Raw genomic sequence first — 57,671 nt, forward strand, 5'->3', positions numbered from 1 at the left:
CCTGCGGGTGAATCGGCAGCACTCAATGCTGCGAAGCAACAGAAAAAAGTCGCAGTCATCGAGGTCAACACTCAAGTTGGCGGGGCGTGCACGCACAAAGGCACTATTCCCTCGAAAGCCTTGCGGCACACCGTGAAGCAGCTCATGCGTTTCAATAACGGAACCTTATTTCGTGAGATAGGCCACAGTCGGCAAATTCCTTACCCTACCGTTCTGAAACACGCAATTTCGGTGGTCGAGCAACAGGTCGATATGCGAAGCAAATTCTATGGCCGTAACAATATCGCCGTATACAAAGGCCGCGCTAAGTTTATCAACGATCACAATCTATCGGTAACCAGAGCTGATGGCTCGGTCGAAGAATTGCATTCTCAAGAATTCGTGATTGCGACAGGTAGCCGTCCTTATCACCCGCCCGATGTGCCCTTCGAACATTCTCGAGTCTACGATAGCGACACCATCTTAAGCCTGGAACATACCCCTCGTAAGCTCATTATTTACGGAGCGGGCGTGATTGGCTGCGAATACGCGTCGATTTTTAGCGGCTTAGGTATCAAGGTCGAACTGATCAACAGTTTCGAAAATCTCTTGGCGTTTCTTGATGATGAAATATCCGTCGCTCTCGACTACCACCTGCGGGAGTCTGGCGTTATGGTCCGCCATCGCGAGGTGTATGAGCGAGTAGAAGCCAATCAAGAAGGCATTTCACTGCATTTGCAGTCCGGAAAAATCATTCGTGGTGATGCATTGCTGTGGTGTAACGGCAGAAGTGGCAACACACAAAATTTGGGACTAGAGAACATAGGCTTAAGCAGCGATGGGCGCGGCCAGATCAAAGTGAACCAGCGCTACCAAACCGATGTACCGAATATTTATGCCGTTGGCGATGTTATTGGCTCACCCAGTCTGGCGAGCGCAGCTTATGACCAGGGTCGTGCCGCCGCCTCCTCCAATGACAAAGACGTTCGTTTTGTCGACGATGTCCCGACCGGAATTTATACAATACCCGAGATCAGCTCAGTCGGACGTACCGAACGAGAACTCACCGACAATAAAATACCTTTCGAGGTGGGCCGTGCCTTTTTCAAAGATACGGCCCGAGGGCAAATCTCGGGCGAAGGTACAGGAATGTTAAAAATACTGTTTTGTCCAAGCACGCTCAGGATTTTAGGCATTCACTGTTTTGGCGCCGAAGCGACCGAGATTATTCATATCGGCCAAGCGATCATGAAACAACCTGACACCGCGAACACCATCCGCTATTTTGTCGAAACGACATTTAATTACCCGACGATGGCCGAAGCTTATCGCATTGCTGCTTTAAACGGCTTGAATAGACTCTCCGGCTACTAGCGTGTTTCGCCCCCGGAAAGGTCTGCTCTGCACTTTGCTAATGGTGGAGCTGAGTTTTGCAAGCGAGGTCGAATTCCCGCGTGAGCGCTTCGACGCGCAGGCACCTAAATGGATGGAGAACGTCGCTAACCTTGAAGTGCCGGCCATAAAATACGAGCAAGGCCGCGCGCGGCACTACACCGAGTACTGTAGCGGCACCTTACTCAAAAATGCCAAGACGTCGCAGCCCAGGTTTGTGATCAGCGCTTGGCATTGCGTTGAACATTACCAAGACTTGAGTCGAGACCTTACGGTCTACTTTCCGCACGCTCAATCGCACCACAAGGTCTACACTGCGCGCTTAGTTGATAGCGGCGGCAGCATTTCCAGCGACTGGGCTTTGCTAAAACTCAGCGACGCTCCCAGTTCAGAACAGCTGGCGGGTCTCGCTTTAATGACGACTGACAAAAACCAGCCCGCAACCGCTGCGGGGTTTGCGCTCGCCTTAGAGAACGGCCGCCAGCGTCTCTCATTTGATGATTCCTGTGAGGCAAATGGCGAAAACGAATGGATACTGTGCACCACCTCTAAAGGCGCCTCTGGTGGTCCGATCGTGCAAATCCATCAGTCGGTGGCGGGTATCGTCGGCGTGATATCACAGGGCGACAGCCAAGCTTTTACGATAAGCTTCCCCAGTGCGAGACTACCCCAACGCTGGAGAGGCGCCTTCGGGGCACACCTACTCTGAGACCACCTTGCCGTGACGCTGCCGATCAGGCGGCGCGGCACCGATATGTTGCTCTTTACGCAAGGCCGCCAATTCGATTTGCTTCTGTCGCTCCGCAAACCTCAGCTTTTGATCTTCGGTTAACTGATCATAACAGCGCGGGCAACAAACCCCTTTTTGATAGCGAAAATCGAGCTTTTGGTCTTCAGTGATCGGGTGGCGACAACCGTGACATTGATCGTACTGTCCTTTTTCGAGGCGGTGGTTGACCGACACCCGATTGTCAAAGACGAAACATTCACCCTGCCATTTGGACTCGGTCTCTGGCACTTCCTCAAGATATTTAAGAATGCCACCCTTCAAGTGGTAAACCTCGTCGAACCCCTGTTCAAGCATGTAGGCCGTCGCTTTCTCGCATCGAATGCCACCCGTACAAAACATCGCGACCTTTTTGTGTTTAGCGGGGTCCATGTTTTTTTCAACGTACGCAGGAAATTCTCTAAAGGTCGTAGTCTTAGGATCAAGTGCCCCCTCGAACGTCCCAATCTCAAATTCGTAATCGTTGCGAGTATCCACCAGCACCACATCGGGATCAGAAATGAGTTCATTCCAATCCTTAGGCTCGACGTAGCGCCCCACCACTACGTTGGGATCAACACCCTCAACCCCCATGGTTACGATTTCTTTTTTAAGCTTCACCTTCATCCGATAAAAAGGCTTTTCTTGATAATGAGATTCTTTGTGCTCTAGCGCCTCAAGCCCGGGTAAAGCTCGCAAATAATTCAGCAGTTGATCTATTCCCTCTCGAGAACCAGATACCGTGCCGTTGATACCCTCACGCGCAAGTAGTAGGGTCCCCTTTATGCCCAAGCTGAGGCAGGTTTCGAGTATCGGCTCACGTAAGGCCTGATAATTGGACAAACTCACAAAACGATACATGGCAGCGACGACAATGTCGTCCGCCTGCTCGCGTCCTGGATCTTGTGTCATCGACCACCTCCTAAACACTCTGGTGACATTGGACTTTGCTGGTTGCGCTCACGCCACTGCTCTGGTGTGTACAAGTGTAACGCGAGAGCGTGTACCGGCCCGTCAAGCAAGTCAGACACCAAACCATAGACCGCTTGGTGCCTTTTTACACGGGGCATAGACTCAAACTCTTCGGCAACCACAGTCATGCCAAAATGTGTCTCGGAACCCTCAGGCACATTATGTTTATAACTCTCGTTTTCTAATAACACCAGCGCTTGCGGAAACGCGTCGCTCACGCGCGACCGAAGTGTAGCCTCTATCGTCATGAATAGACCCTTTCGAAAAAACGCAAAGTATACCCGATACAGCAAAGTCTAGGAGAACACAATCTGTCACAATTCAGTTGAAACCCCGCCACAAGTTCTCTAGTCTTTCCCTAATTCAATCCAGTCACGTGGTATCAAAGCACGCCATGACAGAATTCGACGTTTATTTTGACGGGCAGTGCCTGCCAGGTTTTGAGCAGCAAGAGGTTCGCGAGAATCTCCAAGAACTGTTCAAAGCCAATAACGCCATTCTGGATTTACTGTTCTCAGGTAAAGAGCAAAAGGTTAAAGGGGGTCTCAACGAGGCGGGCGCCAAACGCTACGCCAGCGCGTTGCGTAAAGCTGGCGCCAAACCTTTAGTTCGTAAAAGAGCCGTTGTTCAATCGTCGCGCACAAGCAGCGACCCCCGTACCTTTCAGCGCCCCATAAACTCCGGAGCATTCGATTTAAGTCCCCCAGGGAGCCTAATTCTCCGCCCCGAAGAGAGACCGAAAGTCGCTGCTGTTCGGGTGAATACGGAGCATCTCAATGCCCTCGAACCCGGCGTCTACAACGCGCCACCAGAACCTCAAACTGGGGAAGTACCCAATACTAACCACCTGCGTATTAGCAACAACTCCGAGCCCATGGGACGGGTCATTTTACCTGCAAAACGCTTCGATCTTAGCGCCTATCAGCTAGCCGAGGAAGGTCACGATTTATCAGAGTTTGCGCGTCCCTCACTGCCTACCGTCGAGCCTATGCTTGAGCTCGATCTGGCGCCAATGATCGAGTAGCATCAAGCACCAAAGGAAAGTAAACCTGCACCCGCAACCCCGGATTATTATCTTTTAGCTTGATACTGGCACGGTGGTAAAAGGCAATCGCCTGCACCAAAGACAAGCCCAAGCCGTGCCCTTTATGCTCGCTACGACTCGGTTCCCCGCGATAAAAGCGCCTAAAGACCTGCTTGCGCTCAGCCTCTGGAATACCCACGCCACTATCGGCGATACTGACCTGTATTTGCTCAGGCCCGAAACGCTCAAGACGAATCTGTATTACCCCACCTGAAGGGGTAAACTTTATCGCGTTATCAATGATATTGGCGAACATTTGTCCTAGGAGGTCGGTCTCCCCGTTGATTTGCTCGACGTATTCGGCCTGAAAATCAATCAAGACTCCCGTATCGTTTGCTACCGGCTCGTACATTTCAACCACATCCTGTAGTACCACGCGCAGACTAACTTGCTTAGCGTCAGTACGTATCTGACTGCCCGCCTCAAGCATCGATATCCTCAAGAGTGCGTTAAAAGAGGCTAACAGGTCATCACAGTCTGACAACAACTCGTCGATCGTCGATTCATATTCTTTCGGCACCCTGGGCTTCAGCTGAGTCAGCTTATTCCTCAGGCGTGTCAGTGGGGTGCGCAAATCATGCGCAATATTGTCAGAGACAGAGCGGACCCCTTGCAGCGACATGGCAACGTGATCCAGCATTTCATTTCCAACGTCGACCAGGTCCTTCAGATACGGCGTGACAGCATCTCGCGGTAAACGCCCCTCCAAATTTTTCTGCATAATCGCCCGAAGTTCTGTACCAATTCGATGTGTTCCCATCAGCGCTCGGTGTGTCGCAACCGTCGTTGTTAACATCGCGAATAACCAAAACACCGCAATCACCATCGCAACCTTGCCAACGAGATAGTTAATAGCGTCAAACTCGTCCTGATAAAAACGACCTACTGTCAACCTGAGCTCTGGGTTCAGGGATTCAGTCTCTGCAAACATTCTGCGTTCTGTCTCGTTATTCCAGTAGAGCCCTTGCAGTAAAAACTGAACAAGACCGAAAGTGTCATCTCGATAGGCAAAAGCGGGCGCTAGAGCACTGGTCTCGGCAGACTTCATTTCCAGAAAATACAGGACGTCAGCGCTGTCATCACTGAAACCTTGCCGACCGACAATTTCCGTAAGACGCTCCAAACCCTGAGTGTGGTACACCTCTGACAAAAACTGAACGCGCCCTTGAACATCCGCATGCAAGGTGGAATACAGATTCATGTACGAGAACAGTGCGAAAATGACGAAGAGCAGCGCCCCACCCAAGGCCAAAGCGGCGGCAAAACCCGAGAGCAGCTGTAAGCCTAATGTTTGAACCCAAGCTTTTATGGTGCCGTTATTCATCACCGAAGCGATACCCTGCGCCCCTAACGGTGTGCACCAAGGGATAATCGAAGTCGCGATCAATTTTTTGGCGCAAGCGGGAAATGTGAACGTCAATCACATTCGTTTGCGGGTCAAAATGGTACCCCCAAACGTTTTCTAGGAGCATGCTGCGAGTGACGATTTTGCCCGCATTGCGCATCAGGTATTCGAGTAAACGATATTCGCGCGGCTGCAAAGCAATGACTCGCCCCGCTCGTCGCACCTCTTGGGTAATCAAATCAAGCCGCAGGTCCTCGGCTTCAAGCGTTGTTCTAAAATCGGCACCCAGTGGCGCCAAACGTCTGTGTATGGCTTCTAATCGCGCCATGAGTTCTTCCGACGAAAACGGCTTTACGAGGTAATCATCAGCCCCTATTTGTAAACCCTTGACACGATCATCGACTTCCCCCAGAGCGCTCAAAATAAGCACCGGCGTCAAATCGCCTTTATCTCGCAAGCTCTTAATCACACTCAAACCGTCTAGCTTGGGTAGCATTCGATCAACGATCAGAGCATCCCAGCGCGCCGAGTTGGCTGCCAAAAGCCCCTCCGTACCCGTCGATGCACACTCGCAATTATGCCCCTTCAGTGCCAGCTCACTGGCGACGAAATCAGCCACTGACGAATCATCTTCTATTAGTAATACTCTCATGACATCTACCATCCAACCACTGCGCCTACCGCACGACTATCGTATACTAGCTCTGACTCGTTTCATGATACTAGGAAACTTCCATTTATGTCTGCCCCTATTGCGCCGCCATTTCATCGTCACCTCTTAGCTTTGGTGTACGACACCTTTCTCGTCATCCCCATCATTATGGCTTCAACAGCCCTCGTTATGGGGCTTTACGTGCAGATAATTCCGGTAGATAACACTACCGAAGTCGTGGCACTACCCCCTGGTGTGGTGCAATTAACTGCGGTGCTTAGCGTGGCTATTTTTTACTTTATTTTTTGGCGGCGCGGCGGACAGACACTGGGTATGCAAGCTTGGCGAGTGAAACTAGTGAATGCCTCGGGATTACCGGTCTCGAACACCCAAATTTTACTGCGTTTAATCGCAGCCACACTGTCTTATGGTGCGCTCGGGCTGGGCCTAGCTTGGCGTTTTGTCGACCGTGATCGTTGTTATCTGCACGATCGGCTCTCCGGCACGCGGCTCACCATTGTCACAAAAGCCAGCTAAATCAGGGCGATCGATACAACAACCAAGCTGCCAACAAGAGGCCGACCAACAATGGCAAGGTGACCGCCAGCGCCGGAGAGATGCCGTAAACGATCGTCACTGAAGCCACCACATCTTGACTGATCTTAAAAACCAATCCCACTAAGGTGCCAATAAACACTCTGAGTCCGAGTGTACCATCTCGTAGAGGACCAAAAATAAACCCCATAGCGACGAGCACCAGTACAAAAATTGCAAGCGGTTGGGTAAGCTTGCGCCAAGCCGCGACTTCGTAATCCGCCGATTCAAGCCCCTGCTGCTTCAGGTACTGGCTGTACTGGAACAAACCATTAATGCTCAATCGCTCAGGGCTTAATGACTCCATGGCCAGCAAGTCGGGGGTTAAGTCTGTTTCCCACAGCAAGGTGGTATGCTCGCTGGTTTGCGAGCCCCATGAATTCACCTGGGTTCGCTGCACATTTTCCAGCAGCCAGCCCGCACGTTGAAATGTGGCACGATTCGCACTCATCGACTCATGCAGCCGCCAATTATCATCGAAGGTAAATAACGTTACGCCGTAAATCACACCGCCGGCTTGCACCGCGTTGAAGTGAATAAAGTGACGGCCCTCACGATTCCACATGCCGTAGCGCCCCGTTATCGAGCCCTTGTTGCTCAGAGCCAACGCTCGCTCCGCCTCGCCAAACTGCTCGCTTTTGGGCACCACAAATTCGCCCATGATTAGCATCAGGCCAGCAAACACTAAAACGGGCTTCATTAAGATTCGGAGCAAATGCCAAGACGACAAACCCGCACCTCGAATAACCACAAGCTCACTGGTTGAAGCCAACTGCCCCAGAGCGACTAGCACGCCGATCAGGATGCCAATGGGCGCAAGCTCTACGATACGCGCAGGCACCGATGCTGCGACATAAAGTAAAGCTTTCGAGAAAGTATAATTCGCCTTTAAATCCTGAAGCTCGTCGATTAGAGCAGACAACGCATCTAGGCCAACCAACACGAGTAGAACAAGACAGGTGGCATAAATCACCTGCATACCCACATAGCGATCAAGCAGCCGCATGCATGCCTCTCTGTGATCCCGCGAACCTCAGGCGCCATTGGGGCCAAAGTAGCACAACACAGCCGATCCCAGCGATCACCGCGTGCAAACCCCAAAGACTGCCCACAGACGCGCCCTCAGCGGCCGCACCGCGCAGGCTCGCCAAGCCCACCAGATAAACGAGATACAGAACAATTGCGGGCAACAGCATGGTGTAGCGCCCTCGTCGTCGATCGGTGCGCGCGAGCCCTAACGCAAGAAACGCCAAATTAAACGGCATTAAAACCAGTGAGAGTCGCCAGTGCAAAGTTGCTGTGCTTGCGGAATTGTTATCGAGAAACAGCATTTGTGTGGGGAGTGCATCATACAAGTCGTCGCCGAACGCACTGCCGGCAGAATCGGCATCGGGTAAGCGCTCGCCTAACACTTCGAATTCCGTTACTCGATATTCGAGTTGGCCAGGTTGCCCTTGATAACGTCGTCCATTTAACAGCTCTAAGTAACGTCCGCCGTGCTCTTGTGAACTGACCACGCGACCACGCTCGGCGTAGGTTATAGTAACGAGGGGCTCTCCTGCACTCGACATGCCCTGTTCTGCGACGAACAAGCCCTTAAGACCTTGCTGATCAGACTCGACAGACTCGGCGTAAAACGTATCGAATCCACCACTGCGGCGCTGGAATCGGCCGGGAACAAAGGCCGCCAGGCCTTTCTCATTCGATGCCTCGGTGACTAAGTTTAAGACCTTGGTCTTCGTCCATGGGGTCAAGCCCAAAGACAGCCCCGCACTGAGTATAGCCACCACCGCGCCCGACACTAAGACCCACCGCAACAGATGCCACGGGCCGATACCACTGGCGCTTAATACGACCATTTCACTGTCGGTGTAGAGACGACCAAGGGCTAACATCAAGCCCACAAAAAACCCTAGCGGCAAGATTAGCTCCAAATAACTGGGTATGGAAAAAAACATGATCGAAGCCAAAAACCCGGCGGCCAAATCGCCCTCGGCCACATCCGCTAAGCGACGCACAAATTGGCTACTGAATACGACCAGGAAAACGACCAGAGAAACGGCACTTGTATTCACCAAAATATCGCGGGTTAGATATCGAACTATTAGCACCTTGCCGCTTTGCCCCCTATACTAGTGGCTCACAAAAAACGTCTCCATAGTACACTATGGCCTAAACGACTTCAGAGGAATTTTTATGTCGGATATCGTATTTACCGCCAAATCCGGGGCGCCAGAGGCTCAAAAGACAACCTGCTTGGTAGTCGCCATGAGTAAAACGAAATCGCTTCCCACACCCTTATCAGACCTCGACAGCACGCTTGGCGGCGCTCTGACGAGAGTGATCAAAAACAAAGACTTCAACGGCGATGCCAAACAAATCGTGTCATTGTCGCCGAACGATGCGCTGCCAAGATTACTGCTTCTGGGATTGGGCGAGGGCCCGGTGCTGGCACCAAAAGCCCGACAAGCCATCGGCGCCCTGTGGGGTAACGCATCGAAAACGCAAGCCAAGGATATGGTCATCGATTTCAGCGCAGCCGATATTGATCCTGACTGTGACATCGTCCACATCGTAGGCCAAGAAATCACAACGGCAACTTACAGCTACACGCGCACGCTGAGCAAGCCCAAAGCCAGTAGCACCATCAAGAAAGTAACGCTGCTGGTGGCCAACAAGAACGAGGTATCCTCAGCAAAAGCGGCTCTCGTGTCGGGGCAGGCCATCGGCCAGGGTATTAACTACGCGCGCGAACTTGCAAACCTGCCGGGCAACATTTGTACGCCAACGTACTTGGCCGAGCAAGCCACAGAGCTAGCAAACACCTTTGCATCGATTTCGGCCCAGTCGCTAGGTGAAGCCGAAATGCGCGAACTGGGCATGAATTCGCTGCTGTCCGTTTCTGCCGGTTCTGATCAGGAAGCTAAGCTGATCATTATGCGCTACCAAGGCGACAGCACAAGCGATACGCAGCACTGCTTAGTGGGCAAAGGCATTACCTTCGATACCGGTGGCATTTCACTTAAGCCGGGCGCGAAGATGGATGAAATGAAGTTCGATATGGGTGGTGCAGCGAGCGTTTTCGGCACCCTGCAGGCGCTGGCGATGCTCGAGGCTAAGGTCAACGTCGTGGGCATCGTCGCTGCCGCCGAGAATATGCCCAGCGGCAGCGCGACGAAACCAGGCGATGTCGTCACGAGCATGGCAGGACTCACGATAGAAATCTTAAACACCGACGCCGAGGGGAGACTTGTATTGTGCGATGCACTGACCTACGCCGAACGGTTTAACCCCTCCTCCGTCGTCGATATCGCGACGCTAACCGGCGCTTGTGTGGTAGCGCTAGGACATCACGCAACCGGCCTCTACGCGAATGACGACGAGCTGGCCACCGCACTGCTCGCAGCTGGCGAGCAAACGGGTGATAGAGCGTGGCGCATGCCTTTATGGGATGAATACCAGTCACAGCTCGATAGTCCATTTGCCGACATGGGCAATATCGGGGGTCCTGCCGCAGGCAGTGTCACCGCGGCGTGCTTTTTGTCGCGATTTACCAAGGCGTATTCATGGGCGCACTTAGACATCGCGGGCAGCGCCTGGAATTCAGCGCCCAAAGGTGCGACTGGACGCCCTGTAGCTCTGCTCACAAAATACTTAAGCGGTCAGTCGTAACCCAATGACGCGTGTAGGATTTTATGTTGTCCAATCGGACGATACCTTAGCCAGTCATCGCGTCGCAGCGGTGCTGGCTGAAAAAGCCCTGAATCGCGGGCATCGTATTTTCGTCCTGGCTCGCGATGAATCTCACGCACAAGAACTGTACGATATTTTTTGGTCGTTTCGTCACGATGCGTTCTTACCGGTTAGCCTCTGGCACGAACGGGCCACCTCCGCGATCGTGATTGGGCATTCGAACCCGACACCGGAGCACCATGACTGCCTGATTAATCTGTCTATGACCACCGACAACTTCGCCTCTCGGTTCCAACGTATCGTCGAAATTGTGACGCAACAAGCGCACCATTTAGAGGCCATGCGGGATGCTTGGCGTTGGTACAAACACCGAGGCTTTGCGCTAGAAAAACACGACGTAGCGCTCCCAAATCACGTATAATCCGCCCTTTTTACGCCAAGGCCCCAAAGCAAATGGAAAAAACGTTTCAACCCGACGCTATTGAACACAAATGGTACCAAGAATGGGAGAGCCAAGGGTACTTTGCGCCAAGTGGTGAGGGCACCCCTTATAGCATTATGATTCCGCCCCCAAACGTGACGGGTAGTCTGCACATGGGACACGGATTTCAAGACACCATCATGGACGCTTTGATTCGTTACCACCGAATGCAGGGCTGCGACACATTATGGCAACCGGGAACCGATCATGCCGGTATCGCTACCCAGATGGTCGTAGAACGGCAGCTCGAGGCTCAAGGCATCAAACGGCATGACATAGGCCGCGATGCATTTGTCGACAAAGTGTGGGAGTGGAAAGCGCAGTCAGGTGGAACCATCACGTCACAGCTACGACGTCTCGGTGCCTCACTCGATTGGTCTCGAGAGCGCTTTACTATGGATCCTGGACTGTCTGATGCCGTTCAAAAGGTCTTTATCGATTTATACAACGAAGGGCTGATATACCGCGGGCAACGCCTTGTTAACTGGGATCCAAAGCTGCACACGGCTGTCTCAGATCTCGAGGTATTAAACGAGGAAGAGCAAGGCTCTTTGTGGCATTTTCGCTATCCAATTAGCGGCACCAACGACTTCTTGGTGGTTGCAACGACACGGCCAGAAACGATGCTCGGCGATACGGCCGTCGCCGTGAACCCCAACGATGAGCGCTATCGTCACCTCGTGGGTCAAACCATCGACTTACCCTTGTGCGACCGCAGCATCCCTATCATTGCAGACGACTACGTTGATCAAGAGTTTGGAACGGGTTGCGTTAAAATTACGCCAGCACATGACTTCAACGACTATGAAGTGGGCAAACGCCACAACCTCCCCATCATCAATGTCTTTACCGATAACGCGGCCATAAACAGCTCGGCGCCCAATTGCTACCAGGGGCTGGATCGCTTTGACGCCAGAGCGCGCATCGTTGCCGATCTTGAGGCTCTGGGGCTGGTAGAAAAAATAGAACCACACACCCTAAAAGTGCCGCGCGGCGATCGCTCTGGCGTTGTCATCGAACCCTATCTGACGGATCAGTGGTACGTCGATGCCAAAAAACTGGCGATCCCCGCAATAGCAGCGGTAGAAAACGGCGACATTGAGTTCGTACCAAAGCAATGGGAAAACACCTATTTCGCATGGATGCGTGACATTCAGGATTGGTGCATCAGTCGCCAACTCTGGTGGGGTCACCGCATTCCCGCGTGGTACGATCAAGGCGGCAAGGTCTATGTTGGCAGCACTGAAGCCGCTGTACGAGCCCAACATCAACTCGATGACTCAGTCGTGTTGCGTCAAGACGACGATGTATTGGATACGTGGTTTAGCTCCGCCTTGTGGACATTTTCAACGCTTGGATGGCCATCAGAAACTGCCGAACTGCAGCGCTATCACCCGACATCTGTGCTGGTAACCGGATTTGATATCATTTTCTTCTGGGTCGCCCGCATGATCATGATGACGCTGCATTTTAAACGTGAGGTCCCCTTCAAAACCGTGTACGTACACGGCCTGGTCCGCGATGCCGAAGGGCAAAAAATGTCGAAATCTAAGGGGAATGTGCTGGACCCTATCGATCTTATCGATGGCATCGATTTGGAATCGCTTGTGTCGAAGCGCACAGCGGGCATGATGCAGCCGCAAAAAGCAAAAGCCATTGAAAAAGCGACGCGCAAACATTTTCCAGACGGCATCCCCTCTTACGGTACCGACGCGCTGCGCTATACCTTTTACTCACTAGCATCCACCGGACGAGACATCCGTTTCGATCTGGGCCGCATCGAAGGCTATCGAAATTTTTGCAACAAAATTTGGAATGCTTCGCGCTATGTCATGACACAATGCGAGAACGTCGATCTAAACGGCGCCAGGGAACTCGGTGATGCGGAGCGTTGGATCCAAGGGCGTTTGCATCAAACCTTAAAACACCTTGAGAACTCAATGGCACACTACCGCTTTGACCACGCCTCCCAGAGCCTGTACGAGTTTTTCTGGAATGATTACTGCGATTGGTACCTCGAATTTAGCAAACCTGTATTATGGGACGACAATGCCTCTGGGGCGCGCAAACGGGGTACCTATCACACCCTAGTGTCGGTGTTAGAGGCCGCACTACGAATGCTACACCCCTTTATGCCGTTCATTACTGAAGAAATCTGGCAACGCGCGGCGCCCTTGCTTGGAGAACACAAAACTTCAATTATGCTCGCCTCGTACCCACAGATCACTGATTTCGAGGCAGCAGCCCCCGCTGTCAACGAATCTATCGAGTGTGTCCAAGCGCTGATCGGAGCCACTCGAACCCTACGAAGCGACATGAATTTGAGTCCAGGGCAAGCACTCCCCGCAGTGCTGTTCAGCGAGCAACCCAGCACCGTTCAGGCAGTTCGAGCTAACGAGAGTTTGCTGATCAAACTCGCCAAATTGGACAGCATTTCGTGGGCCGAATCAAAGTCTGATATTCCAGCAAGTGCATCGCTGATCGCCGGCGACATCGAGCTTTGCATACCGCTGGCGGGACTCATCGATGTGGAGCAAGAAGTCGCGCGCATTGGCAAACGAATAGAACAGTTAACCAAAGAGATCGCTCGAATCGACGGCAAACTCGGAAATCCAAATTTCGCAGACAAAGCGCCAGCGGACGTGGTTACCAAAGAAAAAGAGAAGCTCAGTGCCTATCAAACCGAACTTGGCAAGATGCAAGAGCAGCTCGAAAGCGTTAAGGCCTTGAAATAAGACTCAGAAAACGCTAAGTTTCGGCTTAATAACAATAAAAGCACCGAAGGTACCCTATGTCTGATCGTGTCAGTGGAAAAGTTAAGTGGTTCAACAACGCTAAAGGCTACGGCTTTATTGAGCGTGAAAACGAAAGCGATGACGTGTTTGTACATTTCCGATCCATCCAAGGAGAGGGCTTTCGCACTCTCAATGAAGGACAAGCCGTCGAGTTCACGCTGACGACAGGCCCAAAAGGGCTGCAAGCCGAAGACGTGCTGGCTAAATAGCTCGACAACATCTAGACAATCATTAAGGATTCAATATGAACCTCATTAGCGCCGCGACTTCTTTGGTTGCGGGCACCTTAGTTGCGGGGCTTGCCAGCCAAGCGCTGGGTGAAGTCCCATACGCGCCCTGGTCTATTTCGGCACTCGCGTCAGCCGTTGCTTTGACCGTAGCGAGCTTCATGCTGCGCTCCCCTTCTTCATCGTCTAATACAAGCGTCCCGAGCAGCAACGAAGGTCCTCGTGAGACAGGCACCGTTAAATGGTTCAATGCCACCAAGGGGTTTGGTTTTATTGTCTGCGACAGCGGCGACGAGATCTTCGTCCACTTTCGTGCGCTTCGAAACGGCGGCCGCCGAAGCCTGAAAGACGGTCTTCCTGTTAGTTTCGTGATTACCAGTGGAGATCGCGGCCCGCAAGCGAGCGACGTGGAAATCTTGTAGGACGAGCCTAGATCACAGCCGACTCGGCCGCTCGCGACATACCACAGCGCAAAATCTCCCCGCTCGGCGTGAACAAATCACCCAGAGAAAGCGTTTAGCCCTTGGCTTTCGATTCCGTAACAGGGACAATGCGCGCCGTGAATTCCAACGGGCATCCGGGCTGACCAATGAAAATTTTTGATCCCGACATTGTGACGCTACTGCCGTCGTTCAAAACGGCGCTCATCGAAACGCATTGTCATCTCGATTACCTCAACGATAATGATTTAGATCGCGCGCTTGATCTGGCCCGCTCAGTCGGCATAGATCGAGTCATTACGATAGCCGTGTCACCAGAGAATCTTGATACTGTTCTTGAAATTGCGAACAGTCGTGAACAAGTGTGGACGACGCAAGGGATTCATCCGCACGAGTCGAATGCCTACAGCGATAGCGTACACAGCAAAATTGAAGAACAATGCCAGCACAGTAAGGTTGTCGCCATCGGTGAAATTGGACTCGATTACTACTACGACCACAGTGATCGGCAAGCGCAAATCATCGCCTTCGAGCGCCAACTCGACATCGCCATATCGCGGGATTTACCTGTCGTCATACACTCGCGTGACGCGGATGAGGATATGCTAGCGATACTCCGAGAACGAGCACCAAACCTCTCGCAGAAAGGTGTAATACACAGCTTCACATCGGGGCAAGCGCTGGCCGAAGCAGCGCTTGAGCTGGGTTTTTATCTGGGTTTCAATGGCATCACGACGTTCAAAAATGCGCATAACGTCCGCGCCATTGTCGAACTCACGCCGGTCGAACGCATCGTGCTTGAAACCGATTCCCCCTATTTGACACCGGTGCCCTATCGCGGAAAGCCCAACGCACCCCATTTGCTTGGACTGATTGCTACACAGATCGCAGAGATTAAAGATCTACCTGTCGAGACCTGTTTGCAAACAGTGCGAGCTAACAGCCTACGTTTGTTTTGGAATCAATAGCCCCTCATGTATACCGTTGGACAACGATATCTTTCACAACTTGATCCACAGCTGGGTTTGGGCATTGTCGTCGAAACGCAGGCCCGCAGAGTTACTGTCGCGTTTCCCGCGGTCGACGAAGAGCGGACCTATGCCACCGCCAATGCCCCGCTGAGCCGACTACTCTTTAGGATCGGAGACAAAGTTCGTCTTGCCGACAACCAAGTCTACGCCGTGATCAAGGTCACAGAAACCGCGGGCGTCGCGGTCTATACGGTATCCACCACCGAAGGCCATGAGATCGAAGTAAGCGAAGTTGCCTTGGCAGCTGAACTTGAACTGAATCAACCACAGCAACGTTTATTAACCGGGCAAATTGACAGCGCGACGCTGTTTGAGACGCGCTACAAAGCCGTGCAACATCTGCACCAGTTAGATCAAACCGAGGTACGGGGACTGTTAGCGCCACGAACATTGTTGTTACCCCACCAGGTGTACTTGGCTCAACAAGTTGGCACTCGCCATGCACCCCGAGTGATGCTCGCGGATGAAGTGGGTCTGGGTAAAACGATTGAAGCCGGTATGATCATTCATCAACAGCTGCACACCCACCGCGCCAAGCGTGTTTTAGTGCTAACACCAGAACCACTCATGGCGCAGTGGCTGGTGGAATTGCGACGAAAATTCAACCTTCGGTTCGACCTTCTGAATCAGGAGCGCATGGATACCGACGACAACCCCTTTGAAGAAGCTCAATGGGTCATCTCTTGCTTAGACCTGGTCGCGAAGCAAGAGCGTTTATCCGAGCAGATGGTGTCAGAGGTCTGGGACCTAGTAGTGATCGATGAGGCGCACCAGCTTGAACATGCAGACCCGGTGCTCAAGCAGTGCGTAAACCTGCTTTGTGCCCGCGCCCGCGGTTTACTTTTGCTGACAGCGACACCGGAGCAGCTCGGCCAAGAAGCACATTTCGAACGCCTGCATCTTCTGGATCCACAGCGGTTTGCGAGCTTCAGTGACTATCAAACGAGTGAGGCTCAGTATCAACGCATTGATCAAGCGATTCAATCCATTGAAGCTGGTACAGGTGCGGATCTTCCCTTCCCGGTTCACGGTAGCTCGACGGACGCGCAGGTTCGATATCTACTGGATTTTTATGGCACGGGGCGTTGTCTCTACCGAAATACTCGTGCCTCGGTGGCGGGTCTGCCCGCGCGCGCCTTACATCCCCACCCTCTGGAAAGCGCACCAAATGGCACAGCTGCCGATGACCTAATGCAGCAACTGTACCCCGAGCGCTATGAAACCGACGATAACTGGGTGCAAGCACACCCTAAAGTAACGTGGCTGGTGCAGTTTCTTAAGGCAAACAAGGCCGAAAAAGTCCTGGTCATTTGCGGTAATGCCTCGGTAGCCACAGCGCTAGAGGATTATCTGCATATGCGCGCGGGAATCCGATCAGCCGCATTCTATGAGGGTCTGAGTTTGGTCGAGCGAGATCGCGCCGCTGCCTACTTTCAAGAGAGCGAGCACGGCGCACAAGTGTTAGTCTGCTCAGAAATCGGTAGCGAAGGCCGAAACTTCCAATTTTCCCAGCACCTGGTGCTGTTTGATCTACCTCTATCCCCCGACTTACTGGAGCAGCGCATTGGGCGGTTAGACCGCATCGGACAAAAGCAAACCATTCATATCCATGTTCCTTTCGTCCTCAAAAGTGCGCAAGAGCGCTTATTTAAGTGGTACGCACAAGGACTCGAGGTCTTTACCGAACATTGCGCCGGCGCACAACGCCTATACGACCAATACGCTGAAGAGCTTCGAGATTATTGCCTAGAGCAAAACAATAGCACGGACTTTATCGAACGGGTCGCTGCGGCGACGTCTCAACTTAAAGCATCGCTTGATGCCGGTCGTAACCGCCTATTAGAACGCCACTCCCTCGACTCGACAAAAGCCACGCAGTACATCGAGCAAATCAAAGCGTGGGATGATTCGACCACGCTTCGGGAGTGGCTTGAATTAGCCAGCAATGCGCTTGACCTAGATATCGACCCCCTCGATCGAGACACATGGATTTTTAAAGCTAACGAGCATACGCATGAGGCACTCATTCCCTTCTTTCAGGACGATGCAATAACGGGCACATTCAGTCGTGAGATCGCCGCCAGCCGTGAAGATTGGGAGTTTCTGACCTGGGAACACCCTTTAGTCACAGAGACCTTAGAATTGTTCGAGACCGATACGCTCGGGAGCGGAGCACTGTCCCGCCTCCGCCTACCCAATCTACCCGAAGGTACACTGCTGCTGGAAGCAGTCGCTGTCGTTCGAGTGTTGGGGCAGTCGCGCATGGATTTGAAACGTTTTTTACCTCGCACACCCATCCGACTGCTCATCGACGCTCAAGGGCGTAATTTGGCTGACGCCCTACCGCCTGAGAAGCTGCATCCGCGGCTTGAAAATTTACCAGCCAAAGCCGCTGGCAACGCGATAAAGCAGTTACGAGAACCGCTGTTGGAGCTGATTAGCAAAACAGAGCAGCACGCTCAAACACTCGCGCAGACCTTTATCAACAAGGCTCAGGAAGCGTTCACCGACCATATCGACGCCGAAATTGAGCGCACCACGCTACTCAGTCTTGCCCAAGCAGATGAGCACCGCAATAACGAACTGGCGACCCTCAAACAGGAACGCGATACGGGCTATGCCGCTTTGGCGCAATCACAGGTTAGCATCCACGCTTTGCGCCTAATCGCAACCCACCATTGAGCCTCTAGCGATACCAAATGGGCGACGAGTAGGCCCGCTCTTGAATCGCATCGGGGTGACCGGTACTGAGAACTTGAAGCGCTCGGGCATCTAGGTTCGAATGCCTCTGCGTGGGCACTTGTAGCACCCGAACATAGTAAAAGCTGGTCTGCGATTCATCAAAATCAGGATCCTGCCATAAGGTATTTAGGTAGGGCGCACCGCTGGGGGCTTCACTCACAAGTGCATCGTAAACCTGTTCATGAGTTTTACCCTGAGTATCGATCCAGCCCTTCACCACTTGTAAACGCTGCAGCCCTGCATCTTTTGGATCTTGACTTGCAAAGATCGCCAAGCGGAAGCGGCTTCTACCGTCTCCGGCAATAGACGCACCCATGGGCACACCATTAATCGCCAGTTTCGCCGTCGCATTGGCCTGACTGACATCAAGCTCAGCGTCCGCCCCCAAAGCATAAACTTGTAGGGCGATACGCGGCCCCGTCGAAGCGTAAACCTCTTTTCGTTTAAAGGCATCGATAATTGCCTCGCGGGTGTTCGACTGTGCCCAAACCGCCGCGAGACCAGCTGCTGACATTGACCACCCGTTAGGACCCGCGTCGTCGCCCCACAAAGATTGTTTGCGTTCTGGCACAGAATCTAAGGCCATTTTGCCGTGAAAATTATCCTCTTCAGCTGAGGATAAACCGGTATGCGAGTCCGTCGATCCTATAAAACCGAGCCGGTAAGGATTCACACCCACCTGTGCCTCGATCGCCAATCCTCGCTTCAGAGCGCTGCGCAGATAATCACCCTCGGTCGCACGATATTCCACATCTCCAATCTTGGCCAAGTAATGTGGATATTCCTCGTAGTCTGCAAATGCATCATCGGGGCTCAGATCGGGATGAGTTTCTGAGTCGCCCTTAATCTGAGTAATCTCCGCAATAGGTTCCCAACGGGCGCGCTTTTGCGCATATTCCGCATCAATCGGCGCACCTCTTAGGGATGTCGTATCAAACATCCAACCCTTGGACAGGTTAGAGTTGTGCGGTATCGACACGAATCGAGCGCCGATCTCTCTTTCAGAAGCATCCAAAAACTGCCACAAATCTTCGGGAAAAGGTGAATCATTAAACGAAAACGGCATAATTTTTGAGGCTTGTTCGGCATTGGCATCCGATACAACAACACGGTGAAGATTGGCGCCACCCGGCGTTCCCGTCCATTCCCAGCCGATTAGCGCAGTAAACTCACCGGGTTTGTTGTAGCGGTCAGCGATCGTACTGATAGAATCCCACGCAGTGCTTCTAACCACCGGCATGTCGGGCATTAAACTTCCCGTACTGTAGCCCTTCCCCTCCATTATCTTGGCGGCATCGCGAGCATCAGAGTGCTCAGGCAGCAGTGCGCCAAAAAACTGCAAACTGGTGTCGTTCTCGACCGAACGTCTAAGCAACCACGCCGTGATCTCAGCACCGAGCCAGTCACTCCAACCTAACTTTGCGTTGCTTCCACCCGATTCATACACGTGTTTAATCACACCCATAAACTCAGCGTGGTCACTCACGACTAAAAAATCGAGTGGTGTGTGTATTTGAACCCGAGCTCGATGGAAGGGATGTATCACTGGCTCACCCATGGCGTAGCGGTAGGCGGTGCTTGGGTCCGCCGAGCGATTCCCATTAGTATAGGCATCGAACGAATAAGAGGTGTGAAGGTGAGTATCCCCCCACAGCAACGCCTTTGCCGATGCTGCATTTGCAACCAAGGCAAGCGCACTGGCTAGAGTTAATCGTCTAATCGCCCGAGAAAGGCGCCCATTATCAAAAATCATCACACTACTCCGCATGCTCGATAAGCGCGAAGCAGAAACGCGCGCGTATCTTTCGGGTCGATGACCGCATCAATCTCAAGATGTGTTGCGGCTTCTGTGGCTTTACCAAGGTCATATAACTGCGCGACCAGGGCGTCAAAGCGAATCTGCCGCTCGGCGGGGTCCTGTATAGCCTCGAGTTCCTTGCGATAGCCAAGTCGAACAGCGCCCTCTAGCCCCATACCCCCAAACTCACCGGTTGGCCAAGCTGCCGCATAACTGGGCGCCGCAAAACTTCCGCCCGTCATGGCCATGGCGCCTAAACCGTACCCCTTACGCAAAAACAACGCGACCAGAGGCTGATCGAAGGCCGCACCGGCCTCAAACATCGATGCCATTCTTGTAACTGCAGCTTGAGCCTCACTGTCGGGGCCCACCATAAAGCCAGGCGTGTCTGTCAACGACAACAGGGGTATCTTGAAGCGTTGACACAAACGATACCACCGAGCAGCTTTATCCGCCGCTTGGGCATCCACAGCGCCACCCAGTTGCTGGCAGTCATTGGCAATCAAGCCAATGGGTACACCATCGATGCGAATAAAACCAGTGATCACGCTGCGCCCATAGACTCGTCCCACTTCAAGAAACGTATCTTTGTCACACAAACCCTTGATGACTTGCCGTACGGGATAAGCCCAGCGCCGATCTTCGGGTATGACATCTCGAAGCGTGTGGGCAGCCAGCTCGGGCTCAGAACCCGCAATAGCGCCCTGAAAGTAGCTCAAAACTTGCTTCGCCACAGCTGTGGCTTCCGCTTCATCGTCTACGAGAATATCCACCACCCCGTTTTTAAACTGCTGTTCGGCAGGGCCAATTTGGGTGGGCTCGAACCGTCCTAAACCACCGCCCTCGATCATGGCCGGCCCAGCCATACCGATCCAAGACGCACGAGTAGCGATACGAATATCGCCAGAGCCAAACAAGGCAGCATTGCCAGCGAAACAGTAGCCGTGATTCACCGTAATACGCGGCACCCACTGCCCTAAGGCTGCCCAATCCCGAAACGATGCGAGGTGCAAACCAGCAATCTGTGTTTTTACATCATCGTCGCCAGGCCGTCCGCCGCCGCCCTCAGTGTACATCACCACAGGCAGTTTAAGCTGCCTAGCCTGCGCAATCGCGCGATCTAACTTGTGGTGATGATAATAGCCTTGGGTGCCGGCGAGCACGGTATAGTCATTCACTATGACCACGGTTGATGCGCAATCCGGCCCAACCTGTCTGGCATTGATACTCGCCATACCCGTGATAATGCCATCCGCGGCCGTCGCAACACGCAAATCATCGACTGAGCGACGCAAGCGCTGGGCAGCAATCGCAAGTTGCCCCCACTCGATCCAGGAATCTGGATCTATCAGATCGTGAAGATTTTCGCGCGCTGTACGATACCCTCGAGAATGACGACTCGCCACAGCCTTGGACCGCCCGGCATCTAAGCTCGCATTCAATCGCGCCTGCAGAGCGGCAAGTTCTGGTCGGACTTCGGTCGATTTTTTACTGCTCATAAGACGCCTTAGTTTACTTGCGTTCGACCGCGTGCTTGCACCGCGAGGCGACGTTGTGCAACCTGTTCGCCTCGAACACTCTTATTGGCTTGTGTCATTAGGGCCTGCTCGATAGCAAGCCCCTCTTTGAGCCCAACCGCCAAGCCCTGATCAACCATCTGCTTGACCACACCCACGATTCGCCTGTCGGCTTCATGGATGTCTGAGGCAATTTTTTCGGCCTCGAGAAGCAACCGGTCAGCGGCAACGAGCCGCGACACCAAACCCCAATCGGACGCTTGCTGGGCACTGATGAAGTTACCCGTATAGTGAGCCTCTTTCGCTCGACTTGGGCCAATAATTCGCGCGAGCTTTTGAGATAGGCCCCAACCAGGCGCGATACCGACGCGCGCGTGGGTATCTGCGAAGCGGGTGTTTTCACAACCCAACAGGATATCCCCCATTAAGGCGAGTTCAAAACCACCGGTCGCGGCAATACCATTCACGGCCATAATGACGGGCTTAGAAAACCGCTGAAATGCCTCGTGGATGTCGTTAGCCCCTGAAATCCCCAAGGCGGCCATGCCTTCAGGCTGACTTAATAGCTTGAGATCCAATCCCGCACAGAAGCCTCGTCCGGCACCGGTGAGCACGACCGCTGAACAGGCAGCATCGTCGTCGAGCATGCGCAGTGCCACACACAATTCCGTCATCATGTCGGAATTGAGCGCATTCAGGCTCTCGGGGCGATTCAGCGTCAGAACCGCGTATCCTTCTTTACGATCAATTAAGATCGTTGGCATTTATCGCCCCTTCCAAACCGGCGCGCGACGTTCAAAAAAGGCCATAGCGCCCTCTCTAGCATCCTCGCTCGCAACACAAACCATTTGCAAGTCCGCTTCCACCGAGATCGCTGTACCGAAGTCGCATTCCATCGCAGCACTCAAGGCTTCTTTGGTACAAGACAACGACAAGGGCGACTTACCTGCCAAGGTTTTAGCCCAATCTAAGGCTGCGTCTTGGAGGTCATCATCGGCCACCACTTTATTCACCAGACCCAGCTCAAGCGCACGATCACCCGTGATTCGGGTACCCTCAATCATCAGTTGATACGCCAACTTGCGGCCTACAGTTCGAGCCAGCAACCAGGTTGAACCACCATCGGGCACTAACCCGATCGCGGTGAACGCTTGGTACAGAAACGCTTTTTCACCCATGATGGACAAGTCACACGCCATCGCAAAAGCGGATCCAATGCCCGCCGCAGCGCCATTGACAGCGCTGATCCAGGGCTTAGATGCTTCGGTGATACCCAGCAAAGCGGGTTTGTATTCGTGATTCAATTGGTCGTCAACGCGGGAGCCCGCAGGTACCTGCTCGCTCAAGTCCGCTCCCGCGCAGAAGGCACGCCCGGCACCCGTGAGTATTGCGACACGAATGCTGTCATCCTCGTTGACCTCGCGGATCGCCTTTAACAGGTCTGAGCGCAAATCGGCATTAAATGCATTCAGCTGATCCGGTCGATTCATCGTCACTCGCGCGACATGGTCAAATCGCTCTACGGTAACTGCTGTGTATTCGGCCATCATAAATTTCCTTTTAGGCTACGCTGTTGTTATTTTGAAGCTGCTCGATTTCGTCGGCAGCAAAACCCATAGCCTGCAGCACCGAGACGGTGTCTTCACCGATGCCATGAGCACCATGGCGAATCTCTGACGGTGTGCGTGAAAAACGCGGCGCGGGAGCAGGCTGTACGACCCCATCAACTTCTTGATAGACATTCCGAGCGATGTTCGCTGGGTGAGATGGCGCTTCTTTAAAGCTAAGCACCGGTGCGAAGCAGACATCCGTGCCCTCCATAATCGCGCACCACTCATCGCGCGTTTTTGCCTTAAAGACTTCGGTGAGTTTGGCTTTCAGCTCAGGCCACAACGCTGGGTTATTCTGATCTGCAAACGTCGCCTCGTCCAATTGAGCCAACTCAATCAGTAGAGCATAAAACTGCGGCTCGATCGAGCCAATTGAAACATAACCACCGCAGGCACACTCGTAGGTGTCGTAGAAATGCGCCGCACCATCGAGCATATTCGCCTCGCGTTGCGTCGCGTCCCATGCTCCCACGGCTTCGAAGCCGTGCATCATCCACATCAACTGTGCCGCACCATCGACCATAGCAACATCGAGTACTTGCCCCTTACCCGACTGTGAAGCCTCCAGCAAGGCGGCCAGCACGCCATTGACTAACAGCATACCACCACCGCCCATATCGCCAATGAGGTTCAAGGCGGGCACAGGACGCTCTCCACGTCGCCCAGTAGCAAACAGGGCTCCGGTCAGAGAGATGTAGTTAATGTCGTGCCCTGCAGACTGTGCCATGGGACCCTCTTGCCCCCAGCCTGTCATGCGGGCAAAAATTAACTTAGGGTTGCGCGCCATGCAGACGTCGGGACCAATACCCAATTTCTCACATACCCCCGGACGATAGGGATCGATCACCACATCTGCGTTTTCAACCAAACGCAAAAAGGTCTCGACCCCTTCTTGTGTTTTCAGATTAACGACGATCGACTTTTTACCGCGTGCACTCACATCTTTCATGATGCGCGGATCCATGCCACCTTTGCGGTCAATCCTAATCACTTCCGCACCCATATCGGCCAGAATCATTCCGCCCATCGGCGCGGGGCCAATGCCACCCAATTCTAGGACCGTAAACCCATTCAAAGGACCCATAAGTTCTCCTTAGCGAGGTTGCATTCTGATAGCACCATCCAGACGAATGCACTCTCCATTCACGTAATCGTTTTCAGCAATAAATACCGATAAGTGGGCAATTTCCTCTGCTTTACCCAATCGCTGAGGATAACACACGCTTGCTTCCAAAGATTGATAAGCCTGCTCGGGCAGTGCTTCGAACAAAGGAGTATGAATTAACCCAGGCACAATGGTGTTGACCCGAATCCCGTAACTCGCCAGGTCGCGCGCCATGGGCAGGGTCATACCGACAACGCCGCCTTTGCTCGCACTGTAGGCTAACTGGCCCACCTGCCCCTCGTAGGCGGCAATCGAAGCTGTATTAATAATGACACCCCGACCGCCATCGCCGTTGATAGGCTCGTTATTCGCCATCTGCTCGGCTGCATAACGGGCCACGTTGAAGGTACCTACCAAGTTCACATTGATCACATTCATATACTGGTCGAGCGGGAAAACGCCTTTCTTTGATAAGGTCTTGACCGCATTCCCGATGCCCGCATAGTTATTGCAGATATGAAGAGCACCGAAGTGCGAAACAACCGCTGATACGGCTTCGCGAACCGAGTCTTCGTCGGCAACATTGACAGACCAAAACGCTACACTGCCTGTTGGGCACTGTGCAATAACCTCTAGCGCCTTCGTCTCGTTCATATCAAAAATCGCGACGTTTGCGCCCTTAGCCACATAGGCCTCGACCGTTGCTCTTCCAAGTCCCGACGCGCCACCCGTAACGATGGCAACCTTACCGTGTAATTCCATTGTTGACTCCTAAAAAGTTAGAAATTTCGTGTATTGAAGGGCACGTAGTCATCCGACAGGCAGTCACGAGAGATGATAATCTTCATGACTTCCGAGGTGCCGGCGTAGATGGGCGAGATGCGAGCATCGGTAAACTGACGGCTGATCGGGTATTCGTCCATGTAGCCCGCACCACCGTGCATCTGCACACCCAAGTCAGCGGCCGACACCTGCAGTTCGCTGGTCACCAATTTTGCTTTTGCAGCATCGACAGCACTCAATTGCCCCGCGTTGAACGCGGCAACGCACTGGTCAACATAGCTTTGTGCTAGGTCTAATTCTGTTCGCATTTCCGCCATTTTGAACTGGGTATTCTGATGAGCAGCAAGAGCCTTACCAAACACTTTACGCTGTCTCACATAATCGTAGGTCAGATCCCACGACAATTGCGCCGCAGCCAAATAGCCCACCGCGCCAATCAAGCGCTCTTCGGCCAGGCCTTCCATCAGGTAAATAAATCCTCTGCCCGCCTCGCCGAGTACGTTGGCCTTAGGTATCTTCACATCATTGAAGAATAACTCGGCGGTATCCTGCGCTTTCAAACCCATCTTTTTCAGGTTTCGTCCTCGTTCAAAACCCCCCATGCCCCGTTCAACCATGAAAATGGTCATGTGGTGCGGATTATTCTCTGGATCAGTTTTGGCTGCGACGAATACTAAGTCAGCGTTTATCCCGTTCGAGATGTAGGTTTTGGAGCCATTCAAGACCCAGTGATCATCATGCTCTACGGCCGTCGTTCTCATGCCAGCCAAGTCGCTGCCGGCATCGGGCTCCGTCATAGCGATCGCCATGATGCACTCCCCTCGAACCGCTTTGGGCAAGAACCGCTGACGCTGCTCTTCATTGCCAAATCGAGTCAAGTACGGGCCCACCAAGCGCGAATGCAAGGTGTTGTACCAGTCACCGCAACGTGCATAGGCGGTTTCTTCAATAATGACTTGCTCAAAACGAAAATCATCGTCGCCCATTCCCCCATAAGCCTCATCTGGCCAAACCATCAAAAAACCTTGCGCCCCAGCGGCCTCAAACGCTGAGCGATCGACTCGACCCTGATCTCGCCACGATTCCATGTGGGGTACGATTTCCGCTGCCAAAAATTTTCGATAGGCATCACGAAACATCTGCTGCTCTTCGGTAAAAGCTCTGGGTAACATAGTGGGTCCTCGTGGATTAGTTTCAGCCAGCGACAATAAGAAACACAACAAAAGCCTGCAATGACAAAGAAATACAGGTAAATTGACATAAACTAACAAACTGCCTCAGAAAAAGTTCAAAGCATGCTCAGAAAACTCTCCATATCGGTAGATTTTGTTCACGCAACGCTCGCTAACGCGGTCGCAGCCGGGCTTGATCCAAACCAGCTCCTGATCAAAAATCGGATATCCCCAAGACTGTTGCTAGAACCCGACGCACGCATCTCTATGGAGCGCTTTGCGGATTTACAAACCCACACGATGCGCGCTATGAAGGACGAAAGTCTGGGTTATCATGTCAGGCCTCTACCCCTAGGTACTTGGGCGATGATGTGTCATGCCACGATCGGTGCGGGCACCCTACTTGAGGCAGTTGAGCGACTCTGCCAGTTTTATCAATTATTTGATTTTGACATCCATTGCGACACGCGCAGTAGCTCCAAAGATACGTCGATTACGCTGCGACATTTATCGTCTGCCCCGAACAGAAACTTCTTAGATCATACGTTTTTGTTTAATTGTCATCGCTATCTCAGCTGGCTCGGGAACGCGTTTGTCCCGATTCATAAAGTCTGTTTGCAGGCTCCACAACGCTTCTCCCAGCAGGATTACCACCGTATGTTTTTGGGTGCGACCGTAAGCTTCGCCGAATCATCCACCCTGGTGTTAAGCCGCAAGGCTTTACTGGCAAACATCGAGCAGACACCGCTATCGCTTCGGCATTACTCTAGACACCCTAATCTAATCATGCTTACGCAAAGCCACGCCGCGAGCGGCTGGGCGGGCAAAGTCTACGGTATTCTTCGACGCAGCATAGACCAACCGCCAGAGCTGGAAAAAGTCGCATTGGAGCTGGGCATTCACACCCAAACATTACGCAGAAGACTGGACTCCGAGGGCACCTCGTTTAGTGAAATCAAAGCCTTTATGCGGCGTGACTATGCGCTCCACTTATTGGGAAAACAGGGCTTATCGATCGAGGAAATCGCTTACCGCACCGGATTCTCGGAATCCAGTGCGTTTATCCGAGCGTTCAAAACCTGGACTGGAGTCACCCCTTACACCTATCGCAAGGGGTTATAGTGCACAGCTACTGAGCATCTGCTAAGGCCAAAGTTTCCTGCAGGGTGCGCTTTACGAACTTACCATTCGCGTTGCGCGGCAAGGGATCGGACACGAACCAGACATGTCTGGGCACTTTAAAAGGTGCCAACTGAGACGCGACGTGGGTTTTTAACTCATCGGCACCCACAGCATGTCCAGGACGCAAGTAAACCGCGGCACCCACCTCTTCACCTAAGCGCTCATCAGGCACCGCAAACACAGCGCACTCTGCTACCGCATCATGCGAGAACACAGCGTTTTCCACTTCAGCGCAGTACACGTTTTCGCCACCGCGAATCACCATATCTTTGGCGCGATCCACCAAGAAAATGCAGCCGTCTTCATCTAGGTACGCGACATCACCGGTATGCAACCAGCCGTCGGTGATTGAGTCAGCAGTCGCGTCAGGCCGATTGAGGTAGCCCTTGATGACATTAGACCCTCGGACCCAAAGCTCGCCAACTTCACCGGCCGCGAGTGCTTCACCTTTTTCGTTGACGCATTTAGCCTCTAAGGTGGGCACAGCACGACCACAACTGGCGGGCTTTGCCACGAAAAAATCGGCGCCCATTGAGGTAATAATGCCCGAGGTCTCGGTCATCCCATACCCCGTGTTGGGCCTTGCAGTAGACATTTCTTGATCGATTTTGTGCACCAAATCGGGCTGCAAGGCGGCACCACCGCCACCCATGGTACTGAGACTACTTAAATCGTACTTGTGAAAATCAGGGTGCAAAATAATCTCGCGCGACATCACGGGCACCGCACTGAGGGCGGTAACTTTCTCCGCTTCTATCAAACGCATCGCTTCGACCACATCCCACTTGTACATGTGTACGAGTGTACCTCCAGCAAGCGTTGCCAAGTACGCGACACAATTATTGGCGGTCACATGGAACAACGGTGTAGCGACCAATGCAACGGGAGGCGGCGACGGTGGGCTGGGCTGTGCGCCTGCGATGCGGCGTAAAGCCTCACCCTGAACACCTGTCATGAAGACCATATTCAAGGCGTTCGCGATGCAGCTGCGGTGAGTTAGTTGAGCACCTTTCGGGCGCCCAGTCGTACCCGAGGTGTAGAATATACAAGCGTCTTGATCGCCATCGAGTGACGCCTCTGGCCAAACTGAATCCGCAGTTAGTACCTCACTGTAGGAGCTGGCGCACCCGAGATCAGCATCGGCGACACGAACTGCCACCACCTGCAAATCGGGAAACTGGCTGCGAATGCGCTCGAAACGCTCCAAACGCTCTTTATCCATAAATGCAAACACGGGTGTTGCATCGTTTAGCGCGTAGGTCATCTCGTCGTCGACCCACCAGGCATTCATACCAACGACGCTCGCGCCCATTGACACTATCGCCCAATAAATGAGCATGTATTCGGGATAATTACGCATTGCAATCGCGACGCGATCGCCCGGTTTAACTCCCTTCTGGTGAAGATACTGGGCTATCGAGCGTGTGATCTGGTGAGCCTGCGCATAGGTGATTCTTTCGTTCTCATAGACCAAGTAATCGCGGTTACCATGCGCTTCGGTTGCCTGCCAAAACGCAGCTAAGTTCGGGGGTGCCGTTTTAAAGTCTCGCTGCAGCGCACCGTGGATTTCACGGTTAACAATTTCAAAAGGGCCGCCCTCAGCAACCATTTCTTCCCAGACAGTATTTAAGACATCAAACACGATTATCTCCTATTTTTATTGTCAGCGAGCATACCTGCACCCTATCGCCCCTGCAATGCCTTTGCCCCGAATTCGCACTTTACCAAGCACCGTAAATCAATGCTAAACTCGGGGGCTTGCATAACAATAGGAAGCGGTATGAGCAATCACGATATCGATACAAAACGCTTGGGCGACTATCTACAAGATTACATTCCTGGGCTGGGCGACGACCTCCAAGCCGAAAAGTTTGCCGGCGGACAATCGAACCCTACGTTTAAGCTGACCAGTGGCGACCAGCATTTTGTATTGCGTCGCAAACCCAAAGGCGAGCTCCTGAAATCGGCGCACGCTGTCGATCGTGAATTCCGAGTCATCAGCGCCTTGGCGGGCACCGACGTACCGGTGCCCCACGCTTATGTCTTGTGCGAAGACGACGCTGTCATTGGCTCAATGTTCTACGTCATGGAATACAAGGAAGGGCGAATACTCTGGGATCCAACCCTTCCCGAAATTGAAACCCCTCAAGAGCGCGCAAGTATCTATGATTCCATGAACGCCACGCTCGCGGCCTTACACAACGTCAATGTAGAGGCCGTCGGTTTGAGTGATTACGGACGACCGGGAAATTACTTCGAACGCCAGGTCAGCCGCTGGAGCAAACAGTACCGTGCCTCCGAGATCGATACCATCCCCGACATGGAAACGCTAATGAAATATTTGGTGAACAACATGCCGCCAGATGATGGCTCGGTATCGCTAGTTCACGGTGATTATCGTCTAGACAACATGATGTTTGCCCATGACAAACCCGAAGTTATTGCCCTACTGGATTGGGAACTATCGACGCTTGGCAACCCGATTGCTGACCTAGCAAACCAGTGCATGGCGTGGATGCTGCCCTCAGAGGGGAGCATGCGCGGCTTGAGCGATGTCGACCGCGTTGCCTTAGGCATTCCCAGTAATGAAGAGTACATTGCTAAGTACTGTGAACGGACCGGCAGAACAGAAATTCAGAACTGGAATTTCTATTTGATCTTTTCTTTGTTCCGCCTCGCAGCCATTGTTCAAGGTATTCGCAAACGCGCTCAAATAGGCACGGCCTCGAGCGCCGAGGCAGATGCCCGAGGCGATTTGGTTTACCCACTGGCGGCCATGGGCGTGAGTTTGATCCCCTAAACCTACGCGGCTTTAACGACTCGAGGCGCGGGTCGACGCCGTGCCATTCTGGGCCTTTTCACGAGCACTTTGGGTTTGAGATCGCCAGACTCAAAGCGCTCGAGGATTTGCTCCATCAAGCGAGATATCCGCGTGCAAGTACGAATAGTCTCGACGTGGGGGAACGTGGCTTGCTCACCGGCCTGCATCAACTCCAGCAGTTCTTGCTCTGACATGTGTGCTAACAGCTTGGCCGGGTTGCGCCACTGAAATTTCGGAACGATGTTAACGTCACCACTATAATCTTGGTCAATCAAACTGTGAACGCCGTTAACCAACAAATTCAAGCGCGGCCAGCGATCGCCCTCTTTCTGGACAATACCACGATAAAAGTTTAAGACTTCACGCGACACCCCGACACCCAAATCGCCCAGCGCTTTTCGCAATCTTGAGCGATCCTCTGGCCCTCGCAGTTTTAGGAATGGCGTCACCAAGGGATTGATCATGCTCACAATAAAATGATTGGTACTGTACAGCCGCGACAGTCGCTTCGCGGGCAAATCGTCTGCGATGGAACCATCCACCCAGCGCCGCGACGGCAGGTAGGGTTGTGCTTCCCCGTGCACATTCTTAGCCATCAGCATGACGGGCGGAAAAACGCCCGGCACGGCGCAAGAGGCCTCAACCGCAGACCGAATAAACACATTGGGTGAGGTAATTGCATTTAACAGCCGCGACCGCTGATGCGGCTCTGCAGGCGCTACCGTGATACTTACTTGCCGTCCGGTCAAATGGTAGGCTTCCTGAAACGTCATATCGGGAATCAGACGCGCAATAATGTCCCGGAGCTCACTAATATCGATGCTCGCACCACCGCCGAACAGACGGGCTAAGACGCCAGCTTCTTTTTCTGCCTCGTGCCGAATCAAATTCGGGTCATAAAAACGCTCTAACGCTTTGTCGCTGTGCGTGCCGATGATGCCCGCCACTAAAGACCCGGCGCTGGAGCCCGATATAACGCGGGGCAGCAGACCTTGATCTAACAGCGTTTTCACTACGCCCATGTGATAAAACCCAAGAACGCCACCGCCACTGAGCATTAGGGCAGAGCGCCCATAGCAAATGTTGGCGCGATAAAAGAAATCGAGCTTTTCTTCCACGCTGATCACCGAATCATCGAGCTCAGCAAGCGTAACAAGGGCGTCGCTGATTTCTTCTATATACTGCTCGATCAGCGTTTTGGTGCCAAACTTAGAACGCTGATATAGGGTGTTGCGCCCCATCCCGCCCATATTGCCATGAATGCCTTCATTAAGCGTAAAAAGCAACCCGTGATAATCCTGTTTGACGCGCAAGGCGCGCAGTCGATCCAGTCGCAGCCGAATTTGAGCGAAGTCGTACAAGCTGGACTGATCGCGCTGACGCCACCGCAAAGCGCCAGATAGCTCATCGTGCCGTTGCGCCGCGCTCTTCCATTCGGGATAGCTCAGCGCGGTGGCAAGAGCCTCTTCTTGCGCCTTCAGCTCAGTTTTCTTCGACATACTCTTCTCGCTCTATTGGGCTTTGGTATCGTCTGCTCTGGCCGCTGCCTTGTAGGCATCAACCAAATGACGTTTATACAGTTTACCGTTATCCATCCGCGGCAACTTCTCCATAAAATCGATAGCCTTGGGCACTTTTATCGACGACAAACGTTCCTTAAGCCACTCTACCAGCTCGATGGCGACCTCGTCTGTAGCGTCGACCCAATTTTCAGGCTCAACAACTGCGTGCACCCGCTCCCCAAACTCTTCATCGGGCACACCAAAGACCGCTACATCTGCAACCAAGTCGTGATTGATGAGGGTATTCTCGATCTCTTGGGGATAAATATTTACGCCACCGCTGATAATGGTGAAGTGTTTACGGTCGGTAAGATACAAATAGCCTTCCTCATCGACGTAACCTACGTCACCTGTGGTCGCCAACGCGTCGTTCAAATACGCCTCGGCCGTTTTTTCAGGTTCCTTGTAGTACTCAAAGCGCGCTCCTAACGTAGCTGCAGCCTCAAAATACACCGTACCAACCTCACCCACAGGCAATTCGTTGCCGTCATCATCCAGAATGTGTAGCTTACCTGCGGTGACACGCCCCACCGAGCCTTTGTGTTCGAGCCACTCGGGGGATGTAATCAAAGTCGCCCCAATACTCTCACTCGCGGCGTAATACTCGTTAATGATGGGCCCCCACCAGTCGATCATTTGCTGCTTGATCTCAACCGGACAAGGCGCAGCGGCATGAATTGCAAAACGGTGCGTCGACAGATCGTACTTAGCCCTAATCTCGGCGGGCAGTTTTAGCAAACGCACAAACATAATCGGAACCCATTGGCTGTGGGTCACCTCATAGCGTTCGATCGCAGCGAGCGCGGCCTCTGCGTCAAACTTTTCCATGACGACGACAGTGCCGCCCATATCTTGCGTCATCATACTGTAGTGCAAGGGCGCCGCGTGATACAAAGGCGCGGGGCTTAAATAGGTTGTTTCGTCGCTAAAACCGAAAAACACACCCAGAGAAGCCCCCAATGGATGCGGGGAATCGTAGGCCGCATCAGGTGTTACCGGCAACACACCTTTTGGTTTACCCGTGGTACCCGATGAGTACAGCATAGCCGTGCCTTTGCTTTGATCATCGATCGGTTCGCGGGGCATTTGATCCAACACCTCATCCCACGACTCGTAGCCTTTTGCGATACCGCCGAACATGTAGCGGTGTTCGATACCACTGGCGACCTGCAACAAATCTGCCGCTTGGTCCCGCAAACGATGGCTAATGACGAAGACTTTGGCTTCGCAGTTTTGGAGTATGTAGGCGATTTCTTCCGCCTTTAAATGTGTACTTATCGGCGTAAAAATCACCCCACTTCGATAGGCACCCCAGCAAATTTCAAGAAAATGCGCATTGTTTTCCATCATCAGAGCAACGTGATCACCCGCGTGCACACCCAAAGTACGGAACAGTTGCGCCACTTGGTTTGAGTGCTGATCGAATTCTTCATAGGTGGTGATTTCGCCACTGTTGGCCATGATGACGGCTGGCTTTAACGGTGTTTGTTCAGCGGTTACTGAGATATGCGGCATGATCTTATCCTTATCCAATGTCTGAGAGATCGATAGCACAAGTGCTACGCGTCACGAATTTTGGCGGCAAGTACTGTCTAAAACTCGGCGCTTCTGATAACGTTTTGGTTTCTTTGCTCAGCCCTTAGCTTATGACACCGAGTGACTTACGACAACTGTGCCGAACAGGTAAATGGACAGGCCCCACTGCGGGTGTGTGCGATGGCTATGTGCAATGCAATATCGTCGCCTTGCCCGAAGCCTATGCGGCTGACTTCGCAAGGTTCTGCGCTCTAAACCCCAAACCGTGCCCCATCATTGGGCAATCGAACCCAGGCGAGACAAATGTGCCTTTGCTGGGGGATTTTGACATTCGCACCGACTGCCCAAAATACCAACTTTTTGTCGATGGCAGTCCAACTGCAGAACTACAAGACATCAGAGACTATTGGCAGGAAGATTGGGTCTTCTTTGGCTTGGGTTGCTCTTTCTCATTCGAGGACGCCCTACTCCAAGCGGGCATACCCTTGCGCCATATCGAACAGGATCGAAACGTTGCAATGTACAACACCAACATTGCCTGCCAAAGTGCCGGGCCCTTTAGCGGTAATATGGTGGTCAGCATGCGGCCTCTGAGCGTGGCGCATACCATTCGCTCGATTCAAATATGCAGCCGCTTCCCCGCCGTGCATGGTGCGCCGATTCACTTTGGCAACCCCAAAGACATCGGGATTGATGACATCAACAAACCAGACTACGGTGACAAGGTCGAGATTCGCGAGGGTGAGATCCCTGTCTTTTGGGCCTGCGGCGTCACACCGCAGCAGGCTCTGCGGGCCGCGAAAATTCCATGTGCGATAACCCATGCACCCGGTCATATGTTAGTCACCGATTTGCGCAATGCAGAGCTTGCGACCTTATGACACGACTTAAATTAAATTGCGACCTAGGCGAAGGCTATGGCGCTTGGCATCTCGGCGACGATGAACACATTATGCCCTTGATAGACCAAGCCAATATTGCCTGTGGATTTCACGCTGGCGACCCGAGTACCATGCTCTCGAGCTTAATGCTGGCTAAAAAACACCAAGTGGAAATTGGGGCACACCCTTCCTACCCCGACCGCGTCGGATTTGGCAGGCGATCAATGCGAATCGCGCCCCAAGACCTGTACAACGATATTCTTTATCAGACGGCAGCGTTAGCCGGCATGGCCACAACGCTTCAAACACAGGTCACGTACATCAAACCCCACGGCGCGCTCTACCATGACATGCTCAGCCAGCTAGAGACCTTCAAGGCCTTGCTACAGGTCGCAAAAGACTGCGCACTCAAACTGATGGTGCCGGCTGGGGCGACCACCGACCCGATGCGCGAACAGGCCGCTCATGTGGGCGTGGATTTACTGTTTGAGGCGTTCGCGGATCGTCGTTACACCAGACACAAGACTCTGCTTGCGCGATCACAACCAGGCGCCGTATTAAGCCAGTCTGAAATGCTAAACCAGGCTCGTCGGCTGATGACAGAGGGGCGAGTTATCAGCGATTGCGGCGCAGCGATAAACCTTCGGGCCGAAACCTTGTGCGTGCATGGCGACAGCCCTTCTGCCTTAGCAGCACTGACAGAACTTCGCGACTTGGTGGATCACTGTGTTAACTGAAGAGTCATTGAGATTAAGCAGACGCGTTGAAGAACTGCTGGTAGCGCACAATCCCCGAGGCATGGCTCGCCTTCGTCCGCAGCTAACCCCAGGCTACTGCGCTCGCGCAGCGCAGCAACTTTGGGAACATCGAAATCAAACAATTCTTATCGGCACAGGATTCCCTGTATCCAATACCTTTGAGACAGACGGGCCGGCTGGCGCAATGGCACTGTACGAAGCTCTGCAAAGCCTGGGCGCTGAAGTCTGGCTTGCAGGACCACCCGCATTAGCCGCTGTGCTTGCACCAACGCATCAAGTATTAGCGCTGCACGCAGCACACGCCAGCGAGCAGCAGCGACACTGCGAAGAAAGTTTGGGGAGGATCAACCCCGACTTGATTCTCGCGATTGAGGTCCCCGGAGCCGCGGCAGACGGCCATTATTACAATATCCGAGGCATTGACATATCAGCGCAGTGTGGCAATTTCGAAAGTTTTATGAAGACCCAAGGTTGCCCCACGATAGGCATTGGCGACGGTGGTAACGAGGCGGGCATGGGGAACATCGACGCTGTCGCCGCGGATCTACCCATAAAGCAAGCGGTGGGTCGGTGTAACGAGCTCGTCATTGCCGACGTGAGCAACTGGGGAGCCTATGCCCTCGTGGGCTTCTTGGGTCACTGGTCGGACAAGCCGTTTTTACAGGATCTGCGGCACAGACCTTTGTTAGAATGGCTGACCCAGCATGGTGCTGTCGATGGTGTCACCCACAAAACCACTGCGACCGAGGATGGACTGACATTGGGTAGCGGCAATCGTTTGATTGATGCGCTAATAAACATTTTTAGCACAGAGCAGGACTCCTAATGACACAACCTGAACTCGCGTATCTTAACGGTCATTACCTACCAAAAAACGAAGCGCAGATCTCGCCCATGGACCGAGGCTTCTTGTTTGGCGACGGTATCTATGAAGTCATTCCGTGCCACAATCGCAAACCGATTGCACTGCAGCGGCATATCGATCGTTTACAGCGCAACTTAAGCGCAATCGGCATAAAAGCAGGTCATGACGACAGCCACTGGGCCGGCATTATTCGCACGCTTGCACAGGAATCACCCACAGAGCATTGTGGCGTTTATCTGCACATTTCACGGGGCACCGCAGCGAAGCGTCATCACACTTACAGTGACGGTCTAAGCCCAACTCAGTTTGCCTACAGTTTCCAAATACCTGCGCCGCCCTCCAGCGCCAACAGGCCTAGCATGGGCCTGAAGTTAAAATCTCAGGAAGATCTTCGCTGGCTGCATTGTGATGTAAAAGTCACCGCACTGCTGGGTAACGTTCTGCACTACCAATACGCCGTTGATGAGGGTTTTGACGAGGCCTTACTGTATCGGCCCTCAGGAAAAATCACGGAGGCCTCCGCCAGCAATGTGTTCTGCGTTAAAAATGGCGTGATTTTTACCCCGGCTTTGGACAACACCTTATTGCCTGGCATTACGCGAGGCTTAGTCATTGATGTCCTTCGAGACCACAGCAAGATCACCGTCTTAGAGCAAGATCTTGGTCTGCAGGATTTTCTGGACGCGGACGAAGTATGGCTGAGTTCTTCCACGAGAGAGCTGGCGCCGGTAACCCAAATCGACGAGCGCGTCATTGGTAACGGAGAGATTGGCCCAATGTGGGCACGTGTTATTGATCTGTTCCAGCGGCACAAATACGAGTACGCATGACACGCCCAACCTTCGCTTATATCGATATTGAGGCGCTTCGCGCCAATGCGCTATGGCTAAAGCAGCACTGCCTCGGCAGCAAACTCATGTGTGTCGTCAAAGCCGACGCTTACGGGCATGACCTTAAACTTATCGCGCCCGCTCTGTCCAACATCGCCGATGGATTCGCGGTGGCTCACTGCACCGAAGGTCTTGAGCTAAGAGCCATCAACCCAACCGCACCGATTTTAGTGCTTGAAGGCACCTTCGATGCCGCTGAGCTCAATGCGGCGTATCAACACGACTTGACCGTCGCACTCACCAACACGTGGCAAGTACGTGACTATCTGGCTCGACCGCTCGATCAACGACCCACTGTCTGGGTAAAAGTCGATACCGGTATGCACCGCTTGGGCTTATCAGAAACAGAGCTCAACGCGCTGTGTCGCGATAACCGCTTACCTCAGGATACTGTTCTGTTTACGCACTTCTCGGACGCCGATACCGATGCTGAGAAGACCGCCTTACAGCTCGCCAGACTGACTCGTTTGGGGGAGCGCCACAAGCTCATGATGAGTGCGGCCAACTCACCGGCCTGCCTTATGCACCCTAATACGCATTTGGACTGGGTAAGACCGGGTTACTCACTCTACGGAGGAAGCCCGCTGGCGCATATCGAGGACAACCTGCGGCCGGTCATGAGTGTTTACACTCGTATTCACAGTATCCGATCGCTGCCTGTGGGCGAATGCGTCGGCTACGGTAGCACTTGGTGCGCCGAGCGAGCGTCAAAAATTGCTACCCTACCTATCGGTTACGCCGATGGGTACCCAAGATCCATAAAGAGTGGGACCAAGGTCTGGCTCCACAATCAATTTGCCCCAGTGGTCGGTCGAGTCTCAATGGATTTACTAACGATTGATGTGACCGACATACCTGCGGCAAAAGCGGGCGACTTGGTCGAAGTATGGGGCCAACACATGACGCTTCATGCCCTAGCCAACCACAATGAATTATCCGGTTACGAAATCATGGCGCGCATTCCGAAACGCTTACCAAGAAGCAGCGACTGGTTGCTATAAGTTTACCCAGCTGCTGAGTGCCGGCAACAAAAAGCGCGTGCCATCTCCAGTCTCGAATACGGTGCTTTTTTCACGGATTTCAATGATTTTGATGCCGCTAATTTGCTGCCCCTCAGACCACCATTCGCGGTTTATCATCACCTTGCTCACGCCTGGGGATTGGTAATCGTGCGCACTGTACAACAACGTCGGCACACTATTCCTGGCCTCGTCGCTTAGAGAATCGAGCAAGGGTAAGGCGCTTGCGAGTGCCGCATCGCGCTGACTGCTCGCCAACAAGCTTTGTGCGCGAGCGAGCAGCTGATTCTCGTCTATGCCAGCGGGTGTCATGTTCGCTTTAGCTGGCACACTAAGCTCAGACTGCGATGGCTCCTGGGCTGAATTTGTGGCGTTTTGCATCGAACTCTCGGGCATCTCAGACTCAACAGATCGCTGAGTAAAACTCGCTCGCTCTGCTCTGGCGCGATCGTACAAAGCCATAAGAGCCTCTGAAGGCTCAGCCGACGTCCGCGTCTCTGCTGAATCAGCGCTGCCAGACGCCGCCGGATTTGCATTCGATACGGCATTATGGATCACAGGCGTCGGCGTGGGCTCAACGACCACGTTACCATCAGGGGTGAACGCTGTGCTGACAAACCAGACCGTCACTGCACTCCCGATTGCTGCTGCAAGCACAATACTCAATGCCCACGATGATACCGAAATCGATGGAGGCGGCCCTTGTGTGGTGACCATTTCACCATTAGCCCGACGATGCGCATCGCTTACAAGAGACATAGGCTACGAATCTCGCCAAGCGTCTAATACGCTAGCGGCAGTCGGTCTTTCATTCATCTGCGCAGCCAAAGCAACCAAGGTCTCACGACCGACCATACCATCCGTTGTCAAACCCTGCTCCGCCTGAAATTGAATCACCCGCTCATGCAGGGCTTGGGTAAATACCTCGTCCGCGAGCACCTGATTAGTCCTGTCGTAGCGCCCAAAACGTTGAGCTATGTCGACTACGTCCAAACCGATTGAACCCAACCCGACTGCCGCGTCAAAACTCATCGGAGGACGCCAAATATAAAAATAGTCGCCCGTCCACAGAGCTGCTAACTCATCAAGTTCAGCCTGCACACCACCGTCATCCGAGACCAGCGTCACACTGGACACTCGCCCATTATCGAGTCGCACAGTATCCACGAGCACAAAGTGTCGCTCGCGCAGAGGCGTCAGCAAATGGAGGATAACCGGCCGGTTTAAGCGGGCAATACTCTGCCAATCCCCCTGTGTGGCCTCGACACAACGCAACAGTGCATCGTTGGTACAAGCTTGTCCGTAGCCATCATAGGCACGCCAAAGCACTTGCTTCAATTGATTAAAAGCACGAATCGGCATCGGTTCAGCCTTGGCTACGTCAGCGTCGTTGAGAGGCTGGGTCGAAGCTTGTGGTGACGAGCTTGCGACACTGACGTCGCGCTGAACCCAATACCAAGTCAGTACCGCTACGAGGACTATTGCCCCCGCACCTGCTAAGATCGCCCAAGGACGCCTCGAAGACGCGGCCTCATCGGTCCGCACCTGAACCTCCCCATCCGTTTGCCACAATTCTTGAGCCGCTAAGTGCGTCAGCTTTTTGTCGGCACTGCGCTTTTGCTTGGCGAACAAGGCGACCAAGACGCGATCGCACAGCAGGTTGATTAGTCTAGGGACCCCGCCGGTAAGCTCATGAATCGCGCGAATGCTGGCATCACTAAAGGGGCTTACACCAGGCGCCATTCCCCCGACTGAGAGGCGGTGTTCGACATACTCGCGCGTCTCGTCAAGCGTCAAGGCGCCCAGTTTATAGCGGCCCGTGATCCTCTGATTCAGCTGCCTGAGCTCTGGTTTATTCAGCTTTGCCATCAGCTCAGGCTGACCGATCAGTACAATTTGTAACAACTTCTGGGTGTCTGTCTCTAAATTAGTCAAGAGCCGAACCTGCTCTAGGACATCCAATTCAAGGTGCTGTGCTTCGTCCACCATCAAAATACTGCGTCGGCCTTGCTCATGATTTTGCAGCAAGAATGCACGCAGCTTGTCGGTCAACACCTTCAGACTGGCGTCTTCGTCCACGGCGATACCAAAGGCATCGCAGGCAGAGGCTAAAAACTCTTGCGACGATAAGGCAGGATTTTGAATCATCGCGATGTCGGTCGTGTCTGGCAGCTGCGCCAAAAAATAGCGGTTTAATGTGGTCTTACCGGTACCTACCTCACCTGTCAGAATAACGAAACCGCCCCCAGCGACACCGTACAACAGGTGTGCGAGAGCTTCCTTGTGACGTGAACTTAAATACAGGTAGCGCGGATTGACCGCGATCGAGAACGGCGCGTCAACCAAACCAAAATAGTCAAGATACATACACTACCTCAATGCCAGATTCCGCCATTATGCCCCAGGCGCAAGGAGAGGAAAACAACCGGTCACCCAGCCTTGATCTTACCCAAGCGCTCAAGGGCACTGTCACACCATAGCAGTATCGATTCGGCATCGCGAATACCAGCGTCTAGCACAAGTGCAACACCTTTCATGCGCGTACTCAACTCCGAGAAATTCGCGTAGCTTTTTTCACGGATGCGACAGTACAAACTTAAATTTCTCTGCACGTGCTCACGACGCTCTCGCACCTCATCGATCAGAGCGGCTAGGTTGTCCTCTGACAAGTTGTAGAGTTTGATAAACAGCTCATCTTTGGCAAGCCTGGGCTTGGTGGTGTTATGCACCCATGCCTGCAAGTGTTCGAGGCCTTCATCGGTAAGACGATAGACGGTTTTATCCGGGCGCTTTTGTTGCGATATGGCGCGCGAGGTGAGGAAGTTTTTCTCGCTGAGTGTCCTCAACTCTCGATAAATTTGTTGATGCGAGGCCTGCCAAAAAAAGCCAAGACTGGTGTCAAACCGCTTGGCCAGCTCATAGCCAGTCAGCTCGTCATCTAAAACAGCGGTCATGATGGCGTGGGCAAGCGACATGTGACGATTAAAACTCCATTTATCGGTAGACTCATTATGCAATTTGTTGCATAGTTGAGCAAATTCTAAAACCACCTAGGAGACAGGCCATGAGTTTACCCGCAATTTTGAAGGACAAGGTACGCATTCCAGCCATTGCGTCGCCACTGTTTATCATCTCCAACCCAGACCTCGTGATCGCACAATGCAAGGCGGGAATGATCGGTTCATTTCCGTCTTTAAATGCGCGTCCCCTTGAAGTGCTAGATCAGTGGTTGACTCGCATCACAACAGAGCTTGCAGAACATGATGCGGCTAACCCTGACGCTCCCGCGGCGCCCTACGCAGTCAATTTGATTGTGCATGGGTCTAACGACCGATTGCAGGAAGATTTAGCGCTGTGTGTAAAACACAAAGTGCCGGTCATTATTACCTCGTTAGGCGCCAAACCTGAAATTAACGAGGCCATCCATAGTTATGGCGGCGTCGTATTGCATGACATTATTAATAATAAATTTGCCCGCAAAGCGATTGAGAAAGGTGCGGATGGCCTTATTGCCGTAGCCGCCGGCGCGGGTGGGCACGCAGGAACCTTGTCACCTTTTGCCTTGATTCAAGAAATACGCGAGTGGTTTGACGGTCCACTGTTATTATCAGGGTCAATCGCGACCGGAGACGCTGTGCTCGCAGCGCAGGCCATGGGCGCAGATATGGGGTACATCGGGTCAGCTTTCATTGCAACCAAAGAAGCGAATGCCGACGAGGGTTACAAGCAGGCGATCGTTGATTACGCAGCGGATGACATCGTCTACAGCAACCTATTCACCGGTGTACACGGCAATTACCTTAAGCCTTCCATACGCGCCGCAGGCTTGGATCCAGACAATTTGCCCGTGAGTGATCCGTCAGCGATGAACTTCGGGTCGGGCGGTAACACCGACGCTAAAGCCTGGAAAGACATTTGGGGCTGCGGTCAGGGTATTGGGGCGGTTAAGTCAGTAGAATCTGCGGGCGACCGCGTAGCACGCTTGATCAAAGAGTACCAAGCGGCGAAAGCCCGACTGGCTGCACTCTAAGGCGCATCAAGACCACAGGGGTGATATCGTCACCCCTTTTTTTATCTGGGCCAATAGCAGTTCCGCCGTCGCAATTGCGTCGACCACAGCGTTATGCCCCTGGTAATCGGGCAGATTGTATCGCCGTCGACTCTGGGCCAGCGTCAAAGCCCCACTCTTTGGCACTTCAGTATGACGCTCGGATAAGCGTTTCTCGTTTAACAAGGTGTCCACATAACTTGGCCACCAAGGTGCGCCAAACGCATGCTCAACGGCACCATTCAAAAACGCCAAGTCCAAGCTCGCATGGTGAAACACAGGTAAAAAGCCGCGAGCATCCGTCAGCAATTCACACAACACATCATCAATGTTGTGTCCCATCTGAAGTTCACAATCACGAATCAAATGAATGGTCGCGCTCTGACCGACACTCGCACCACTCTTCACCAAACGATGCTTCGCACTGTGCATGTCAATGCATTGCTGAGTTAACTGAACCCACCCGACACTGAGCAACTCATGCTTTGTAGCGTCAAGCCCCGTCATTTCACAATCAACCACAATAAAGCCCTGATAGTCGCTGATCTGTGCGCCCTTCCCCTGCGCCCAAAAATCTCTTAAGCACTGTCCTGCGCGAGGCTCGGCTCGTCCTCGTCGCCACAGGGTTCGCCACCGGCTCAGCATTAGTCTAAACCCGAGCGGTATCGCAATTTGATAGCGCTCTGCGCCTCTTTAATAATGGTGAAGGCGTCTCGCAACTGCTCTTTTCCTATCGTACCTAGCGCTCGGGGGTTGATGTAATTACTCGGTGCCTCACCGGTCGTTATTAAACGACATTGCTCATCAATTCGAGCCTGCTGCAAAGTATGCAGTGCGTCGCTTAAATTCCGCGCTGTTTTTATTTGCAGCACGCCGACTTTGGCTAAAGCCGTGATACGTTCGTCGGTATTTACTTGAGGCAAGCCATGCGCCAAGGCATGCAGTCGAGCAATATCCGTGATGGGGAGAATACCCCGTTTTTTAATGTTCACCGACTCTTTGTGCTCTCCATCGTGTTCTACGATGAAGCGCCGAAAGACCCCTAAGGGTGGCGTGGCGGCGAGTGCGTTAGCAGCAAGTGCCGCGATAAAAATAGTATTGCCCTTGGCCTCAGAGAGCATGGTTTGCTGCAAGCGCTCTGCCAGACTTTGGTCTCCGTACACCCCGCGGATATCAAAGAATATCGTCACGCGCATTAGGGCATCCTCTGTCGGCGTTCGCGTCCACCTCGCCACGGTCTCTTGCCACTGCTGTAAACTCAACCGCCACTGAGCGTTCTTTGCCATGATATTACCGGGACAGTGGCGATAACCCACGCGGGCTAGTCCATCGCAAACATAATGGGCCACATCTCGATACCAATCTCGCTGCGATTCTGGGACGCTATCATCGATGACCATCCCATTGTCTTGATCGGCACCAAGCAACTGCTCACCCCGCCCCTGCGACCCAAAACCCAACCAGCAGTAGGGACCAGGCGCGGGACCATACAGCACCTCAGCTAACTGCAACAATCGGATAACCACGGCATCACTGATTGCTGTGAGTAAGCGGCTCACATGTTGGGACTTTAGTCCAGATGACGACCAAGCAACCATGAGCGATGGCAATTGGGCCACCATTGTCGCAATCGCCTCAACGGAGTCCTGCCGCCCAATATGTGTGACCAAGTAGACTGGGTCATCCTGTTTAGCGAGCATCAGATCAGAGGTCGTGACAACACCCACCAAACAATCCTCACTGACCACGGGAATGTGGTGCACCCCGAGCTGCGTCATGGCAAGCGTGACGTCAAAAATGGTTGCCTGCGCATTTAAAGTCTTCGGATCCGTGGTCATGATGGCGCTAATGGGTTCCAGCACATCAAGCCCTTTGGCCACACAGCGGACCCGGAGATCACGATCAGTCACGATTCCGCATAAGGTCTCGCCCTCGGTAATAAATGCTGAACTGACTCTCCGCTCGGACATTAACTGCGCGACGTGCTGTATTGGTGTGGCGGCAGCGACCGTCAGCAGAGATTTCGCCATAATGCCAGCAATCGGCGCATTCATCCTGTGAGGAACGGGCTCATACCGCGCGGCTCGTCGCAACCGCCGACTGCGCTGGGCCGAAAAATAGCGATCAAAATGCCGTTGCTCCTTGCGCAGCGCCTGATAGGCGCTGGCAGGCAAGATGTAAACAAGAGTATCCTCAATGGCTTTGGCACTTACCTGAAGATTTGTTGCGTTAAGCCCCTGAAGACTGAAACTCTCCCCCTCGCCCAAGCGATCCATCAACGAGCCATCTTGATGGAATAAATCAACGGCGCCTGAGCGCAGAATCCTTAAACCGACTTCCTCGTCGTCGTCAAAAAGCTCGCCCTGTGGGTGGTAACAAATTTGGATTTGCGCCGCGATCGCAACCAGTCGATCCGATGCTAACGAGTCAAATGGCAGCGTGCCACTCAAAAACTCAAGAACGGGATTTAACAGCGCGGAGTCATCTGCCATACAGCCGCCTAATCGCGCCCTTGGGGTATGCTACTTAAACGTTCAAAAAATACTGTATCGAGTTTCGCAAAATACCGGCTACCGCGAATCTCAGCGACAAAAAACAATTTCTCCGCTTGATTCTCATTCACCGCATAATGCCAAGACTGGTTGGAGGCATCATAAGGCGCCTCTTCTGGTTTGGGCGGATTGATATCCTGCCCTAATCCCAGCATGACCCGCCCACTGCTCTGGTTACTCGTAATTTTTAAGCTCAGCGTGTCGTTAGAGGTTACTGGAGTGATGTGAAACTCTATGTCACCGTTCTCAAGTGAACACTGACCGCTGGCGTACCGACAGTTACTTTTCGCAACTAAAGGATAACTCTGACCCGGGACTGCTCTTTGCGGAGTCTCGGCTCCAATAAGCCCGACTGCGTACCACGCGCCAATCGCTAAAACCGGGGCCACGAGTAACGCGACAACGACATGTTTATTGGTAAAAACTGACATAAGTATTCCTAAAAAAAACGGGCAGTGAACTGCCCGTTTTAGATTCAAAGCACCCGCGCCACCTTAGTGGTCTTGGGCCAATCCTGCGCCTGCGGGCACGCGAATATTTTCGACTAACTCTTGCACATCGTCTGGCACTTCTTTCGTCACGCTAGACACAGCAAAGGCTACTACGAAGTTCACAATCGCGCCAACACAACCAAAGGCGTTGGGCTCGATGCCCATAAACCAGTTGGGTGACATGCTTCCCAAGAATTCAGTACCTTGGATAAACATAATTCCTTTGTGCTGGAACACGTACAGCAAAGTCACACCAATACCCGCTACCATACCTGCAATGGCACCTTCTTTGTTCACGCGCTTGCTGAAAATACCCATCATCAGCGCAGGGAAGATCGACGATGCGGCTAAGCCAAACGCCAGAGCAACCGTGCCAGCAGCAAATCCAGGAGGATTAAACCCGAGATAACCCGCTCCGGCAATCGCCGCTGCCATTGCCACGCGTGAAGCCATCAGCTCCTGCTTTTCATCGATGTCTGGTGTCAACATACCTTTTAACAGGTCGTGCGAGATCGCTGAAGAAATTGCGAGTAACAAGCCGGCAGCCGTCGACAACGCCGCTGCTAAGCCACCTGCAGCCACGAGCGCGATGACCCAATTCGGCAGCTTGGCAATTTCTGGATTAGCCAGAACCAATATATCGTTATCTACCTTAGTCAATTCATTCGTTGCTTTATCCGCGCTGTATTGAATAAGACCATCGCCATTTTTGTCGGTATAGCCCAGAAGACCGGTTTTTTCCCAGTTCTTGAACCACTGAGGACGCTCTTCGTAAGCCAAGTATTGACCGGGCTCTGGTTCAACCGTATTCATGATGTTGTAACGAGCCATCGCACCGACTGCAGGCGCCGTTGTGTACAGCACAGCAATGAACACCAAGGCCCAACCTGCAGAAGAACGCGCATCGCGCACTTTCGGTACTGTGAAGAAACGGATGATGACGTGAGGCAAGCCCGCGGTACCCACCATCAGTGACAGCGTGTAAGCAAACATGTTCAAGGTCGATATCCGTACATCCGTGGTGTACTCCTTGAACCCCAGTTCGGTTACCGTCTGGTCGAGTCTATCGAGCAAAAAGGTATCGGTGCCACTTAAGGTACTGCCCAGCCCTAACTGAGGGAAAGGATTACCTGTCAGCTGCAAACTAATGAAAATCGCCGGAATCGTATACGCCAGAATCAAGACACAGTACTGAGCGATCTGCGTATAGGTTATGCCTTTCATACCACCGAGTACCGCGTAGAAAAAGACAATGACCATACCGACTAACAGCCCCGTCTCGTAGCTGACCTCTAAGAAGCGAGAGAAGGCTACGCCGATACCTTTCATCTGACCGATGACATAGGTCACTGAACAGATGATGAGGCAAACAACAGCTACCGCGCGCGCAGCTCTAGAATAGAAGCGATCACCAATAAACTCAGGTACGGTGAACTTACCGTACTTGCGCAAGTAAGGGGCTAAAAGCATTGCCAAAATCACAAAGCCACCGGTCCAGCCCATTAAGAAAACCGAGCCACCGTAGCCCATAAAGGCAATCATGCCCGCCATCGATATGAATGAGGCTGCCGACATCCAGTCAGCTGCCGTTGCCATACCGTTAGCGACAGGGTTAATACCACCACCAGCGACGTAGAACTCTTTAGTTGAGCCAGCACGCGCCCAGATCGCAATCCCAATGTAGAGTGCGAAGGTGAAGCCTACGACAATATACGTTAACGTTTGTAGTTCCATGGCGTTAATTCCTTATTCTTCTTCAACGTTAAATTCACGATCTAACGCTGCCATTTTTTTGGTGTAATAAAAAATCAAGGCCACAAAGGTGTAAATCGAACCCTGTTGTGCAAACCAGAATCCCAATTTGTAACCCCCCAATCTGATCTCGTTCAAGGCATCAAAAAGCAAAATGCCGCAGCCGTAGCTAACGATAAACCAGACCACCATAAGCTTGACCATCAGCGACAAGTTGCGCTTCCAGTAAGCCTGAGCTTGATCATCGGTTAATTTGGACATGAATATCTCCTTGTTGTTATAAACCCGACCGACTTGATGTTACCTCTCAAGCCGGTCGTGCGCTGTTAGACCTTAGTCTTAGAAAGCATACTTGACCGATAGCTGCAAACGATTCATATCGCCATCGCGGCCATCTTCTAACTCCTTACTGGCAAACAACAGTTCACCGCCCAACATCAATCCAGGCGCTGGTAAATACTGTAGGTTCGCGTGGAACGACTGATACTGTTTTGCCAAACCGCCGGCAGCGGCGTAATCAGACATCGAGGGGTTATCAGCGCTTGCGACAGAAGCAGAAAACACGCTGCGCCACTCAGGGGTCCAATAGTGCTCGTAGGCGAGCGTTAATGCGGTTTGATCGATGGTTTCGATATCCCCTTGGGCATTCAGGTAACCGTCGTTAAAGGCATTCAAGCCTAAGTAACGACCCAAGGCAGAGCCATAATTCAACATGTATTTGAGGTTATTCTTGCCCTCGGTAACCACCTTACCCGCCAAGCTCAAACCGTACCCCATGGCCTTATCGTTCTCGCCCTCGAGCGCCAAATTACTGCGATCTTCATACTGAAGGGTACGCATGACACCCGCTAGTGAGTACGAATGGCTGCCATCACCGCCGTTGTAGCGAACCACGATATCGGGCATGGCTTCAGCGTCATCTAAGCGCGTACCCGTCAAACTATTCAAACGCGTCGCCGGATTCTCCAGAGCAAACTGATAGTTCCCGTTCGTCCAACGGATCATCGGCTGACGATTAAACAAAGTGCCTACCGGGCCAACAAAGTCTAAGACACCGGGTAAGGCACCCACGTTAAAGAAGGTCGACCACGTTTGACCTGCCAGTACCGATTTCCCAGGCTCGTAATCCCATTTTACGAACGCGTGACGCAAGCGCGGATTCCATGAATTAGAGATCCTCTCATCCCCTGCACCACTGAGCATAAAGTCCATTTCCACATGGCTCGAGATGGTGCCCGCGTCGGCGGGCGTTTTGGTTTTAAAGAATACCCTAGAGGTCTTGTTGTGAATGTTGGTGTTCGTGTAACTGTCGGTCTGCGCGCCCGGCCCCGACACAGGAATAAGCGATGCCACCAAAAAATCATCGATCAGACGATTACCTGGCTTACCCTCCTGATAGGTCGTGGTAATGCTGTCTAGCTGGATAAAGCCGCCGTAATCAAACTCGGTGTTCGACAGTTTGCCCTTCATAGAGTCTAACGTGGCGACCGCGGTTTCTAAGCCGCTCGCTGTTTCGCTCGCTTGAACCTGTGTGGTCTGCAAGGTTTTGGCGTTTGCGTCAGTTTGCGATTGCGTCGCTGCAAGCATGGCTTTCAACTCCGCAATTTGAGCTTCCAAAGCATTGATACGCGACTCGACGTTCTCAGCACCACCCGATGCCAGCACCATTTGAGCGCTTAGCAACGGTACGCTTAAGGCCAAAGCCAATCGTTTTTTATTCATATTCTCTACCCCTTTTTTGGTTGTTGTTACCGCAGGAGGCAGTTTGCAGGGCATGAAAGACCGACGACTATTAGACCTTAGTCAAGTTTTTAGCGAATTTAGACCAAAGTCGACTGCGCGAATTAAGAAAGACGCTTACACTTCACCCGTCGAGTCACTCTTTGATTCGATGACATAGCCCTTGGTGGCAATGCCACCAGTTAGCCGGGACTTGCTCCCGGCTTTTTTATTGGTAGACTTTGGTGACTCCCGAATGACTGGCTAGGGCTAATGACAATAAAAACCATATTAATTGCCGACGATCACCCGCTCTTCTCTGGTGCCATTGGCGGCATTCTCAAAGATTTGCTACCTGACCACCAGATTTTATCAGCACCAGATGTTGATTCCCTGCAAAAGGTGGCTGAGCGCGAGACGGAGCTATCCCTGCTTTTACTCGACTTAAACATGCCAGGAGCCGTTGGATTTTCTGCCTTGTCATGGTTTGTCGGTAATTTTCCCGCTACCCCGGTTATTATGATTTCAGCCAATGGGCACAGTACGACCGTTCGAAAAGCCTTGGACTTTGGAGCCGCTGCGTTCATCGAAAAATCAGCGGATAAAGCAACAATCGAACAATGTGTGCTGGCGGTTTTACACGGGGAAACGGGGCTGCACCCGAACCTGACAATCAGCTCCCGCCCGACACAATTGGAAACGATCGACACGGCCGCCGCGATCGCATCGCTCACACCGCAACAACTCAAAGTCGCATCTATGCTCGTAGAGGGATTACTCAACAAACAGATTGCCTACGAGTTGAATGTCAAAGAAGCTACAATCAAAGCGCACATGACAGAGATCATGCGCAAACTCGGTGTGTTTTCGCGGACTCAAGCTGTTCTTGCCCTGAGTCAATTAGCCGCTGAGCAACCCCAAGAGCACGCTCCGTAATGCGGGCCAAACGGCGGGCAACCAAGCGTTAGGATTTACTCAGTAACGCGGATACCAGGGCTTGCAACCGTCCTACATTTACGGGCTTGGGCATAAATCTGAACCCAGCCTCTGCGACTGCTTTGCGCACAGAATCTGAATCATCGGCGCTGATTACAACCACGGGTAGCTGCTTATCCAAAACACTCAACCACTGTGTAATGACATCGACACCCCGAGTGCCGTCGTCCAAATGATAATCCACTAAAGCGACATCAATGCTCTGTGCAACGGGAGCAGGAAGACTCATTAATTCCCGTTCGTGAGTGAGGGTCGTGACCTGTAAACCCATGGCGGTAATCAATTGCTCCATACCCGCAACAATCGTCTGATCATTGTCAAGGCACAGCACCCGGCCCGAGGCAGTGCGCGGCGCCAAGGATTCTGTTGTAATGGCAGGCGCTGTCGTGCTCGGCGTAACCACAGGCACAAGCACACTGAATAACGAGCCTCTTCCCTCTTCGGACCTCATATCAAGCTTAATATTGAGCAAATCGCAGTAACGTTGAACAATCGCCAGGCCCAAACCCAAGCCATCGTCCTGACTCGCGTCCCCTCGCCCTATCCGTTCGAACTCCTGAAACACTCGGGCCTGATCGGCGAGCGAAATGCCACGACCTGTGTCCCAGACTTGAATTTCTGCGTGAGCGGCTCGTCGCCGCACACCAACCAACACTTTGCCACGATCGGTATAACGGATGGCGTTACCAATAAGGTTCTGCAGGATGCGTGTGAGCATCGCCGGATCAACCCTAAGCCAAAGTGTTGAAGGCACGCACCGCAAGGTCAGCCCTTTTGATTCCCCAATCGCTTTAAGCTCGGCGAGTACAGGGCTGAGCACATCGAGCAAAGCCACGTCGACGACTGCGGGTTCGTGCCTACCAGAATCGAGCCGACTGATTTCTCGAAGATCCGTGATAAGACGTTCCGCCCGCCGCAAGGACTGATCAATGTGAGTGACCAAACCCGGATTCACTTCGCCACCTTGTGACAGATTTTGCTGCAAACTTGCCGTAAATAGTCGCGCTGCATGAATCGGTTGCAACAAATCATGACTGGTCGCCGACATGAAGTGCGACTTGCTGCGCCCAGCGTCACGCAACTGCGATTCGACTTCGGCTCTCAAGCGATTCTCTTTGCGCAATTGGGTGTTCGTCTCGAGCAGCGTCTTCGTACCGGAGGCAACCTCGGCTTCGAGTGCGACTCGCGTATCCTGCAACTGTGCCAATAAATCGTGATAATCAGAGACTTCGATGTACGTTGTCACGAAGCCGCCCTGTGGCAGCGGATTTCCGCGAATATCGATCACTTTACCATTCGGTAGCGTTCTCTCAATCCTGTGAGGGTTGCCTTCACGTAACCAACCAAGCCGCTTCTCGATTTCGCTGTCAATGTCGCCCTCTCGTGTATTTAAGATGCCTCGTTGTGCATTAAAGCGATAAACACGTTCGATTGGACAGCCCGAGTATAAAAAGCGTGGCGGATAATCGAACAGTTCCTCATAGCGTTTATTCCAAGCAACCAGTCGTAGTTCAGGGTCTACCACAGCAATGCCTTGAGTTAAGTTTTCTACCGCACTCTCCAGCAGAGACCGGTTAATACTGTTGTGCTTACTGGCATCGGTCACCATTCCAGCAAGATCTTGAAATGCGAGCTGTTGTCCATACTCTAGCTGTTCCATAGCTCGGTGTGCCGATGCCACGCCAATGATATCAGCCAATATGGATTCGACTCGTTCGACCACAAATTTTGGCGCACGATCTCCGGGCAGAAGACGTTGCTCATAGGCACTCTCAAACTCCCGCCATAAACTCTGATAGGCATGATCGCGCAGAAACGGCGTCAAGAGCGCCTGAATCTGACTCACCCTGACTAAGGTCAAGGAAAAATCCAGCTGAGTGGCATCCCGCTCGGCTTCCGGGAAAAACAAGGCGACCTGGCGTTTGTCCGAGGCAGCCATTGGCAAAAGCAACGACAGCAGTATCAGCGTGACTAGGTTAAAGCCCAGACTCCAGAATGTGGCATTGGCAATAACCGAGCCCAAATCGAGGTTTAGAAAGCGCGACGGCGACAGCCAAGTCAAACCCCAAGGTCCGGCGCTAAGCCACTCATACTGCCCAGCAAATACGAAAGGTATGACGCAAGTGTAAAACCACAAAGACAAACCCAAACACATACCCAGCATTACGGCGACGCCATGCGCCTTGCGCCAATACAAGCCGGCAATTAAACCGGGAGCCACCTGCGCTGCCCCTAAAAACGACATAAAGCCAATCGAGGTCAACCACGTCACATTCACCAGCACCTCTGTAACCCACCACGCGGCAACCATAATCACCACGATCAGTAAGCGCCTGACCCGCTTTAAATTATCGCCCAAGCGCAGCAGACTCGAAGGCGTGCCGGCGCTCAATCGCATCAGTGCAGGCGCCACCACTTCGTTGGTGAGCATAATCGATAAACTTAAGGTTGCGATAATCGCCATGGACGTCGCTGCTGAGATACCACCAATAAATGCCGCGGTGGCCACCCAAGGTGCGTCGAGCGCGAGCGGGATCATTTGCACCCATGTATCAGGGCTGACTTGCTGATTCTCCCCAAACAATATAGTCCCCGCTTGACTGATCGGAATAACCAGCAGCAGAAAGCACAATAAATACAGTGGGAACACCCAGCGACTTAAACCCACTCTAGTGCCTTCTTGTAGTTCCACCACGCTGACGTGGAATTGTCTTGGTAAACATAAAATGGCTAACGCGCTCAGCAAGGTTTTGGCAATGAAATCGGCATCTAACGTTGCTGACTGAAGCGGGGGCATAAAATTGGGGATCGGATCTAAGGCACTGTCTTCCCCCAAATAGTCAAGCGCAAAAAATGCCACCACCAAAAAAGACACCAGTTTTATGAGCGATTCGAAGGCAATAGCCGACATAACACCAGCGTGCCGCTCACTGCCATCTAAGCGTCGAGCGCCAAACAGCACTGTAAAAATTGCCAATAGCCCCGCAATCAGTGGGACACTTTGCGTGTCCAATTGTTGGAAGGTTTGATCGGCAAAGTGCACATTGATCATTTGCCATGCTTGAGCCAAGGCTTTGAACTGCAGGGCGATGTAGGGCACCACCGCAGCGACAGCAACCACCGTTACGATAAGCGCTAAAGAAGGTCGCTTTCCAAACCGAGCCGACAGGTAATCGGCCAACGATGTGACTCGCTGCTTTCGCCGAGTATCGACCATGCGTTTGAATACCGGCCAGGCCAAGATCATTATCAAGATTGGACCGAGATAGATCGGTGCGTGCGCCCAAGCGCTGGTGTTAGCCGTGCCCACCGCGCCATAAAACGTCCAAGAAGAGCAATACACACCAAGCGAGAGTGCATACACCAACCCGCGAATGGTCTTGCCAGACAATAGCGAGCGGCCAGCCTCAACTCGGCGATCCGCTAGCCAGGCCACTAAAAACAAGACAAAGATGTAGGCGATACCAAGCGTCGCTAGCAGCGTTGGTGAAATCATTGCTTCCCCTTTTTTTATCAGAGAAGCATACCTCAGGAGCCGCGAGCTAGGAACTATTGGTCAGCTTAGAAGAGTAAATGCACACCAAGCCAAGGCATAAGACAGCAGTCCATAACCGACCAGTAACTGAAGTGGCAGCTTAGCACTACCGCCTTCGCGGTAGAGCGTTGCTAGCGTCGAGACGCATTGTGCCGCGACCGCGAAAAACACCAGCAGCGCAACGCCAGACGCCAAAGGCAAACCGCTCTCTTGAACTCTGGTCGCCAAAGATACCACGTTCTCGGTCGCATCCTCGATACCGTACAGCGTCCCCAAAGTACCCACAAACACCTCGCGTGCCACGAAAGACGCTAAAATCGCGATACCATACTTCCAATCTAAGCCAAGTGGTTGGAATACAGGTTCGATCAAACGGCCCGCCCAGGCTAAATAAGACTGCGATAAATCCTGTCCTTGATTAGGGAAATAGCCTAAAAACCAAATTAACATGGTAATCCAAAAAATAACGGGGCCAGCCTTCTTAACGAAATACCCCGCACGCTGGATAGCGCCTCTCAGAATAGATTGCCACGAGGGTAGTCGATAGGGTGGCATCTCAAGCACGAAAGGTGCATCTTGCTCTTCGTCCGGCGTAACCCGCGAAATTGCCGCTGTCACCAGCAAAGCAGTTACAATCCCGAATAAGTAAATGCCGAACATCGCCAAACCCTGTAATCCTAACAGACCACCGGCTATTGACTCGTTGGGAATAAAGGCCGCGATCAGCAGCGCATAAACCGGTAAACGCGCCGAGCAAGGCATCAAGGGGATGGCCATATAGGTGAGCCAGCGCTTGCGGGGCGATTCTATGGTACGTGCCGCGTAAATTGCCGGAATGGCGCACGCCACGCCACTGAGCATAGGCACGAAACTCTTACCCGTTAGCCCAAAAGCATTGAGGGGCCTATGGCAAATCACCGCCGCACGCGCGAGATAGCCAGAATCTTCGAGAGTACCGACCACCAAAGTCAGCACAAAAATTTGCGGCACAAACACTAAAAAGGCACCCACACCGCCAAAAATTGCGTCTCGGACGAAATCTGCGGCAAGTTGATTGCCGATATAGGGCACTATGCCCTCGGCAGCCCACCCCAGGGAGGCTTCGACGGCATCCATCATCGGAGCAGCCCAAGTGAAAATGGCCTGGAACAGAGAGAACATAATTACAAAAAACGCCAATCCACCACTGACTGAGTGTAAAAAGAAATCATCTAAGCGGCTATGGCTTTTGAGTAGTAAGTCGCCTTTTGGTCCGTAAGTGTGTGCGAGCTGCTCGGCCCGATTGCGCTCCCATCCCTCATCCCTAGCAAGCAAGTTTGAGTCTGCTGCTGGAGTGGTCAAGTTATCGGAAGATAGCACCTGCTGCAGGCGCTCCAACCCGAACCCAGATTTAGCGGATACGCCAATCACGGGTGCACCTAATTCTCGGCCCAGCCCATCGAGATCGAGCCTAAGTTTGTGCTTGTCCAGAATATCGACCATGTTACACGCCACCACGAAGGGCAGGTCTGCGGCGACACAAGCCTCACGCACTTGAAGGGCAAAAAATAAGCCTTTCTCCAGGCGGGTGGCGTCGAGTACGCAGAGCACGGCTTTCGTCTCATCGATCTTCTGAATGGCCTGCTGAAATGCCTTGACTGCGATTTCCTCTTCGCCGGAAATGGTGTGCAAGGAATAAACACCTGGGAAATCAACCAACTGTAAGGTGGCGTCAAAACTGGCTCTCCCCGTGTGGGTACTGACGGTAACGCCAGGAAAGTTTGCCACTTTCTGCTTCAGACCAGTCAAACGATTGAACAACAGGGTTTTACCCGAATTGGGGCTCCCAACCACTAATACATCTTTCATCACGCCAATCTCTCTACGTAAATTGCGCGGGCAACAAGTTTGTCCAAGGAGTACACCGCGTTATCAACACGGTACAGTTTAGGCGCACCCAGACTTGGGGCTGCAGTGCAGATGACCTTCGCGCCAGGACGAAAACCCAGCTCGCGGAGCCGACGGCAATAGTGTTCGGCAAGTGCGTCTGAATAACGTGCAATCAGCACGGTATCCCCGCGCTGTAACTGCCACAATGAAAGGGACTGTTGATCCAATCTAAACCTCGAAACGGCACACGATAGACGCCGAACATTAACAGATTTAAATGCAAATGGTAATACTTATCATTTGCAAAAACCAAGGTCGCGGGTGTTGACTACAGCCGTCCCGATTTGACCACAGCATCGGCTAAGCCCTCTAGCGCGCGCTCCGTATCTTCCCAGCTAATGCAGGCATCGGTGATGCTTTGACCGTAGGTCAACGCCTGCGTATCGATAACATCTTGACGCCCGCCGACGATATTGCTCTCAATCATCACTCCGAAAATACTGCGGCTACCTCGTGCAACTTGTGTTGCGATATCGTTGATGACGTCCATCTGACGCGCAGGATTCTTTCTAGAATTGGCGTGGCTTGCATCAATCATAATGCGCTGAGGTAGACCTGCTTTTATCAGCATTGCTGCCGTATCATCGACCGAGAACATGTCATAGTTGGGGTGCTTACCACCCCGCAGAATGACATGACAATCTTCGTTTCCGACGGTTTGAAAAATCGCCGAATGGCCTTGCTTTGTGACCGACAAAAAATGATGAGGGTTAGAAGCTGACTTAATCGCGTCGATGGCAACTTGAATGTCTCCATCCGTAGCGTTTTTAAAACCGACGGGGCATGACAAGCCTGAGGCCAACTCTCGATGTGTTTGGCTCTCGGTGGTGCGTGCGCCGATTGCACCCCACGAAACCAAATCAGCAATGTATTGAGGACTGATTAAATCTAAATATTCGGTACCGGCCGGCAACCCGAGTTCGGCCAACTCTGCCAACAGACGTCGCGCTAGGCCCAAACCTTTATTGATTTTGAAGGTGTTGTTCAGGTCCGGGTCGTTAATGAGGCCTTTCCAGCCCACGGTCGTTCTAGGCTTTTCAAAATAGACACGCATGACCACCTCAAGCTCGTTGGCATAGCGTTCACGCAGCGCTAATAGACGGTGGGCATAATCCATCGCCGCTACTGGGTCATGAATGGAACACGGCCCAACAACCACGACTAAACGAGGATCGTCATCGTTCAGCACGTTGTGAATGGCAGACCGAGCGCGTGAAACCGTGTGTACGGCCACCTCGGTTGCCGGGATTTCGGCTACCAGGGCCTCTGGCGCAACCAGTTCTATGATTTTATTGATCCGAGTATCGTCCGTGGTGGTCATTGAGCTTCTACCTCTTACTTTTTCTGCCACATCAGTCTGTGGCCTTAGTTAAATCATCCAACAAACCTTCGGGTAGCAGGGGTTCTGTCATCTCCCCAATGACATTCCTGACCACCAAATGCGAGGCCATCCACGTGTGCAAACACCGAATTCGGTCGTCCGCCTCAATACCCCCAATCCCGCGCGACTCAAACACGTTCGCAAAGGCTGAATTTGCCACTTCCTGCGCCTGCGTAGACGTCCACAGTCTCTGTCTCAGCGCTTGGTGTGCTCGATGATCCCGCGCCATTCGCGCCGCTATTGCTGGATCAGCATCCACTTGAGACTGCAACGTGGCTATCGCCCCGCCCGCCTCGAGTCGATCTAACACCAGGTTAAGTTCCGGATCCGTTAGCCAAAACGTGGTTGGAAATGGTTGTTTGCGAACAATAGGGGCAACTCGGATAACCACGGGGCGATCACCGCGCCAAACCGCGACGCCCTGCAAACCCTGCGGGGATCGCCCTATTTGTTGGGCAACAATGGCTTCAATGTTTGTTTGTAGACTCACAGTAAACACAGTCTTATATGCGCTAAAAGCGCGCTAGCATAGCAGATACAGACCGTGCAGACAGTGATTTGCGTCATATTTGCCTACGCTAATGCGACTCATTGCAATTGACAGCAGGTCCCTGACCACCTACTCTGACCGCGTTCTTGGTGCCTGCCGCCCTCTCGCGGGCTGGGTAGGTTAAAAGGGAAGTCTGGTAAGAAATCCAGCGCTGCCCCCGCAACGGTAATCAGCCCCTGCTGTAAGCCCGATACCTGCCGGAACAGCAACCGATGGAGCGGAGGGCTTTCCATCAGGGTTTCTCGTTAGCACCGATTAGGCCTATGACCCCTCCCTCAATCGCCGTAAATTTTGGCATTGAGGATACACGATGTTTACCAAAAAAAGCGCTTCTTGCGCCCTGCTTCTTGCAAGCTGTAACGCACTCGCGTCGAGCACCACAGCTTTGGAAGAAATCGTAATAACCAGCTCACGGGTCCCCGAGCCCTGGAGTGAGATCGCAACCGCGATCACAAAGCTGTCTAAAGAAGATCTCGATTACTACGGGCACTTATCGTTAGTGGATGTCCTACAATACCAGCCATCTATGTCGGTGACACACACCGGTGGCGCGGGCAAGGCCGCGACTGTTCGTATTAGAGGCGAGGAAGGATACCGAACCCTTGTGGTACTTGACGGTATCCCTTTAACGGATACGTCAGGCACACAACACAGTCCTCGGCTAGAACACCTAACGACACAAAGCCTCACGTCGGTGGAAATTTTACGCGGCCCGCAAGGACTCATGTACGGGGCGGATGCTGGTGGTATTATTTATTTGAGCTCGAAACCCAGCCAAGCGGGATGGAGCAACACCGTATCTCTTGAAACCGGACGTTACAATCAGCAATCACTGTTTGTCAAAAGCGCGATCAGCGGTGAGCATGGGCACCTACAGGTAAGTTGGCAGAATAGCTCACTGGACGGATTCAATGCCTCGACTGCGGATACCGCGACAAAAGATTCTGACGGCTACGATAACGACACAAAGCATCTGAGCGGCAGCTGGCAAGCATCCAACAACCTGCAGCTCAGTGTCGTGCACCG

Annotated in this window: 50 protein-coding genes, 1 pseudogene and 1 riboswitch (2 of these 52 running past the window's edge); of the genes and pseudogenes, 21 read left to right on the forward strand and 30 right to left on the reverse strand. The window is 52.7% G+C overall.

All coding sequences use genetic code 11. The features are described from left to right. Window positions 1-1,353: the 3' portion of a Si-specific NAD(P)(+) transhydrogenase gene (gene sthA, locus EYZ66_RS07795; RefSeq protein ID WP_009574870.1), read on the forward strand. It extends 42 nt beyond the left edge of the window; 1,353 of the gene's 1,395 nt are visible here — the last part of the coding sequence; its start codon lies beyond the left edge, outside the window; it ends in the stop codon at window positions 1,351-1,353. Window position 1,354: 1 nt separating this feature from the next. Further along, complete coding sequence (locus EYZ66_RS07800; RefSeq protein ID WP_139042533.1) at window positions 1,355-2,080, forward strand: trypsin-like serine peptidase; 726 nt, start codon at window positions 1,355-1,357, stop codon at window positions 2,078-2,080. Here EYZ66_RS07800 and trhO read toward each other — a convergent pair. Beyond that, window positions 2,072-3,049, reverse strand: a complete 978-nt coding sequence (gene trhO / locus EYZ66_RS07805; protein WP_009574872.1) for an oxygen-dependent tRNA uridine(34) hydroxylase TrhO — start codon at window positions 3,047-3,049, stop codon at window positions 2,072-2,074. The genes EYZ66_RS07800 and trhO overlap by 9 nt on opposite strands. Next, window positions 3,046-3,357, reverse strand: a complete 312-nt coding sequence (locus tag EYZ66_RS07810) for a BolA family protein (protein ID WP_009574873.1) — start codon at window positions 3,355-3,357, stop codon at window positions 3,046-3,048. Before EYZ66_RS07810 ends, trhO begins: the two co-directional genes overlap by 4 nt. 146 nt (window positions 3,358-3,503) lie before the next feature. Here EYZ66_RS07810 and EYZ66_RS07815 point away from each other — a divergent pair, with 146 nt between their 5' ends. Continuing rightward, window positions 3,504-4,133, forward strand: a complete 630-nt coding sequence (locus EYZ66_RS07815; RefSeq protein ID WP_009574874.1) for a hypothetical protein — start codon at window positions 3,504-3,506, stop codon at window positions 4,131-4,133. Here the strand turns inward: EYZ66_RS07815 and EYZ66_RS07820 are convergent. Together EYZ66_RS07820 and EYZ66_RS07825 are read right to left on the reverse strand one after the other, a co-directional pair. Continuing rightward, complete coding sequence (locus EYZ66_RS07820; protein WP_009574875.1) at window positions 4,096-5,517, reverse strand: sensor histidine kinase; 1,422 nt, start codon at window positions 5,515-5,517, stop codon at window positions 4,096-4,098. The two genes, EYZ66_RS07815 and EYZ66_RS07820, sit on opposite strands and share 38 nt — an antisense overlap. Further along, window positions 5,510-6,190, reverse strand: coding sequence for a response regulator transcription factor (locus EYZ66_RS07825; protein ID WP_040816090.1), 681 nt, complete (start codon window positions 6,188-6,190; stop codon window positions 5,510-5,512). Before EYZ66_RS07825 ends, EYZ66_RS07820 begins: the two co-directional genes overlap by 8 nt. 87 nt (window positions 6,191-6,277) lie before the next feature. On the opposite strand from EYZ66_RS07825, the gene EYZ66_RS07830 reads away from it, so the two are divergent. Continuing rightward, entirely contained in the window at window positions 6,278-6,727 is a 450-nt protein-coding gene (locus EYZ66_RS07830) for an RDD family protein (RefSeq protein ID WP_009574877.1), read from the forward strand. Window position 6,728: 1 nt separating this feature from the next. Here EYZ66_RS07830 and lptG read toward each other — a convergent pair whose 3' ends face one another. After that, window positions 6,729-7,790 carry an LPS export ABC transporter permease LptG gene (gene lptG, locus EYZ66_RS07835; protein WP_009574878.1) on the reverse strand — a complete coding sequence of 354 codons (1,062 nt, stop codon included), beginning with the start codon at window positions 7,788-7,790 and terminating at the stop codon, window positions 6,729-6,731. Then, the gene (gene lptF, locus EYZ66_RS07840) at window positions 7,777-8,895 is read right to left on the reverse strand and encodes an LPS export ABC transporter permease LptF (protein WP_009574879.1); all 1,119 of its coding nucleotides are present in this window, start codon (window positions 8,893-8,895) and stop codon (window positions 7,777-7,779) included. The genes lptG and lptF overlap by 14 nt, the downstream gene beginning before the upstream one ends. Window positions 8,896-8,980: 85 nt before the next feature. Between lptF and EYZ66_RS07845 the strand changes: the two genes are divergently transcribed. From EYZ66_RS07845 to rapA, 7 genes and pseudogenes are all read left to right on the forward strand, one after another. Beyond that, window positions 8,981-10,456: a leucyl aminopeptidase gene (locus EYZ66_RS07845; RefSeq protein ID WP_009574880.1), complete on the forward strand. Its 1,476-nt coding sequence runs from the start codon at window positions 8,981-8,983 to the stop codon at window positions 10,454-10,456. A gap of 4 nt (window positions 10,457-10,460) precedes the next feature. Further along, the gene (locus EYZ66_RS07850) at window positions 10,461-10,898 is read left to right on the forward strand and encodes a DNA polymerase III subunit chi (RefSeq protein WP_009574881.1); all 438 of its coding nucleotides are present in this window, start codon (window positions 10,461-10,463) and stop codon (window positions 10,896-10,898) included. A gap of 32 nt (window positions 10,899-10,930) precedes the next feature. Next, window positions 10,931-13,693 (forward strand): valine--tRNA ligase, encoded by a 2,763-nt coding sequence (locus tag EYZ66_RS07855; protein ID WP_009574882.1) that lies wholly within the window; start codon window positions 10,931-10,933, stop codon window positions 13,691-13,693. 56 nt (window positions 13,694-13,749) lie between these two features. After that, window positions 13,750-13,962: a cold-shock protein gene (locus tag EYZ66_RS07860; protein WP_009574883.1), complete on the forward strand. Its 213-nt coding sequence runs from the start codon at window positions 13,750-13,752 to the stop codon at window positions 13,960-13,962. Window positions 13,963-14,207: 245 nt separating this feature from the next. Continuing rightward, window positions 14,208-14,402: pseudogene (locus EYZ66_RS14285) on the forward strand (cold-shock protein); the annotation flags it as partial. Between the two features lie 167 nt (window positions 14,403-14,569). Then, on the forward strand, window positions 14,570-15,388 hold the full coding sequence (locus EYZ66_RS07870; protein ID WP_009574885.1) for a TatD family hydrolase: 819 nt from the start codon (window positions 14,570-14,572) through the stop codon (window positions 15,386-15,388). A gap of 6 nt (window positions 15,389-15,394) precedes the next feature. Next, complete coding sequence (rapA, locus tag EYZ66_RS07875) at window positions 15,395-18,133, forward strand: RNA polymerase-associated protein RapA (protein ID WP_009574886.1); 2,739 nt, start codon at window positions 15,395-15,397, stop codon at window positions 18,131-18,133. A 4-nt stretch (window positions 18,134-18,137) separates the two neighbouring features. Here rapA and EYZ66_RS07880 read toward each other — a convergent pair whose 3' ends face one another. The 7 genes from EYZ66_RS07880 to EYZ66_RS07910 are packed head-to-tail and all read right to left on the reverse strand — an operon-like array spanning window position 18,138 to window position 26,178. Further along, window positions 18,138-19,946 (reverse strand): DUF3604 domain-containing protein, encoded by a 1,809-nt coding sequence (locus tag EYZ66_RS07880; RefSeq protein ID WP_009574887.1) that lies wholly within the window; start codon window positions 19,944-19,946, stop codon window positions 18,138-18,140. Then, window positions 19,946-21,490 (reverse strand): acyl-CoA carboxylase subunit beta, encoded by a 1,545-nt coding sequence (locus EYZ66_RS07885; protein ID WP_009574888.1) that lies wholly within the window; start codon window positions 21,488-21,490, stop codon window positions 19,946-19,948. The genes EYZ66_RS07880 and EYZ66_RS07885 overlap by 1 nt, the downstream gene beginning before the upstream one ends. Before the next feature lie 8 nt (window positions 21,491-21,498). Beyond that, a complete protein-coding gene (locus tag EYZ66_RS07890; protein ID WP_009574889.1) occupies window positions 21,499-22,272 on the reverse strand; it encodes an enoyl-CoA hydratase in 774 nt (257 codons plus the stop codon). Then, window positions 22,273-23,058 (reverse strand): enoyl-CoA hydratase/isomerase family protein, encoded by a 786-nt coding sequence (locus EYZ66_RS07895; protein ID WP_009574890.1) that lies wholly within the window; start codon window positions 23,056-23,058, stop codon window positions 22,273-22,275. It lies immediately after the preceding gene. Between the two features lie 10 nt (window positions 23,059-23,068). Continuing rightward, window positions 23,069-24,202 carry a CaiB/BaiF CoA transferase family protein gene (locus EYZ66_RS07900; protein ID WP_009574891.1) on the reverse strand — a complete coding sequence of 378 codons (1,134 nt, stop codon included), beginning with the start codon at window positions 24,200-24,202 and terminating at the stop codon, window positions 23,069-23,071. A gap of 9 nt (window positions 24,203-24,211) precedes the next feature. Beyond that, window positions 24,212-24,985 (reverse strand): SDR family NAD(P)-dependent oxidoreductase, encoded by a 774-nt coding sequence (locus EYZ66_RS07905; RefSeq protein ID WP_009574892.1) that lies wholly within the window; start codon window positions 24,983-24,985, stop codon window positions 24,212-24,214. 17 nt (window positions 24,986-25,002) lie between these two features. Next, window positions 25,003-26,178: an acyl-CoA dehydrogenase family protein gene (locus EYZ66_RS07910; RefSeq protein WP_009574893.1), complete on the reverse strand. Its 1,176-nt coding sequence runs from the start codon at window positions 26,176-26,178 to the stop codon at window positions 25,003-25,005. 123 nt (window positions 26,179-26,301) lie between these two features. Here EYZ66_RS07910 and EYZ66_RS07915 point away from each other — a divergent pair, with 123 nt between their 5' ends. Beyond that, a complete protein-coding gene (locus EYZ66_RS07915) occupies window positions 26,302-27,300 on the forward strand; it encodes an AraC family transcriptional regulator (protein WP_009574894.1) in 999 nt (332 codons plus the stop codon). Between the two features lie 7 nt (window positions 27,301-27,307). Here EYZ66_RS07915 and EYZ66_RS07920 read toward each other — a convergent pair whose 3' ends face one another. After that, window positions 27,308-29,002, reverse strand: a complete 1,695-nt coding sequence (locus EYZ66_RS07920; RefSeq protein ID WP_009574895.1) for a class I adenylate-forming enzyme family protein — start codon at window positions 29,000-29,002, stop codon at window positions 27,308-27,310. Between the two features lie 138 nt (window positions 29,003-29,140). On the opposite strand from EYZ66_RS07920, the gene EYZ66_RS07925 reads away from it, so the two are divergent. Beyond that, window positions 29,141-30,160, forward strand: coding sequence for a phosphotransferase family protein (locus tag EYZ66_RS07925; protein ID WP_009574896.1), 1,020 nt, complete (start codon window positions 29,141-29,143; stop codon window positions 30,158-30,160). A 2-nt stretch (window positions 30,161-30,162) separates the two neighbouring features. Here the strand turns inward: EYZ66_RS07925 and EYZ66_RS07930 are convergent, their stop codons facing one another. Together EYZ66_RS07930 and EYZ66_RS07935 are read right to left on the reverse strand one after the other, a co-directional pair. Next, window positions 30,163-31,680 (reverse strand): DUF3336 domain-containing protein, encoded by a 1,518-nt coding sequence (locus EYZ66_RS07930; protein WP_009574897.1) that lies wholly within the window; start codon window positions 31,678-31,680, stop codon window positions 30,163-30,165. A gap of 12 nt (window positions 31,681-31,692) precedes the next feature. After that, a complete protein-coding gene (locus EYZ66_RS07935; protein WP_009574898.1) occupies window positions 31,693-33,258 on the reverse strand; it encodes an acyl-CoA synthetase in 1,566 nt (521 codons plus the stop codon). Between the two features lie 131 nt (window positions 33,259-33,389). Between EYZ66_RS07935 and EYZ66_RS07940 the strand changes: the two genes are divergently transcribed. The 5 genes from EYZ66_RS07940 to alr are packed head-to-tail and all read left to right on the forward strand — an operon-like array spanning window position 33,390 to window position 37,674. Next, entirely contained in the window at window positions 33,390-34,160 is a 771-nt protein-coding gene (locus EYZ66_RS07940; RefSeq protein ID WP_040816066.1) for a putative hydro-lyase, read from the forward strand. After that, complete coding sequence (locus tag EYZ66_RS07945; RefSeq protein WP_009574900.1) at window positions 34,157-34,897, forward strand: 5-oxoprolinase subunit PxpA; 741 nt, start codon at window positions 34,157-34,159, stop codon at window positions 34,895-34,897. Before EYZ66_RS07940 ends, EYZ66_RS07945 begins: the two co-directional genes overlap by 4 nt. A 7-nt stretch (window positions 34,898-34,904) precedes the next feature. Continuing rightward, complete coding sequence (locus EYZ66_RS07950) at window positions 34,905-35,744, forward strand: glutamate cyclase domain-containing protein (RefSeq protein WP_139042534.1); 840 nt, start codon at window positions 34,905-34,907, stop codon at window positions 35,742-35,744. Continuing rightward, window positions 35,744-36,613 carry an aminotransferase class IV gene (locus tag EYZ66_RS07955; RefSeq protein WP_009574902.1) on the forward strand — a complete coding sequence of 290 codons (870 nt, stop codon included), beginning with the start codon at window positions 35,744-35,746 and terminating at the stop codon, window positions 36,611-36,613. The genes EYZ66_RS07950 and EYZ66_RS07955 overlap by 1 nt, the downstream gene beginning before the upstream one ends. After that, complete coding sequence (alr, locus tag EYZ66_RS07960) at window positions 36,610-37,674, forward strand: alanine racemase (protein ID WP_009574903.1); 1,065 nt, start codon at window positions 36,610-36,612, stop codon at window positions 37,672-37,674. Before EYZ66_RS07955 ends, alr begins: the two co-directional genes overlap by 4 nt. Here alr and EYZ66_RS07965 read toward each other — a convergent pair. From EYZ66_RS07965 to EYZ66_RS07975, 3 genes are all read right to left on the reverse strand, one after another. Continuing rightward, window positions 37,669-38,451, reverse strand: a complete 783-nt coding sequence (locus EYZ66_RS07965) for a general secretion pathway protein GspB (RefSeq protein WP_009574904.1) — start codon at window positions 38,449-38,451, stop codon at window positions 37,669-37,671. The two genes, alr and EYZ66_RS07965, sit on opposite strands and share 6 nt — an antisense overlap. A 3-nt stretch (window positions 38,452-38,454) precedes the next feature. Then, window positions 38,455-40,059 carry an ExeA family protein gene (locus EYZ66_RS07970; RefSeq protein ID WP_160195638.1) on the reverse strand — a complete coding sequence of 535 codons (1,605 nt, stop codon included), beginning with the start codon at window positions 40,057-40,059 and terminating at the stop codon, window positions 38,455-38,457. Between the two features lie 62 nt (window positions 40,060-40,121). Beyond that, on the reverse strand, window positions 40,122-40,667 hold the full coding sequence (locus tag EYZ66_RS07975; protein ID WP_009574906.1) for a PadR family transcriptional regulator: 546 nt from the start codon (window positions 40,665-40,667) through the stop codon (window positions 40,122-40,124). 89 nt (window positions 40,668-40,756) lie between these two features. On the opposite strand from EYZ66_RS07975, the gene EYZ66_RS07980 reads away from it, so the two are divergent. Beyond that, window positions 40,757-41,722, forward strand: a complete 966-nt coding sequence (locus tag EYZ66_RS07980; protein WP_009574907.1) for an NAD(P)H-dependent flavin oxidoreductase — start codon at window positions 40,757-40,759, stop codon at window positions 41,720-41,722. 6 nt (window positions 41,723-41,728) lie between these two features. Here the strand turns inward: EYZ66_RS07980 and EYZ66_RS07985 are convergent, their stop codons facing one another. From EYZ66_RS07985 to EYZ66_RS08010, 6 genes are all read right to left on the reverse strand, one after another. Next, window positions 41,729-42,385: a 3'-5' exonuclease gene (locus EYZ66_RS07985; protein ID WP_050793368.1), complete on the reverse strand. Its 657-nt coding sequence runs from the start codon at window positions 42,383-42,385 to the stop codon at window positions 41,729-41,731. Further along, complete coding sequence (locus tag EYZ66_RS07990; RefSeq protein WP_009574909.1) at window positions 42,385-44,232, reverse strand: putative nucleotidyltransferase substrate binding domain-containing protein; 1,848 nt, start codon at window positions 44,230-44,232, stop codon at window positions 42,385-42,387. The genes EYZ66_RS07985 and EYZ66_RS07990 overlap by 1 nt, the downstream gene beginning before the upstream one ends. Window positions 44,233-44,240: 8 nt before the next feature. Next, on the reverse strand, window positions 44,241-44,723 hold the full coding sequence (locus tag EYZ66_RS07995; RefSeq protein WP_050793369.1) for a hypothetical protein: 483 nt from the start codon (window positions 44,721-44,723) through the stop codon (window positions 44,241-44,243). 63 nt (window positions 44,724-44,786) lie between these two features. Continuing rightward, window positions 44,787-46,517 (reverse strand): sodium:solute symporter family protein, encoded by a 1,731-nt coding sequence (locus EYZ66_RS08000; RefSeq protein WP_009574911.1) that lies wholly within the window; start codon window positions 46,515-46,517, stop codon window positions 44,787-44,789. A gap of 12 nt (window positions 46,518-46,529) precedes the next feature. Further along, window positions 46,530-46,796: a DUF4212 domain-containing protein gene (locus tag EYZ66_RS08005; protein ID WP_009574912.1), complete on the reverse strand. Its 267-nt coding sequence runs from the start codon at window positions 46,794-46,796 to the stop codon at window positions 46,530-46,532. 78 nt (window positions 46,797-46,874) lie between these two features. Then, the gene (locus tag EYZ66_RS08010; RefSeq protein ID WP_009574913.1) at window positions 46,875-48,257 is read right to left on the reverse strand and encodes a DcaP family trimeric outer membrane transporter; all 1,383 of its coding nucleotides are present in this window, start codon (window positions 48,255-48,257) and stop codon (window positions 46,875-46,877) included. A gap of 270 nt (window positions 48,258-48,527) precedes the next feature. Between EYZ66_RS08010 and EYZ66_RS08015 the strand changes: the two genes are divergently transcribed. Further along, window positions 48,528-49,190: a response regulator gene (locus tag EYZ66_RS08015; protein ID WP_009574914.1), complete on the forward strand. Its 663-nt coding sequence runs from the start codon at window positions 48,528-48,530 to the stop codon at window positions 49,188-49,190. A gap of 28 nt (window positions 49,191-49,218) precedes the next feature. Here EYZ66_RS08015 and EYZ66_RS08020 read toward each other — a convergent pair whose 3' ends face one another. From EYZ66_RS08020 to EYZ66_RS08040, 5 genes are all read right to left on the reverse strand, one after another. After that, window positions 49,219-52,746 (reverse strand): PAS-domain containing protein, encoded by a 3,528-nt coding sequence (locus tag EYZ66_RS08020; protein WP_009574915.1) that lies wholly within the window; start codon window positions 52,744-52,746, stop codon window positions 49,219-49,221. A 60-nt stretch (window positions 52,747-52,806) separates the two neighbouring features. After that, window positions 52,807-54,633: a ferrous iron transporter B gene (feoB, locus tag EYZ66_RS08025; protein WP_009574916.1), complete on the reverse strand. Its 1,827-nt coding sequence runs from the start codon at window positions 54,631-54,633 to the stop codon at window positions 52,807-52,809. Beyond that, window positions 54,633-54,881, reverse strand: coding sequence for a FeoA family protein (locus EYZ66_RS08030; protein WP_139042535.1), 249 nt, complete (start codon window positions 54,879-54,881; stop codon window positions 54,633-54,635). Before EYZ66_RS08030 ends, feoB begins: the two co-directional genes overlap by 1 nt. A gap of 101 nt (window positions 54,882-54,982) precedes the next feature. Further along, on the reverse strand, window positions 54,983-56,035 hold the full coding sequence (locus tag EYZ66_RS08035; RefSeq protein ID WP_009574918.1) for a 3-deoxy-7-phosphoheptulonate synthase: 1,053 nt from the start codon (window positions 56,033-56,035) through the stop codon (window positions 54,983-54,985). A 31-nt stretch (window positions 56,036-56,066) separates the two neighbouring features. Beyond that, window positions 56,067-56,585, reverse strand: coding sequence for a DUF501 domain-containing protein (locus EYZ66_RS08040; protein ID WP_009574919.1), 519 nt, complete (start codon window positions 56,583-56,585; stop codon window positions 56,067-56,069). A 130-nt stretch (window positions 56,586-56,715) separates the two neighbouring features. Continuing rightward, window positions 56,716-56,861: riboswitch (cobalamin riboswitch) on the forward strand. Window positions 56,862-56,955: 94 nt separating this feature from the next. Here EYZ66_RS08040 and EYZ66_RS08045 point away from each other — a divergent pair. After that, window positions 56,956-57,671 carry the start of a TonB-dependent receptor plug domain-containing protein gene (locus tag EYZ66_RS08045; protein WP_009574921.1) on the forward strand. It continues 1,135 nt past the right edge of the window, so 716 of the gene's 1,851 nt are visible here — the first part of the coding sequence; its start codon is at window positions 56,956-56,958; the stop codon falls past the right edge of the window.

Origin of the sequence: Aequoribacter fuscus, assembly GCF_009910365.1 — a bacterium.
GTDB lineage: Bacteria > Pseudomonadota > Gammaproteobacteria > Pseudomonadales > Halieaceae > Aequoribacter > Aequoribacter fuscus.

Bases quoted from the DNA above. Each gene is read 5' to 3' on its own strand.
- EYZ66_RS07970 (WP_160195638.1), bottom strand. From the start codon at position 40,059: ATGTATCTTGACTATTTTGGTTTGGTTGACGCGCCGTTCTCGATCGCG.
- EYZ66_RS07995 (WP_050793369.1), bottom strand. From the start codon at position 44,723: ATGTCAGTTTTTACCAATAAACATGTCGTTGTCGCGTTACTCGTGGCC.
- EYZ66_RS07820 (WP_009574875.1), bottom strand. From the start codon at position 5,517: ATGAATAACGGCACCATAAAAGCTTGGGTTCAAACATTAGGCTTACAG.
- trhO (WP_009574872.1), bottom strand. From the start codon at position 3,049: ATGACACAAGATCCAGGACGCGAGCAGGCGGACGACATTGTCGTCGCT.
- EYZ66_RS07930 (WP_009574897.1), bottom strand. From the start codon at position 31,680: ATGTCGAAGAAAACTGAGCTGAAGGCGCAAGAAGAGGCTCTTGCCACC.
- rapA (WP_009574886.1), top strand. From the start codon at position 15,395: ATGTATACCGTTGGACAACGATATCTTTCACAACTTGATCCACAGCTG.
- EYZ66_RS07985 (WP_050793368.1), bottom strand. From the start codon at position 42,385: ATGCTGAGCCGGTGGCGAACCCTGTGGCGACGAGGACGAGCCGAGCCT.
- EYZ66_RS08015 (WP_009574914.1), top strand. From the start codon at position 48,528: ATGACAATAAAAACCATATTAATTGCCGACGATCACCCGCTCTTCTCT.
- EYZ66_RS07900 (WP_009574891.1), bottom strand. From the start codon at position 24,202: ATGGGTCCTTTGAATGGGTTTACGGTCCTAGAATTGGGTGGCATTGGC.
- EYZ66_RS07935 (WP_009574898.1), bottom strand. From the start codon at position 33,258: ATGCCGCATATCTCAGTAACCGCTGAACAAACACCGTTAAAGCCAGCC.
- EYZ66_RS07855 (WP_009574882.1), top strand. From the start codon at position 10,931: ATGGAAAAAACGTTTCAACCCGACGCTATTGAACACAAATGGTACCAA.
- EYZ66_RS07885 (WP_009574888.1), bottom strand. From the start codon at position 21,490: ATGAGCAGTAAAAAATCGACCGAAGTCCGACCAGAACTTGCCGCTCTG.
- lptG (WP_009574878.1), bottom strand. From the start codon at position 7,790: ATGCGGCTGCTTGATCGCTATGTGGGTATGCAGGTGATTTATGCCACC.
- EYZ66_RS07915 (WP_009574894.1), top strand. From the start codon at position 26,302: ATGCTCAGAAAACTCTCCATATCGGTAGATTTTGTTCACGCAACGCTC.
- EYZ66_RS07810 (WP_009574873.1), bottom strand. From the start codon at position 3,357: ATGACGATAGAGGCTACACTTCGGTCGCGCGTGAGCGACGCGTTTCCG.
- EYZ66_RS07945 (WP_009574900.1), top strand. From the start codon at position 34,157: ATGACACGACTTAAATTAAATTGCGACCTAGGCGAAGGCTATGGCGCT.
- EYZ66_RS07955 (WP_009574902.1), top strand. From the start codon at position 35,744: ATGACACAACCTGAACTCGCGTATCTTAACGGTCATTACCTACCAAAA.
- EYZ66_RS07815 (WP_009574874.1), top strand. From the start codon at position 3,504: ATGACAGAATTCGACGTTTATTTTGACGGGCAGTGCCTGCCAGGTTTT.
- alr (WP_009574903.1), top strand. From the start codon at position 36,610: ATGACACGCCCAACCTTCGCTTATATCGATATTGAGGCGCTTCGCGCC.
- EYZ66_RS08005 (WP_009574912.1), bottom strand. From the start codon at position 46,796: ATGTCCAAATTAACCGATGATCAAGCTCAGGCTTACTGGAAGCGCAAC.
- EYZ66_RS08035 (WP_009574918.1), bottom strand. From the start codon at position 56,035: ATGACCACCACGGACGATACTCGGATCAATAAAATCATAGAACTGGTT.
- EYZ66_RS07980 (WP_009574907.1), top strand. From the start codon at position 40,757: ATGAGTTTACCCGCAATTTTGAAGGACAAGGTACGCATTCCAGCCATT.
- EYZ66_RS07925 (WP_009574896.1), top strand. From the start codon at position 29,141: ATGAGCAATCACGATATCGATACAAAACGCTTGGGCGACTATCTACAA.
- feoB (WP_009574916.1), bottom strand. From the start codon at position 54,633: ATGAAAGATGTATTAGTGGTTGGGAGCCCCAATTCGGGTAAAACCCTG.
- EYZ66_RS07860 (WP_009574883.1), top strand. From the start codon at position 13,750: ATGTCTGATCGTGTCAGTGGAAAAGTTAAGTGGTTCAACAACGCTAAA.
- EYZ66_RS07965 (WP_009574904.1), bottom strand. From the start codon at position 38,451: ATGTCTCTTGTAAGCGATGCGCATCGTCGGGCTAATGGTGAAATGGTC.
- EYZ66_RS07880 (WP_009574887.1), bottom strand. From the start codon at position 19,946: ATGATTTTTGATAATGGGCGCCTTTCTCGGGCGATTAGACGATTAACT.
- EYZ66_RS07910 (WP_009574893.1), bottom strand. From the start codon at position 26,178: ATGTTACCCAGAGCTTTTACCGAAGAGCAGCAGATGTTTCGTGATGCC.
- EYZ66_RS07990 (WP_009574909.1), bottom strand. From the start codon at position 44,232: ATGGCAGATGACTCCGCGCTGTTAAATCCCGTTCTTGAGTTTTTGAGT.
- EYZ66_RS07830 (WP_009574877.1), top strand. From the start codon at position 6,278: ATGTCTGCCCCTATTGCGCCGCCATTTCATCGTCACCTCTTAGCTTTG.
- EYZ66_RS07905 (WP_009574892.1), bottom strand. From the start codon at position 24,985: ATGGAATTACACGGTAAGGTTGCCATCGTTACGGGTGGCGCGTCGGGA.
- EYZ66_RS07895 (WP_009574890.1), bottom strand. From the start codon at position 23,058: ATGATGGCCGAATACACAGCAGTTACCGTAGAGCGATTTGACCATGTC.
- EYZ66_RS07845 (WP_009574880.1), top strand. From the start codon at position 8,981: ATGTCGGATATCGTATTTACCGCCAAATCCGGGGCGCCAGAGGCTCAA.
- EYZ66_RS07825 (WP_040816090.1), bottom strand. From the start codon at position 6,190: ATGAGAGTATTACTAATAGAAGATGATTCGTCAGTGGCTGATTTCGTC.
- EYZ66_RS07890 (WP_009574889.1), bottom strand. From the start codon at position 22,272: ATGCCAACGATCTTAATTGATCGTAAAGAAGGATACGCGGTTCTGACG.
- EYZ66_RS08020 (WP_009574915.1), bottom strand. From the start codon at position 52,746: ATGATTTCACCAACGCTGCTAGCGACGCTTGGTATCGCCTACATCTTT.
- EYZ66_RS08000 (WP_009574911.1), bottom strand. From the start codon at position 46,517: ATGGAACTACAAACGTTAACGTATATTGTCGTAGGCTTCACCTTCGCA.
- EYZ66_RS07870 (WP_009574885.1), top strand. From the start codon at position 14,570: ATGAAAATTTTTGATCCCGACATTGTGACGCTACTGCCGTCGTTCAAA.
- EYZ66_RS07940 (WP_040816066.1), top strand. From the start codon at position 33,390: ATGACACCGAGTGACTTACGACAACTGTGCCGAACAGGTAAATGGACA.
- EYZ66_RS07850 (WP_009574881.1), top strand. From the start codon at position 10,461: ATGACGCGTGTAGGATTTTATGTTGTCCAATCGGACGATACCTTAGCC.
- EYZ66_RS07975 (WP_009574906.1), bottom strand. From the start codon at position 40,667: ATGTCGCTTGCCCACGCCATCATGACCGCTGTTTTAGATGACGAGCTG.
- EYZ66_RS08010 (WP_009574913.1), bottom strand. From the start codon at position 48,257: ATGAATAAAAAACGATTGGCTTTGGCCTTAAGCGTACCGTTGCTAAGC.